This is a genomic window from Streptomyces silvae (assembly GCF_016745505.1).
Taxonomy (GTDB): domain Bacteria; phylum Actinomycetota; class Actinomycetes; order Streptomycetales; family Streptomycetaceae; genus Streptomyces; species Streptomyces silvae.
Genome location: NZ_JAERUC010000134.1, coordinates 1 through 57174 on the forward strand (window position 1 = coordinate 1; position 57174 = coordinate 57174).

The 57174-nt window shown below is 71.6% G+C and carries 51 protein-coding genes (1 of these 51 only partly in view); 12 read left to right on the forward strand and 39 right to left on the reverse strand.

From position 1 onward, the window contains the following. Positions 1–184 precede the first annotated feature (184 nt). Positions 185–1360, reverse strand: a complete 1176-nt coding sequence (locus JKV81_RS19975; RefSeq protein WP_129261709.1) for a macrolide family glycosyltransferase — start codon at positions 1358–1360, stop codon at positions 185–187. Positions 1361–1690: 330 nt separating this feature from the next. Here JKV81_RS19975 and JKV81_RS19980 point away from each other — a divergent pair, with 330 nt between their 5' ends. Both JKV81_RS19980 and JKV81_RS19985 read left to right on the forward strand, forming a co-directional pair. Beyond that, positions 1691–2191 carry a phospholipase gene (locus JKV81_RS19980; RefSeq protein WP_129261711.1) on the forward strand — a complete coding sequence of 167 codons (501 nt, stop codon included), beginning with the start codon at positions 1691–1693 and terminating at the stop codon, positions 2189–2191. 136 nt (positions 2192–2327) lie between these two features. Next, positions 2328–3668, forward strand: coding sequence for a serine hydrolase domain-containing protein (locus JKV81_RS19985; protein ID WP_129261713.1), 1341 nt, complete (start codon positions 2328–2330; stop codon positions 3666–3668). A 95-nt stretch (positions 3669–3763) separates the two neighbouring features. Here the strand turns inward: JKV81_RS19985 and JKV81_RS19990 are convergent, their stop codons facing one another. Then, positions 3764–4849 carry a S1 family peptidase gene (locus JKV81_RS19990; RefSeq protein WP_129261715.1) on the reverse strand — a complete coding sequence of 362 codons (1086 nt, stop codon included), beginning with the start codon at positions 4847–4849 and terminating at the stop codon, positions 3764–3766. A 435-nt stretch (positions 4850–5284) separates the two neighbouring features. Here JKV81_RS19990 and JKV81_RS19995 point away from each other — a divergent pair, with 435 nt between their 5' ends. Further along, positions 5285–6178 carry an alpha/beta fold hydrolase gene (locus JKV81_RS19995; protein ID WP_124279527.1) on the forward strand — a complete coding sequence of 298 codons (894 nt, stop codon included), beginning with the start codon at positions 5285–5287 and terminating at the stop codon, positions 6176–6178. A gap of 91 nt (positions 6179–6269) precedes the next feature. Here the strand turns inward: JKV81_RS19995 and fxsT are convergent, their stop codons facing one another. From fxsT to fxsA, 4 genes are all read right to left on the reverse strand, one after another. Beyond that, positions 6270–10202, reverse strand: coding sequence for an FxSxx-COOH system tetratricopeptide repeat protein (gene fxsT, locus JKV81_RS20000; protein WP_129261717.1), 3933 nt, complete (start codon positions 10200–10202; stop codon positions 6270–6272). Then, positions 10199–11500 (reverse strand): FxsC protein, encoded by a 1302-nt coding sequence (gene fsxC / locus JKV81_RS20005; RefSeq protein WP_164992669.1) that lies wholly within the window; start codon positions 11498–11500, stop codon positions 10199–10201. The genes fxsT and fsxC overlap by 4 nt, the downstream gene beginning before the upstream one ends. A gap of 150 nt (positions 11501–11650) precedes the next feature. Beyond that, a complete protein-coding gene (gene fxsBH / locus JKV81_RS20010) occupies positions 11651–13927 on the reverse strand; it encodes a radical SAM/SPASM protein FxsBH, inactivated beta-hydroxylase extension form (protein WP_202077021.1) in 2277 nt (758 codons plus the stop codon). 110 nt (positions 13928–14037) lie between these two features. Then, complete coding sequence (gene fxsA / locus JKV81_RS36570) at positions 14038–14202, reverse strand: FxSxx-COOH cyclophane-containing RiPP peptide (RefSeq protein WP_099177920.1); 165 nt, start codon at positions 14200–14202, stop codon at positions 14038–14040. A 214-nt stretch (positions 14203–14416) separates the two neighbouring features. Between fxsA and JKV81_RS20020 the strand changes: the two genes are divergently transcribed. Then, positions 14417–15346, forward strand: a complete 930-nt coding sequence (locus tag JKV81_RS20020) for a DUF4231 domain-containing protein (RefSeq protein WP_099177919.1) — start codon at positions 14417–14419, stop codon at positions 15344–15346. 78 nt (positions 15347–15424) lie between these two features. Here the strand turns inward: JKV81_RS20020 and JKV81_RS20025 are convergent, their stop codons facing one another. The 10 genes from JKV81_RS20025 to JKV81_RS20070 all read right to left on the reverse strand — a co-directional run bounded on the left by JKV81_RS20025 (position 15425) and on the right by JKV81_RS20070 (position 26078). Next, a complete protein-coding gene (locus JKV81_RS20025; RefSeq protein WP_124279522.1) occupies positions 15425–15904 on the reverse strand; it encodes a hypothetical protein in 480 nt (159 codons plus the stop codon). Between the two features lie 185 nt (positions 15905–16089). Beyond that, a complete protein-coding gene (locus tag JKV81_RS20030; RefSeq protein ID WP_202077023.1) occupies positions 16090–16992 on the reverse strand; it encodes a S1 family peptidase in 903 nt (300 codons plus the stop codon). 353 nt (positions 16993–17345) lie between these two features. Next, positions 17346–18152, reverse strand: coding sequence for a DUF1684 domain-containing protein (locus JKV81_RS20035; RefSeq protein WP_202077024.1), 807 nt, complete (start codon positions 18150–18152; stop codon positions 17346–17348). Positions 18153–18156: 4 nt separating this feature from the next. Continuing rightward, the gene (locus JKV81_RS20040) at positions 18157–19476 is read right to left on the reverse strand and encodes an NtaA/DmoA family FMN-dependent monooxygenase (protein WP_202077060.1); all 1320 of its coding nucleotides are present in this window, start codon (positions 19474–19476) and stop codon (positions 18157–18159) included. Positions 19477–19505: 29 nt separating this feature from the next. Continuing rightward, a complete protein-coding gene (locus JKV81_RS20045; protein ID WP_129261729.1) occupies positions 19506–20582 on the reverse strand; it encodes an LLM class flavin-dependent oxidoreductase in 1077 nt (358 codons plus the stop codon). 15 nt (positions 20583–20597) lie between these two features. Continuing rightward, a complete protein-coding gene (locus JKV81_RS20050) occupies positions 20598–21572 on the reverse strand; it encodes an ABC transporter substrate-binding protein (RefSeq protein ID WP_129261731.1) in 975 nt (324 codons plus the stop codon). Between the two features lie 54 nt (positions 21573–21626). Further along, positions 21627–22379: an amino acid ABC transporter ATP-binding protein gene (locus JKV81_RS20055; RefSeq protein ID WP_129266891.1), complete on the reverse strand. Its 753-nt coding sequence runs from the start codon at positions 22377–22379 to the stop codon at positions 21627–21629. Between the two features lie 44 nt (positions 22380–22423). After that, on the reverse strand, positions 22424–23326 hold the full coding sequence (locus JKV81_RS20060) for an amino acid ABC transporter permease (protein ID WP_129261733.1): 903 nt from the start codon (positions 23324–23326) through the stop codon (positions 22424–22426). Between the two features lie 44 nt (positions 23327–23370). Continuing rightward, entirely contained in the window at positions 23371–25212 is a 1842-nt protein-coding gene (locus tag JKV81_RS20065; RefSeq protein WP_202077026.1) for an FAD/NAD(P)-binding protein, read from the reverse strand. After that, a complete protein-coding gene (locus tag JKV81_RS20070) occupies positions 25209–26078 on the reverse strand; it encodes an amino acid ABC transporter permease (protein WP_202077028.1) in 870 nt (289 codons plus the stop codon). The genes JKV81_RS20065 and JKV81_RS20070 overlap by 4 nt, the downstream gene beginning before the upstream one ends. 449 nt (positions 26079–26527) lie before the next feature. Between JKV81_RS20070 and JKV81_RS20075 the strand changes: the two genes are divergently transcribed. Beyond that, positions 26528–27469 (forward strand): ABC transporter substrate-binding protein, encoded by a 942-nt coding sequence (locus JKV81_RS20075; RefSeq protein WP_202077030.1) that lies wholly within the window; start codon positions 26528–26530, stop codon positions 27467–27469. A gap of 39 nt (positions 27470–27508) precedes the next feature. On the opposite strand, the gene JKV81_RS20080 is transcribed toward JKV81_RS20075, so the two are convergent. Continuing rightward, a complete protein-coding gene (locus tag JKV81_RS20080) occupies positions 27509–28720 on the reverse strand; it encodes a DUF5685 family protein (RefSeq protein WP_202077032.1) in 1212 nt (403 codons plus the stop codon). A gap of 309 nt (positions 28721–29029) precedes the next feature. On the opposite strand from JKV81_RS20080, the gene JKV81_RS20085 reads away from it, so the two are divergent. Next, positions 29030–29470 (forward strand): cell division protein SepF, encoded by a 441-nt coding sequence (locus JKV81_RS20085; RefSeq protein ID WP_099177908.1) that lies wholly within the window; start codon positions 29030–29032, stop codon positions 29468–29470. Between the two features lie 21 nt (positions 29471–29491). Here the strand turns inward: JKV81_RS20085 and JKV81_RS20090 are convergent, their stop codons facing one another. Both JKV81_RS20090 and JKV81_RS20095 read right to left on the reverse strand, forming a co-directional pair. Continuing rightward, positions 29492–30721, reverse strand: a complete 1230-nt coding sequence (locus JKV81_RS20090) for an acyl-CoA dehydrogenase family protein (RefSeq protein WP_129261744.1) — start codon at positions 30719–30721, stop codon at positions 29492–29494. Positions 30722–30812: 91 nt separating this feature from the next. Further along, positions 30813–32546, reverse strand: a complete 1734-nt coding sequence (locus JKV81_RS20095; protein ID WP_202077034.1) for an MFS transporter — start codon at positions 32544–32546, stop codon at positions 30813–30815. 480 nt (positions 32547–33026) lie between these two features. Between JKV81_RS20095 and JKV81_RS20100 the strand changes: the two genes are divergently transcribed. Further along, a complete protein-coding gene (locus JKV81_RS20100) occupies positions 33027–34067 on the forward strand; it encodes a phosphatase PAP2 family protein (RefSeq protein ID WP_202077036.1) in 1041 nt (346 codons plus the stop codon). 81 nt (positions 34068–34148) lie between these two features. Here JKV81_RS20100 and JKV81_RS20105 read toward each other — a convergent pair whose 3' ends face one another. Both JKV81_RS20105 and JKV81_RS20110 read right to left on the reverse strand, forming a co-directional pair. Next, positions 34149–34364, reverse strand: a complete 216-nt coding sequence (locus JKV81_RS20105; protein WP_124279509.1) for an I78 family peptidase inhibitor — start codon at positions 34362–34364, stop codon at positions 34149–34151. Between the two features lie 434 nt (positions 34365–34798). Next, a complete protein-coding gene (locus JKV81_RS20110) occupies positions 34799–36079 on the reverse strand; it encodes a glycosyltransferase family 4 protein (RefSeq protein ID WP_202077038.1) in 1281 nt (426 codons plus the stop codon). Between the two features lie 302 nt (positions 36080–36381). Here JKV81_RS20110 and JKV81_RS20115 point away from each other — a divergent pair, with 302 nt between their 5' ends. Further along, complete coding sequence (locus tag JKV81_RS20115; protein ID WP_099177902.1) at positions 36382–37164, forward strand: DUF8842 C-terminal domain-containing protein; 783 nt, start codon at positions 36382–36384, stop codon at positions 37162–37164. A gap of 137 nt (positions 37165–37301) precedes the next feature. Next, positions 37302–37607 (forward strand): hypothetical protein, encoded by a 306-nt coding sequence (locus JKV81_RS20120; RefSeq protein WP_124279507.1) that lies wholly within the window; start codon positions 37302–37304, stop codon positions 37605–37607. Positions 37608–37673: 66 nt separating this feature from the next. Here the strand turns inward: JKV81_RS20120 and der are convergent, their stop codons facing one another. The 5 genes from der to aroH all read right to left on the reverse strand — a co-directional run bounded on the left by der (position 37674) and on the right by aroH (position 42148). Then, positions 37674–39143, reverse strand: coding sequence for a ribosome biogenesis GTPase Der (gene der, locus JKV81_RS20125; protein ID WP_129261751.1), 1470 nt, complete (start codon positions 39141–39143; stop codon positions 37674–37676). Positions 39144–39206: 63 nt separating this feature from the next. Next, positions 39207–39866, reverse strand: a complete 660-nt coding sequence (locus JKV81_RS20130; protein WP_129261753.1) for a lysophospholipid acyltransferase family protein — start codon at positions 39864–39866, stop codon at positions 39207–39209. Further along, positions 39863–40579, reverse strand: coding sequence for a (d)CMP kinase (gene cmk / locus JKV81_RS20135; protein WP_129261755.1), 717 nt, complete (start codon positions 40577–40579; stop codon positions 39863–39865). The genes JKV81_RS20130 and cmk overlap by 4 nt, the downstream gene beginning before the upstream one ends. 124 nt (positions 40580–40703) lie before the next feature. Beyond that, entirely contained in the window at positions 40704–41789 is a 1086-nt protein-coding gene (locus tag JKV81_RS20140) for a prephenate dehydrogenase (protein ID WP_202077040.1), read from the reverse strand. After that, positions 41786–42148, reverse strand: a complete 363-nt coding sequence (aroH, locus tag JKV81_RS20145; protein ID WP_124279503.1) for a chorismate mutase — start codon at positions 42146–42148, stop codon at positions 41786–41788. The genes JKV81_RS20140 and aroH overlap by 4 nt, the downstream gene beginning before the upstream one ends. A gap of 254 nt (positions 42149–42402) precedes the next feature. On the opposite strand from aroH, the gene JKV81_RS20150 reads away from it, so the two are divergent. Both JKV81_RS20150 and JKV81_RS20155 read left to right on the forward strand, forming a co-directional pair. Further along, on the forward strand, positions 42403–42801 hold the full coding sequence (locus tag JKV81_RS20150) for a Rieske (2Fe-2S) protein (RefSeq protein ID WP_129261759.1): 399 nt from the start codon (positions 42403–42405) through the stop codon (positions 42799–42801). Positions 42802–42834: 33 nt separating this feature from the next. Next, a complete protein-coding gene (locus JKV81_RS20155; protein WP_202077042.1) occupies positions 42835–43527 on the forward strand; it encodes a nucleotidyltransferase domain-containing protein in 693 nt (230 codons plus the stop codon). A 25-nt stretch (positions 43528–43552) separates the two neighbouring features. On the opposite strand, the gene JKV81_RS20160 is transcribed toward JKV81_RS20155, so the two are convergent. Next, the gene (locus JKV81_RS20160; RefSeq protein WP_202077043.1) at positions 43553–44503 is read right to left on the reverse strand and encodes a class I SAM-dependent methyltransferase; all 951 of its coding nucleotides are present in this window, start codon (positions 44501–44503) and stop codon (positions 43553–43555) included. Between the two features lie 47 nt (positions 44504–44550). On the opposite strand from JKV81_RS20160, the gene JKV81_RS20165 reads away from it, so the two are divergent. Further along, positions 44551–45117: a helix-turn-helix domain-containing protein gene (locus JKV81_RS20165; protein ID WP_129261765.1), complete on the forward strand. Its 567-nt coding sequence runs from the start codon at positions 44551–44553 to the stop codon at positions 45115–45117. 13 nt (positions 45118–45130) lie between these two features. On the opposite strand, the gene JKV81_RS20170 is transcribed toward JKV81_RS20165, so the two are convergent. The 12 genes from JKV81_RS20170 to JKV81_RS20225 all read right to left on the reverse strand — a co-directional run. After that, the gene (locus JKV81_RS20170) at positions 45131–45922 is read right to left on the reverse strand and encodes a nucleotidyltransferase domain-containing protein (protein ID WP_202077045.1); all 792 of its coding nucleotides are present in this window, start codon (positions 45920–45922) and stop codon (positions 45131–45133) included. 3 nt (positions 45923–45925) lie between these two features. After that, entirely contained in the window at positions 45926–46948 is a 1023-nt protein-coding gene (locus tag JKV81_RS20175) for an ADP-ribosylglycohydrolase family protein (RefSeq protein WP_129261769.1), read from the reverse strand. Further along, on the reverse strand, positions 46945–47688 hold the full coding sequence (locus JKV81_RS20180; protein ID WP_099177889.1) for an NUDIX hydrolase: 744 nt from the start codon (positions 47686–47688) through the stop codon (positions 46945–46947). Before JKV81_RS20180 ends, JKV81_RS20175 begins: the two co-directional genes overlap by 4 nt. Further along, positions 47685–48764, reverse strand: coding sequence for an AAA family ATPase (locus JKV81_RS20185; protein ID WP_202077047.1), 1080 nt, complete (start codon positions 48762–48764; stop codon positions 47685–47687). The genes JKV81_RS20180 and JKV81_RS20185 overlap by 4 nt, the downstream gene beginning before the upstream one ends. Beyond that, a complete protein-coding gene (gene pnuC / locus JKV81_RS20190; protein WP_129261773.1) occupies positions 48761–49414 on the reverse strand; it encodes a nicotinamide riboside transporter PnuC in 654 nt (217 codons plus the stop codon). The genes JKV81_RS20185 and pnuC overlap by 4 nt, the downstream gene beginning before the upstream one ends. A 126-nt stretch (positions 49415–49540) precedes the next feature. Further along, positions 49541–50701, reverse strand: a complete 1161-nt coding sequence (locus tag JKV81_RS20195) for a pseudouridine synthase (protein WP_099177886.1) — start codon at positions 50699–50701, stop codon at positions 49541–49543. Further along, the gene (gene scpB, locus JKV81_RS20200) at positions 50701–51351 is read right to left on the reverse strand and encodes an SMC-Scp complex subunit ScpB (RefSeq protein WP_124279494.1); all 651 of its coding nucleotides are present in this window, start codon (positions 51349–51351) and stop codon (positions 50701–50703) included. Before scpB ends, JKV81_RS20195 begins: the two co-directional genes overlap by 1 nt. Next, on the reverse strand, positions 51348–52469 hold the full coding sequence (locus JKV81_RS20205; RefSeq protein ID WP_202077049.1) for a segregation and condensation protein A: 1122 nt from the start codon (positions 52467–52469) through the stop codon (positions 51348–51350). Before JKV81_RS20205 ends, scpB begins: the two co-directional genes overlap by 4 nt. Positions 52470–52571: 102 nt before the next feature. After that, positions 52572–53162 (reverse strand): hypothetical protein, encoded by a 591-nt coding sequence (locus tag JKV81_RS20210; protein WP_124279825.1) that lies wholly within the window; start codon positions 53160–53162, stop codon positions 52572–52574. Then, entirely contained in the window at positions 53159–54277 is a 1119-nt protein-coding gene (locus tag JKV81_RS20215; protein WP_033305452.1) for a ParA family protein, read from the reverse strand. The genes JKV81_RS20210 and JKV81_RS20215 overlap by 4 nt, the downstream gene beginning before the upstream one ends. Before the next feature lie 358 nt (positions 54278–54635). Beyond that, the gene (ald, locus tag JKV81_RS20220) at positions 54636–55751 is read right to left on the reverse strand and encodes an alanine dehydrogenase (protein WP_129266892.1); all 1116 of its coding nucleotides are present in this window, start codon (positions 55749–55751) and stop codon (positions 54636–54638) included. Positions 55752–55895: 144 nt separating this feature from the next. Then, positions 55896–57174: the 3' portion of a tetratricopeptide repeat protein gene (locus JKV81_RS20225; protein ID WP_129261779.1), read on the reverse strand. 794 nt of this gene lie beyond the right edge of the window; 1279 of the gene's 2073 nt are visible here — the last part of the coding sequence; its start codon lies off the right edge, out of view; it ends in the stop codon at positions 55896–55898.

Below are 57174 nucleotides of genomic sequence, written 5' to 3' on the forward strand. Positions count from 1 at the left end.
CATGGGCGACGGGGGCATGGGCGACGGGGGCATGGGCGGCGGGGGCACGGGCGGCACACCGCCGGAGGCGGCCCCCTCCGGCGGCAGCACGCGCCACGGCTGACCCTGCCGGAGGGCGGGCAGCGGGAGCCGGGCCCCGAGGACCGTGCGGCGGGGCCGCTCGGTCGCCTCGGGGCCCGGACGATCAGCCCAGCATCTCCTCGATGAGCCCGACGGCCCGTGCCGTACCGCCCTCGGCCCGGGCCTCGGCACGCAGCCGCGCCGAGCGCCGGGCGACCTCGGGATCGGCGACGAGCTCGGTGAGCGCGGTGCGCAGGGCCACGGCGGTGGCGTCCGCCGTGTCGATGCGCCGGGCCACCCCCAGACCGACGAGCCGGTCCGCGTTCATGAACTGCTCGGCGCCCTGCGGAACGGCGATCATGGGGACCCCGGCGTACAGCCCTTCACTGCTGCCGCCCATCCCCGCATGGGTGACGAACGCGTCGGCCTGCTCCAGGATCGAGAGCTGGGGCACCCAGGAGTGCACCTCGACATTGCCCGGGACGCGGCCGAGCACGTCCGGGTCCGTGTACCTGCCGATCTGGAGCACGACGTGCCAGCCCTCCAGACCACCGAAGGCCTCCAGGCACCGCCGGTAGAACTCCGGCCGGTCCGTGTAGGCCGAGCCCAGGGAGACGAGCAGTACGTTCTCCGCACCGGCCGGCCGGGTCCACCCCTCCCGGTCCGCGCGTGAGCCGAAGCAGGGTCCGACAAACGTCACCGCGCCGGTGTCGACCCGGTCCGCGTGCGGCTGCATGGCCTTCGGGATCATCGCCAGGACCCTCGCGGGCCGCCCGGAGAACGTGTCCACGTCCGTGGTGGACGCCCCCGACCCCGCGAGCCACCGCGCGAATTTCTCCCGGTACGCGTCGGCGCCCGGCAGCGCCCACAGGGCCGCCCCCACCTCCTCGTCGTAACCGTCCCAGGCCACGAAGGTCGGGGAGAGCTGAAGGACCGGCCGGCCCTGCGACTCGGCGAGGGCGCGGGCGGCGTAGGCACCGATGTCGTACAGGTACAGGTCCGCCGGCTCCCGGTCGTAGGCGGCGCGCAGCTGCGGCAGGGCCTGGACGGCATCGTCGAGGAAGAACCCCATCGCGGCGACCGGGTCGTCGGGCCAGTCGTTGTCGGCGACCGGCAGGACGGACCCGCACGGGACGAACTCGGCACCGGTGGCCGTGATCAGGCCGGCCACGGCGGGGTCGTCGGCATACGTCACCCGGTGACCGCGGGCCACCAGCTCACGCACGATCTCGAGGCTCGGGAGGACATGGCTGACGGCGGGAACGCCGATCATCGCGATGTGGGTACGGCGAGGGGACATGGAGGATCACCTGTTTCAGGTCTACGGCGAGCAGGACACACCGCCCCGGCACGCCACCGCCGCGGCACATCCTGCCGGGGGCGCACACGGGCACGCGGTACGGGAACGGGGCACCACGGCCCCGTCCGTGTCAGCCGTAGATCTGAAGGAAGCGCATGCGCAGCATTTTAGAGGAGCACCGGCCCGCGACCCAGGGCCGACCGAACTTCTGATGACCGATTGACGAAGAAGCTAGGCATGACAGGTTCATGACGGCATCCTGAGAGCGCCTCGCGAGACCCGCGGGGAGCACGGCCGGCCCAACCCCCTTCCACTCACCGGAGGTTGCTCATGCGTCGCCGATTCGCCGCCCCGCTCGTCACACTCGCCCTGTCGCTCCCGCTCGCCCTCCTCCCGTCCGGCTCCGCCTCGGCCGCCCCCTCGGACAAGCCGCAGGTCCTCAGCTCCTGGACCCAGACGAGCGCCTCCAGCTACAACGCGTGGACCTCGGCCCGCAACAACCAGGGCGCCTGGGCCGCGTACGGCTTCGACTGGTCGACGGACTACTGCAGCACCTCCCCCGACAACCCGTTCGGCTTCCCGTTCCAGACGGCCTGCGCCCGCCACGACTTCGGCTACCGCAACTACAAGGCGGCCGGCACGTTCCCCGCGAACAAGTCCCGGATCGACTCCGCGTTCTACGAGGACCTGAAGCGGGTGTGCGCCGCCTACTCGGGCGCCAAGCTGACCTCGTGCAACGGCACGGCCTGGACGTACTACCACGCGGTGGACATCTTCGGTGTGGCCCCGGCCGGGACGGCGCCCGACAGAGCGTCCCGGACGGCCGCCTGACAGCAGCCCGCCCGACACCTGACAAACGTCATCTCTTCCCGTGCGCAAGGTCGTTCCCAGGAAGGATGGAGGACCGGTGTGACGCGCAGAGGATGGGGAGCTCTGCCACGCACACCTGAGGAGACGGGATCCGCCCATGCGCAACACCCGACCGACCCCTCGCTCCGGCCGCCGCAGAGCGCGCCTGGCCGCCGTCGCATCGGCGGCCGTGCTGTCGCTCGCGGTCGGCGCGCTTCCGGCCGGGGCCGCCGCCCCGCCTGCGGCCTCCGCCACCGCGCCGGCCGCCTCGGCCACGTCGCACCTCGACCGGAACGCGCTGCGCGCCTCCCTCGACGCCTTCCACCAGGCCGGGATGTACGGGGCCTATTCCTCGGTCAGGGACGGCTCCGAGCAGTGGCGCGGGGCGGCAGGCGTCGCCGACATCGGCACCGGGCGGCCGATGCGCCCGGACCACGAGCACCGGATCGGCAGCATCACCAAGACCTTCACCTCGGTGGCCGTCCTCCAGCAGGTGGCCGAGGGACGGATCGGCCTGGACGCCCCGATCGGCGACTACCTTCCGGAGCTGATACCGGGCGAGCGGGGCAGGAAGGTGACGGTGCGGATGCTGCTCAACCACACGAGCGGCATCGCGGACTACATACTGCCCGCCTTCCCCGAGCTGGCCACCGACCCGGGCCGGGCCCTGGACGAGGGCCGGTTCCGCAGGATGGTCCCAGAGGAACTGGCCCGCCTCGGCCTGGCGGCCGAGCCGCAGGCACCGCGCGGCACGCACTCGTACGCGAACACCAACTACATCCTCGCCGGACTGCTGCTGGAGAAGGTCACGGGCCAGGACGCGGAGGCGTACATCACCCGGAACGTCATCCGCAAGGCCGGGCTGCGGCACACGTACTTCCCGCGCTCCGCCCGCATACCGGGACCGCACGCCAGGATGTACGAGTCGTTCTACGGAACCATCGAACCGGCGCGCGACTACAGCGTCTACGACATGTCCTGGGCCGGGACGGCCGGCGCGATGGTGTCCACGATGAGCGACCTCGACGACTTCTACCGCCTGCTCCTGGGCGGGAAGCTGCTCGGCGCGGCGGAGCTGCGGGAGATGAAGACGACGGTCCCCGCCTACGAGCCGGCTCCGGGACAGGAGGTGGCGATGCGGTACGGCCTCGGGCTGTACACCCTCAAGATGCCCAGCGGTGGCTGGTACTGGGGCCACGACGGCGGTGTGTTCGGCGCAGGGACCTGGGCGCTGTCCACGGAGGACGGACGCCGTCAGGCCGCGATCGGCTACAACCTGATGAAGTACGAGCGGTTCGACGAGGACGGCCGGCCGCTGCCGGACCCGATCGGTGAAGCGCTGTTCGGTTACATGGACGGAGCGCTGAGCGGCGCCCCCGCCGCGCGGGCCCCCGGCACATCGCCCGTGCCTCAGCGTCTGCTCGCCCCCGAGCAGCTCCGGCGCCAGGGCGTGCTCTGAGAGTCCCGCCTCGCACCACGGACGGCGAGCCCGCCCCCTCGTACCGCATGAGGGGGCGGGCTCGCCGGTTCACCGGAACCGAAGGGGCCGGAGCGTCAGCCGATCTCGGCGCCGAAGGCCGCCAGTGCCTCGGGCACCGGCTGGAAGAACGTCTCGCCGCCCGAGGAGCAGTCGCCGCTGCCGCCCGAGGTCAGGCCGAGTGCGGTGTCGCCCGCGAAGAGCGAGCCGCCGCTGTCGCCGGGCTCGGCGCAGACCGTGGTCTGGATGAGGCCGTTGACGATGTCGCCGTTGCCGTAGTTGACCGTGGCGTCCAGGGCGGTGACCTCACCGTCGTGGACCTGGGTGGTGGAGCCGCTGCGGGTCACCGTCTGGCCGACGGTCGCGTCGCCCGCCTTGGTGATCGCCTGGGTGGAGCCGTTGTAGAGGTCCACCTCGCTGGGGTGCGGGGTGTCGGAGGTGTACTTGACCAGCCCGTAGTCGTTGTCCGGGAAGCTGGAGCCCTCGTTGGCACCGATCTCCGAGCCGCCCTGCGTGTCGGACCAGCTGGTGATCGACTCGGTGCAGTGGCCGGCGGTCAGGAAGTACGGCTCGCCGCCCTTGACCACGTTGAAGCCCAGCGAGCAGCGCCCGCCGTTGCCCCAGATCGCGTCGCCGCCGGCGATGAGGGGCTTGAACTCCCCTGCGGACTTCTTGAGTTCGGCCTTGGCGCCGAGCCCGTCGACGACCTTGCTGAGCTTGTCCCAGGCCGCGCCTTCGACCGTACGGTCGGCCGTGACGACGACCTTGTTGGTGACCGGGTCGACGGCCCAGGAGGTGCCCGGGATGGTGGCCTTGTCGGCGAGGGTCTGCCGGGCGGACGTCAGCTCGGCGAGCGTGTGCTGTACCAGTCTGGCCTTGCCGCCCGCCTGGCGGACCTGCTCGGCCGCCGACTCGTCGACGACGTTCACGACGAGGTTCTTGGCCTTGGCGTCGTAGTACGCGCCCGCCGCGTCACCGCCCAGGGTCTTGTCCAGGGTGGCGGCGAGGCTGCCGGCCGAGTGGGCGCTGAGGGTCTTCACGGTGAACTGGGGTACGTCGTCGCTGGCGTTCGCAGTCTGGAACGTCACGCCTGCCGCGACCAGAGCGAGGACGGCCGATCCGGCCAGGGCCACACGCTTCCTGGGTATGCGTCGGTGCTTCAACTTCGACCTCCTGTGGGGCCGTGCACGGACAAGTGGGGTGTCCGGAACACGGAGGATGGGGCGCCCACTATTCCGATGCGATGGATAGCACACAAGGTCGACTTCCGGACGCGCACACGACGACGACGGTTCGCCCGCGCCGTGTTCACAACCCGGGTTTCGCACCACGTCGGTTCCGTTCGCGAACACCCGGTGCGATGACCCGTCGGCAGGGGGTGAGGACTAGTCCTGTCCTGTAATGGCCCCTGGCGTCCGGATGCCGTGGAGGGCACTTCTGAAGCCGAACACCACCGAATGCCTCCGAACGTCCCGAACACCACCGGATCGTCCCGACGGGGAGTGCCGGTATCGCCTCCGATGGGTCATCATCGAACTGGCAGTAAATGCCGGGCAGTTGGTGTCCGGACCGAGCGGGGTGATGAGCGGAGGGACGTCGTGCGGACTCGGGTGCGCGTGGCCGACGGACGGCATCTGATGGTCGAGCGACAGGGAGACCCCCGCGGCAGACCGGTGTTCCTGCTGCACGGGATGCCCGGCAGCCGGCTGGGACCGGCACCCCGCGGAATGGTCCTCTACCAGCGGAACATGCAGCTGATCGCCTACGACCGCCCGGGGTACGGCGGCTCGGACCGGCTGCCGGGACGGCGGGTGAGGGACGTCGCCGAGGACGTACGGGCGATAGCGGACTCCCTCGGCCTGGAACGCTTCGCCGTGGTCGGCCGTTCCGGAGGCGCGCCGCACGCTCTGGCCTGCGCCGCGCTGATGCCCGACCGGGTCACCCGTGGCGCCGCCCTGGTCAGCCTGGCTCCCCCGGATGCCGAAGGGCTCGACTGGTTCGAGGGGATGGCCGCGTCGAACGTGCTCGCGTACTCCCGGGCCACGGCGGATCCGGACGGGCTGGCGGAATCCTTCATCAGCCGCTCGGCGGAGATCCGGCAGAACCCGGCGCGACTCCTGGACGACCTGCGCCGGGAGCTGACCGACTCCGACCGCACCGTGGTCAACGACGCCGGGATCCGCACGATGCTGCTGGCCAACTTCCGCGAGGGGCTGCGCACTTCGGCGTACGGCTGGATCGACGACGCGCTCGCGTTCTGCAGGCCGTGGGGGTTCGACCCGGCCGACATCAGGTGCCCCATGATGCTGTGGCACGGCGTGAAGGACGTCTTCTCCCCCGTGGGCCACTCCCGGTGGCTGGCCGAACAGATCCCGGGCGCCACCGCCGTACTGGAACCGGCGGCGGCGCACTTCGACGCGCTGTCCGTGCTGCCCGAGGTGCTCAACTGGCTGCTGGACGAGCGGGAGGCGGGGACAGCGGCGGTCTGCTGATCCCGGCGAGTGCCCCGGGCTCCGGAGGTCCGGGGCCCTGGGCACTCCGGCTCCCCGGGCTCCGGAGGTCCGGGGCCCGGGGCACCCCGGCTCACACCGACATCGGCTCCAGCTCCCGCCAGAACCTCCGCTCGTCCCGCGCTATCCGGGTCAGCGGATGGTCGTCGCCGAGCTGGCGCGCCAGCTCGTCCCCCGTCTCCGCCCGCAGCCTCAGCGCCTCGTCCTTGCGTCCCATCGCGCCGAGCGTGACCGCGAGGTTCGACGTCATGGCCAGGGTCTCCGGGTGATGCGCCCCGAGGACCTCCCTGAGCTGGCCGGAGACCCGCCGCTCGGTCTCCAGGACGAGTTCGAGATCACCCCGCCCCGCCGTCGCGTTCGCCAGGTTCATGACGCAGAACAGCGTGTTCGGGTGCTCACGGCCGAACACCTCCCGCATCGAGGCGACCACCCGCGTCAGCAGCTTCTCCGCCTCCAGCGACGCGCCCGCCCCCGAGAGGTAGGCGCCCAGGTTGTTCTGCGCGGCCAGGGTGTACGGATGCTGCTCCCCCGGCACGTTCATGTACTGGTCCACCACCTCCTGCGCGGCGTCCCTGGCCTCCACGGCCTCCCCCGCGGCGAACAGGTCGGCCGCCATGTTGAGGTCGCAGGCCAGTGACTCCGGGTTGGCCGAGGTGTACTTGGCCCGGTACCTGGCCCGCGTGGCCACGGTCAGCCGCCGCGCGTCCTCCAGCTGCCCCGCCCTGCGCAGCGAGACGGCCAGGCTCTTGGCGGCGCTGAGCGTGGTGGGGTAGGTACGGCCGAGGGTGGCCTTGTACATGTCGTACGTCCGGCTGAGCAGGCCGACCGAGTCCTCGTACCGCCCCACCTCGCGCAGGTCACGCGCCAGCGACATCGCGGAGGACAGGCTGTACGGGTGCTCGGGCCCCAGGACCTCGGACCGCAGGTCGTAGACGTCCTGGTCGATCTCCCTGGCGCGGGCGTACTGCCCGACGCTGCGCAGGTTCAGCGCCAGGTTGTTCGCCGCGGCCAGCGTCCGGGGGTGCCGGTCGTGGAAGATCTGGCTGAACCCCTCGTGCGCCGCGGTCGCCAGCTCGATCGCCTTGCCGTAGTCACCGAGGAGACCGAGGTCGATGGCCAGGCTGCTGGTGGTCATGTACGTGTGCGGATGCTCGGGCCCCAGCACCGCCCGCTGCCTGCCCAGGGTCACCTCGTCGAGCTCCTTGGCCTCCACGTACCGGCCGCGGGTGCGCAGGATGTTGGAGAGGTGGAAGCAGAGGTAGAGATACTGCAGATCCTGGTTCCCCAGCATCTCCCGCCAGGTGTCGCGGAGTTCGTCCCCGAGCCGGCCCGCCGTCCGGACGTCGCCCCGCTTCCACAGGTAGCGCACCCGGTCGATCAGCAGCCTGCGGGTCTCGGCGTCCTTGCAGTTGCGCGCGTCCGACGGGCCGAGGTGCGGCCAGATCGTGGCGAAGCGCGGCCAGGTCTCCGGGTTGTCGATCGGCTCGTCGTCGTCCGGCCTGGCACCCGCCAGGATGCGGTGGACGACGTGCCTCGCCTCGCGCTGCTCCTCCTCGCTGAGCTGGGCCCTGATCACCGCCTGCACCAGACGGTGCACCTGGATGGAGTTCGACACCTGGTCGACCTTGGCCAGGGCGAAGCGGCCGATCTCCCGGATGACCCGGCCCAGGACCAGCTTCTCCTGGAGCGAGGCGTCGTAAGGCTTCAGTGCCTCGATCATCTCCTTGCTGTAGAGGAGATTCGCCGAGATCGGCTCCGGCGCGAAGAACGCGCAGAGCTGGAGCAGCCGCACCGCGGCGGGCGAGCGCTCCTTGAGGCGTTCGATGGAGATGTTCCAGGTGGCCGCGACGGGCTGCGGGTACCCGGCCGGCTGGTTCAGGGCCAGGACCTCCGGGGCCTGCTGGGCCAGCTGTTCCAGATAGGTGTCGATCGGGGTCGCGGTCTCCGCGATCCAGGCCGCCGCCTGCTCGACCGCCAGCGGCAGGTCCCCGACGGCGGTGGCCACCTGGGCGGCGTCCTCGTCACTCAGCCCGGGGGCACGGCGCTGGAGGTGCTCGATCGACTCCTCCCGCAGGAACACGTCGACCGGCAGCGCGTCACCGTGCTGCGACCAGGACTGGTTCCTGGAGGTGACGAGGATGTGTCCCGAGCCGCCCTGCGGGAAGTACCGGCTGAGCCGTTCGGGATCGTCGGCGTTGTCGAACACCAGCAGCCAGCGTTCCGACGGCACCCCCCGCCGCAGCAGGTCCACCGCCTCCTGCGAAGCGGCCGCCATGTCGTCGCCGCCCTGCGCACCGAGCCGTACGGCGAGTTCGGCGAGACTGGCCACCACGTCGTCGATCTGCTCGGACGATATCCACCACACCAGGTCGTAGTCGGCCATGAAGCGGTGCACGTATTCCAGGGCGACCTGGGTCTTGCCGACGCCGCCCAGGCCGTACAGGGTCTGCGGCTGCGGCAGCACGACGGCCATGCCACCGCCGAGCTGGTCACGCATCCGCTCCAGGACCAGGGAGCGGCCCGTGAAGCCGGGGTTGCGGGGCGGCGCGTTCCAGATCCTCGGCACGGTGCCGGGGAAGCGGGGCCCCGGCGACATCCCGTCGCCGAGCTGCACCGGCCGGTCCAGGGCGCGCATCAGCGCCGTGGTGGCGTGCACCTCGTCCAGCCGGAACAGGTCGACCGGATTGCGGTCGATGTACGGCGCGGAAAGCCGCACATCACTGACCCTGAGCGGCAGCAGCTGGCGCCGCCCGCCCCCGGGGTCCTCGGAGACGGCGCGCTCCCAGAGGTCCACGGCCCGCTGGGACTTGAGGTAGGCGCTGGAGAGCAGAACGACCGTGCGGGTCGCGGTCTCGGCCGCCTGTACGGCGTCCGTCGGTCCGGGCTCGGCGGAGACGTCGCGCGGGACCACCCGGAACCCGGCGCGGGTGAGGACCGACTCGATCCAGTCGGCCCACATGCGGTTCTCCGCCACATAGCTGAGGAAGAGATCGGCGGGCAGCGCGGGACGGCGCCGGGTGAACGCGTCGCGGATGCGCAGCCGGACCTCCTCGCCCACCGGCGGCATCGCGGTGATCTCCTGCTGCGTGACGACCGCCGTGAGGCGTTCGAACGCGGACAGCAGCGAGTTGCTGAGCCCGGCCTCGTCCCCGAAGGTGGCGAGAGTCTCCTCGTACGCGTAGTAGGGGCGGTACGGGATCTCCACCGCGCCCCAGTAGGCGGTGAGCTCGTCGCCCGAGAGGTCGCGGGGCAGCCGGTCGAACTTCAGCCGGGCCAGCGCCCGTCCGGCGTCGGCCTTCTCCTTCTCGCCCTCGTCGATCCGCATCGGGACGGGGAAGATCGAGATGGGCCGGCCGGTGTAGCGCTCGGCGATCTGGCGGGCGACTGCGGCGGCGCCGTCGATGGACTGGTCGCTGAGGGTGAAGCAGTCGACGAGCACGTCCGGGAGGTGGACGGTGCAGATGTCGGCGATGTCGCTGAGGCCCGTACGGCTGTCGATGAGGACGTAGTCGTAGTTGGCCTTCATGTCGTCCCGCAGGGCGTCGAAGAAGTGGCCGCCGCCGAGCCGGTCGTAGAAGTTGTCCCAGTCGAAGGTGGAGACGGTGGCGGAGTACTCGCGGTTCTGCCGTCCGGCGGAGACGAAGTCGAGGGTGCCGCCCCGCGGGAACTCCCAGCCGAGCGCCTCCGGCGTGAGCGACACCGCGTGCGGCTGGATGCGGGCGTAGTCCCGGTGCCAGTCGTCGGCCCGCTGGGCGGGGTTGGTCGCGGCCCAGGCGTACTCGGTGATCAGGTCGATCACGCCGGTGGTGGCCCCGAGCGTCGAGGGGTCGAGGAAGGGGTGGAAGAACCGGTGGAGTCCAGGGGCTTCCAGGTCCCAGTCGACGGCCAGCACCCGCTTGCCGTTGGCGGCGAGGATCCAGGCGGTGTTGGCGAGGGCCATGGTGCGCCCCGTGCCACCCTTGTACGAGTAGAAAGTGACGATGCGCCCGTCACGACCGGCTGTCATACGTCCTCCGCATCCGTCGCAGGGTCGTGCATGTCGGGTATGAAGCGGGTGCTGCCCATGGGCCCCATGAGCCGCGTCCGTTCGCTGTGGCGCCCGCCGGCCGGTGGGTAGACCGTGGCATGCCGCAGATACTGCTGAGCGGCCACCTCGACCACTTGGGGCAGGATCTGGCCGAACGCTTCCATACTGGGTACCCCCTTGGCCGCGACACGGCAGAAGGCCCGCCCCTGCTGCATCTTGACCGGCATCGTCTGCTCGAGTTTCTCGGTCAGTTCGGCCTCGGCCGCCCTGCTCTGATGGTCCTCCCTGCACCAGGGGACGACCATGGTCACCCAGGGCCTGTTCTCCCGGTCGAAGGCGGCGAGCCGCCGTCTCAGGTCCTCGTCCTGCAGGGCCCACCGGTCGACCAGGAGGATCTCGGGGGTGCTGGGCGACTGCTTGCCCTCCCGCTGTCCCGGCTCCTCGTCGAACGACGTGACAACTGCCTGGTAGTTGAGCGAGCGCACCAGTTCTTCGGCGACGTAGGCGAGTGGTCTGGCGGACGCAGGATGGTAGGGGTTCCACTCCTGCGGGTTGTCGCCGTAGTACTCCGGGTTCCGGCCCTCCGGCAGGTCGTGGCGGGTGGGGGCGGCGATGCTGATCCTCATGGGCCGCGGGGCGCCCGCTCCGCTGCCCGGCGCGCCGAAGGCGCTGGGGACGAGGCGGAAGTCGAGGGGCCTGCCCGAACCGATCTGCACGGTGTCGGCGACATGGACGATGCGTTTCGCCAGGTGGTAGACGGCCTGTTCGTAATCCTGGGCGAACAGCGTGAGTTTGATCAGCCCGTAGAGCCCGTCGCTGACGTAGCGGTCCCCGAAATCCCGGTGGTTGAACTGTAACCGCTCGGCAGGGCCCGGGAGTTGGGTCGGCGGCACCGGAACCCAGAGGGCGGGGACGATCGCTTCGGCCGGCTGGTTCAACCGTGCCCGGTGGTGGATGGCACGCTGTTCGAAGGCGTACCACTCCTTGCCGCACATCTCACTGGCGAAGTAGCGCGGCGAGAACAGCGGGACGAAGACCCGGCAGTTGGCGAGCACACTGCCCAGCCGCTCGGACCAGCCCTCACCGGAGCGTATCTCCCGGTCCATGAATCCGGCCTGTGATCCCGCGGGGAGATTGGTCATGGCCATCACATGACCGCAGAGATCTTGGAATAGCCGTTCGACCCACATGTCTGGGTCCGATCCACCGCCGTACCCCGGTGTATGCGCGTAGCTCAGAAAAAAGTACGGCCGATGGTCCGCTCGCTGTTGCGTCATGCGTGCACACGACCCCCGTCCTGTGTGAGCACCCGCATCCCAGGACTGTGGAGAGGGTGCGAGCGAATTCATCATTCCGGAGCGGACTGTGCTCCACCCCCACGGCGTTCGGTCAATCAACGCCGCTTTTCAGTCATCCCTACCCAGGATTCATCGAGCAGGTTCGTGATCCACGGCATTCCTGAGGATGTTCATCCCACTTGTCCCATGTACACCTCTCACCTCTTCCCGGAGCGACCTCAGCAGCCGCATTCCTCCGACCGTCGGTTCGGCCGCCCCGTCCATCATGTCGAGCGCCTCGGGCACCCCGTCCATGAATCCGGGAACGAGGAAGGAAAGTCCCACGCGTTCGTACGTTCCTGCAAGCAGGCCGGAAAAGGGGACCTTTGTATTCCGTTCCCAGGGCAGCCGGTACTCCCAGGCCCCGTCCAGGGCGTAAAGATCCGTGACGTCCAGGAGAGCCCGCAGCCTGGCCCTCCGGAGACCGCGCAGCAACGCCAGGGCGAGCTCACGGGTGTCCCCCGCGAGCACGAGGCCGACGGTCCCGTGGCCGTGCGGCCGTGCCGTGTTCCGGCCGGCGACGAGTGGCGTGAGAGTGGTCAGCGTCTCCGCGGCGTCCGCCGCCTGTCCGGGCGCGGCCCGTTCCAGCAGCTCCCACGCCCGGCCGACGGCCTCGCTCCAGGCCTCCGCCCCGGCCGGGCCCAGACGGGGCGCGGCCGGCGACTCGAAGCAGTCGCGGTACGGGTCGAGGTCCTCGATGGCGAGCCGCGGTGCGCCCTCCGCCGTGACGTACCGCACCGGGAGCCAGCCGGGACCGTCGGCCCCCGTCGGGACGATCCGCTCGGCGCCGCTCTCCCCCCGGACCGCGAATCCCCCGCCGGCGGTCCGGACCAGGAGGCGGCCCGCCCCGCCGGGGCCCGCGACCCGCAGCTCGCCGAGCGTGGGGAGGAAGAGCCTGCCGTCCCGGTAGTCCGCCGGCACCTCCAGATCGAGACCGGACCGCACCGCGGCGGCCGCCACGTACGCGGGCAGCCGCAGCGCCTGACCGACCGCTTCGGGCCGCTCGGCGTGCAGCCCTTCCAGGACGTCCAGCAGCCATGTACGCGTGTAGGCGTGCGCCAGGACCCGGTCGAGCCCCGCGGCGCCCTCGGGGGAGGACTCCAGGACGCCCGCGAGCCCCCAGGCCTCGTCCCAGCGGGCGCCGCCGCGCCCGTCCAGAGCCTCGTGAAGACCGGCGAGCAGCGTACGGGTCAGGTCGTGCTGCTCGGCAGCCAGTTCACGCCGGTCGGCCAGCGCGGGAGACACGGTGGACGCGCTCGTACGCTCCTGGATCCCCCGGACCAGCGCCTCCAGGTCGGCGCAGTAGACGGAGGGGTTGTCGAAGTCGTTCGCCGAGCGGTACCGGTGCGTGTAGAGCCCGCCCCCGCACGACCGTACGACGGGGCAGCGGCGGCACGTCTCGCTGACGCCCGCCAGGCCGAGCTGCCGCGCCTGGACCCCGGGGTGGGCGGCGACGTCGTCGAAGGAGTGCGAGAACACGTCGAACCCGGTGGCGGCGGCGCCCTCGTAGGCGCTCTTGAGGGAGTCGACCTGCTCCAGCTGACCGTCCGTCTCGACGACCACGAGATCCGTGGGGGCGAGGCCGAGGGACTCGGTGAGACTGGGGCCGCCGCTCAGCGTGGAGAGCACCGAGGAGAACAGGCGCACCGGCACCGGGCCACCCTCCTCCTGCCAGCGGTCGAAAACCGCGAGGAGCCACTCGGCGTAGGCCGTGGGCGATCCGTCGGGGCGGGGCGGCGGGTCGTCCCAAGTGGCGTGCGGCAGAAGGAAGTCGATGAGCGGGGGGTCGAGCGCGACCAGGGCGTCCAGCACGGCGTGCGGGTCGTTCTCGATGTCGATGGTGCACAGCAGCCCGAGGTTGAGATGGCGGTAGCGCTCCTGCCGGAGCAGCTCGACCGCCTTCAGCACGAGGGGGTGACTGCTGCGCCCGTCGGCGAAACGCCGGTGCCGGTCGTTGGCCGCACGGTCGCCGTCGAGGGAGATACCCACCTTGACGTCGAACTCGTCGAAGAGGTCCAGGTAACGGGAGCTGAGCTGCAGGCCGTTGGTGTGGATCCGGAGGTCGAGGTCGGCGACGCCCGACAGGGCCGACCCGAACTCCTCGCAGACGCGCCGCAGTCGGGCGGGCCCCGCGAGCAGAGGCTCCCCTCCGTGCAGGATCACTGACACGGAGGGCAGTGCGTGTGTCTTCGCGTGCTCAGCGAGGCGCTGTGCCGTCTTGGAGATGACGTCATCAGAAACCGTCTTCGGCCGGGTTCTCCAGCTCTGATCAGCATGTTCGTAGACATAGCAATGATCGCAGGCGAGGTCACACCTGCTGTGAACCTTCAGAACGATTTCGCGGAACGGGACCGCGGGGCCTGTCATTCCACCACTCTAGTCCAGCCGCGCCAGGATTCCGGCCGCCGGCCATACGAGCCGACCGCCCGAACGGGTGGAATTCAAACTGCTTTACGGCGCCGACTGCCTCGCGGTTCTTACAGCGAGGAGTTGAATGTCGAGATCTGCGTCGGGCGGCCGCCTGCCGTCGCGAGCACCCTGCCCATCTTCCTGGCTGCTGCACTGCCGGATGCGTCGATCTTCGCAAGCGGCACACGACGCTTCGCGACAGCGAAGCTCGGGGTGGATTCGTAGGTCTTCACGGCCGTCCTTGATGGGCTCGTTCCGGACACGGAAACAGCACCGGCACCTGCACCATTGCAGTGTCCGGCGGCACGACTTTACTCTCATGGACCCGGTGTGCAACTCGACTCGTACAGCCGTAACCCGAGTGATTTGCAGGACTACTCCAAATGGGCCGGAAACCATTCACGTGCGGACCGGGATGACCACTACATCGAATACAGGAGAGTGATCATGACGGCGATTCCAGGACCGCTGCAGAGCATGGTCTTCAGGAGCGCTGATCTGCCCGCACTCTTCCATCACACCGACGCGGTCGCCGTCGCGCGCCAGCGTGAGGCGGTCAACACCACCCGTGGCCAGCTCGCCCTGCTCGTCCTGGGCACCGTGCCCGCCGCCCTGCCCTGGCGTGCCGAGGTCGGGGACGGTGTCCAACTCCTCGATGGTATCGCGGTGTTGGCGTATCTCGGTGTCCTGATCACGACGTACCTCGCCTCCCGCCGCAAAGCAAAGTCGCATTGGCAACTCAACCGCTCCGCAGCGGAGTTCATCAAGTCCAACTGCTGGCGTTACGCGGTCCACGGCTCCCCCTTCGACTCGGCCGTCCAGCACCCCGAGGCGGTGTTCGCCAGCCGGCTCGAGGAGGGGCTCCAGGAGTTACGGAAGGTCGGGTGGGACGATCCGAGGGAGGAGATGGCGGACTCGGGCGGGGGTCTGATCACCGCGTCGATGCGGGAGTTGCGGGAGAAGGCGTTCACCGTACGCAAGGAGACGTACATCCGGGACCGGCTGATCGAGCAGCGGCGCTGGTACCGCAGGCGCAGGCTGGTGTCGCGGCGCGGGGCGCTCGTCTGGTCGAGCACCATCGCCGCGCTGACACTGCCCGCGCTGGTCCTCGCCGTGCTGAGGACCTTCGGGGAGGCCGGGTCCTTCGCGCTCACGGGGACGTTCTCCGCCGCCGCTGCCGCCTGCCTCGCCTGGAACGAGATGCGGCGCCACCATCCGCTGGTGACCGCGCACTCCCTGGTCGAGGACGACCTGGAGAACATGCAGGCCGCGATGGAGACCACCCTGACCGAGCGGCAGTGGGCCGCCGCCGTCTTCGAGACCGAGCGGATCGTCTCGCCCGAGCACACGGACTGGCTGGTCAGGCACCGGATGTGAGGACGAGCGGCGGGACCCGGCTGGTGCGCGGCGGGACCCGGCCGCGGTGGGACCCGGTGGCACCGGTGCGCGGCGGGGTCAGCCGCGTTCCACCCCCTCGCGCCAGATGACGGTGACCGGCCGCCCGAGGCTGCGGGCGTACGTCACGATGTCGCCGGTGCCTCCGAGGCCCCGCGCGGGGAGGCCGTCCCAGACCGCGATCAGCCGGTCGCAGTGGTCGGCGATGTACGCGCCCGCCGCGTAGTAGGCCTCGTCGGTGGAGTGCGGGAAGTCCAGCCGGATCTCGCGGGCGGCCCGCGCCTTGAGCGTCCGGTAGCGCGCGAGGTCCGCCTCGTCGGCGAAGCCGTCCTCGTAGTCCCCGCTGGGGATGACCACGGTCAGCTCCGCGCCGTGGGCCAGGGCGAGGTCGGCGAAGAGCTGGTCGGCCCCGACCGCCAGGCTGGAGAGCGCCTCCAGGGAGCCCTCGTGTCCGCACAGGGCCGCTCTCAGCTCCTCCAGCACATGCTCCTGGACCTCCTGGGGGATGCTGCGGTGACCGGTCACTCCGATGCGTTTCACGGACTGGAACCCCCTGGTGTCTGCGGGGGCTCCCGGAGGGCATCCCTCCGGACCGCACAGCGTCCGCCCCCCGTGGTACCTCTGCGACCGACCGTCCTGACATCCTCTCAAGAGCCGCGGTCCGAACGGGAGCCCCCGCCGGGGTTCGGCGGGGGCTCACGGGAGTGCGGCGGTGCCCGGCCGGGTCAGAACACGCTGACGCCGTACGCGCTCAGTGCTTCGGTGACCGGCTGGAAGAAGGTCGTCCCGCCGGAGGTGCAGTCGCCGCTGCCCCCGGAGGTGAGGCCGATCGCCCGGGTGCCCGAGTAGAGGGGGCCGCCGGAGTCGCCGGGCTCGGCGCACACGTTGGTGCGGATCATGCCCTGGACGACGTCGCCGCCGCCGTAGTTGACCGTGGCGTTGAGGCCGGTGACGGAGCCGCTGTGGATGCCGGTGGTGGAGCCGCGACGGGTGACGGACATGCCGACGGTGGCGTTGGCGGCGCTGGTGATGTCCTGGCTGCCGACGGTTCCGGACTTGGTGACGGAGGTGTTGGTGTAGCGGACGATGCCGTAGTCGTTGGTGGGGAAGCTCGATCCCGCGGTGGTGCCGAGGACCGTGGTGTGGGCCGAGTTGGACCACCAGGTGCCGGCGCCGTCGGTGCAGTGACCGGCCGTCAGGAAGTAGTAGGTGCTGCCGCTGCGGACGTTGAAGCCGAGGGAACAGCGCCAGCTGGAGGCGTAGACGGCGTCGCCGCCCGAGATCAGCTTGCTGAACTTCCCGGGGGTGCGTTCGATGCGCAGGGCGCCCGCGTTGACGCCCGCGGACTTCTTGATGTGGTCGATCTCCGCCTGCGAGACCGTGCTGTCCACGGTGACGAGGAGGCGTCCGGTCGCCGGGTCGGTGTTCCAGGCGGTGCCGGCGACATCGGCGTCGAGCACGGCTTCCCCCGCCGCGCTGAGCTGGTCGGCGCTGTACGTTCCGGTCTGGCCGGCGTTGGCCGCGGGGACGGCGAGGGCTGCGACGGCGACGAGGCCCGCGGAGACGGCCGTGATCCGGCTGCGTCTCGCGGTGCTGCCGCGGCGGGGGTTGATGCGCTTGATCCTCACTTCTCGTTCCTCCCGAGGGGAATCGGGGGCCCGCCTGTGGGGTGGCCGGGCCCGTGAGGCGCGGTCATGGAGAACGACGGCTGCGTTCCGGAAAGCATGCGAAGTCCGGATGTGTCGCACTCCTGACGGGCGCTGCTCGGGAGTATTGAGGCGCGCCGGCCGGGCACGCAAGGGTGCCTTTTCGGACGCGGAGGCGCCGGGCCGGATGCGGGGCGCCGGGCCGGACGCAGGGGCGCCGGGCCGGATGCGGGGGCGCCGGATGCCCCCACCGGCCCCGGGCAGCCCTGCGGCTCCTGGGGCCGGCGCCGTCACGGCCGGGACGGTCGGGACGGGACAGGCGGGACTTGGACGAGTCAGCCGTCGATACGGTTCCGCTCCCCCGCCGGGACGGCCACCGTGAGGGTGTTGCCCGGCGGCGGGAAGGGGCAGATGAAGTGGTCGGCGAAGGCGCACGGCGGCAGCAGGGTGCGGTTGAAGTCGACCCGTACCCGGCCCTCCGCGTCGGGCGCCTCGGGCCGCAGGAAGCGGAAGCGGTAGCTGCCGTTCCCGCTGGTGGCGTCGGCGAACACGGCCCAGAGCGAGCCGTCGGGCTCGACCGCCACCTGGAGGGTGTGCTCGGCGCCGTCGAGGGTGAAGGCGATCTCGCCGGAGAGCCCCAGCCCCCGCTCACGTCCGTCGGCGTTCTGGACGCGGACGGTCCGGTCGGACGCGTACGGCCGGAAGGTGCCCTCCAGCGACCACTTCGGGTCGTACGGCGTGGCGTCGATGGTCCGGAAGGCCTGCCGGGCCGGGGACTGCGGGTCGAAGTCCCTGACCGCCCAGAGGCCTTCGCGGCTCAGCACGACCAGCCGGCGCTGGCCCTGCGCCACCCGGGACGTGTCGATCGGGCCCCGGTCGGCGGCGAGGCGGACCTCTCCGGCCAGCGGCTTCGCGTCGACGGTCAGCCCGTCGTCGGGGGTGGCGGTGAGCACCACCTCGCCGTCCTCCTCGCGCCACAGCCCGGGTACGGCCGGAATTCGACCCTCCGGGTGGTCCGCGAGCCAGTGGGTGCCGGTGAGGGAGAGCGGGCCGTGCGGCGCGGCCACGGCGACGATGCGCCGCTCGTGCCAGCGCTGCCAGGCGTGGAACTCCTCGCTGTCCTGCTGTGCGTCCGTGCTCATGCGGTCAACTTTTCCATACGGGCCGGGCCAGGCCGAGGTGCGACCTCAGCGTGGAGCCGGTGTATTCGGTGCGGAAGACTCCGCGTTCCTGGAGGATCGGGACGACCTGGTCGACGAATCCGTCGAGGCCGCCGGGGGTGAGGTGCGGTACGAGGATGAAGCCGTCGGCCGCTTCGGCGGTGACGAACTTCTCCAGTTCGGCGGCGACCGTCGCGGGCGAACCGATGAAGGACTGCCGTGCGGTGGCCTCGATGGCCGTCTGCCGGATGGAGAGCCCCTTGGCCTCGGACAGCGCCCGCCACTTCGCGGCGGCGGCCAGCGGGTCCGCGACCCTGACCCGGCCCTGGACCAGGCTCGACCCGGGGTCCGGGTCGATGTCCGGGAGGGGGCCGTCGGGGTCGTACGAGGAGAGGTCGCGGCCCCAGATCTGTTCGAGGGCGAGGATCGCGTTCTGCGGGGACACCTGCTGGTGGCGGATCTCGGCGGCGTTCTGCTGGGCCTCGGCGTCGGTGTCGCCCAGGACGACGGTGACCCCGGGCATGATCTTCAGGTCGCCGGGCTCCCTGCCGTACTTCGCGAGGCGGGCCTTGACGTCGGCGTAGAACGTCCGGCCGGCCTCCAGGGTGCCGTGCCGGGTGAAGATGACGTCGGCCGCGGACGCGGCGAACTCCCGGCCCTCGTCGGAGTCCCCGGCCTGGATGACGACGGGGTGCCCCTGGGGCGAGCGGGGGACGGTGAACTCCCCGGAGATGTCGAAGTGCTGCCCGGAGTGCGCGAACGGGCGCGAGGTGCCGTCCGGTGTCCAGGAGTCCCACAGCTCCCGTGCGGTGGCGACGAACTCGGCGGCGCGGGTGTAGGGGGTCCCCCCTGTTCGAGCGGAGCCGAGAACCTGGGGGAGGTCGGCCCGGTCGAGGTAGCCGCCCCGGCGGAAGTTCTCGCCGGTGAAGGCGTCGGACGAGGTCACCACGTTCCAGGCGGCGCGCCCGTCGCTGAGGTGGTCGAGTGTCGCGAGGCGCCGGGCCAGTTCGTACGGTTCGTTGAAGGTGGCGTTGACCGTGGCGGCGAGCCCCAGGCGGTCGGTGACGGCGGCGAGGGCGTTGAGCACCGTGAGGGACTCGGGGCGGCCGACGACGTCCAGGTCGTGGATCCGGCCGTTGTGCTCGCGCAGCCGCAGCCCTTCCGCGAGGAAGAAGAAGTCGAACTTCCCGCGCTCCGCGGTCCTGGCGAGGTGCTCGAAGGAGGTGAAGTCGATCTGGCTCCGGGAGCGTGGATCGGTCCACACGGTGGTGCTGTTGACGCCCGGGAAGTGGGCGGCGAGGTGCATCTGTTTCGGCATGTGTTTCGGCGTCTGTTTCATGAGGTCCCCTCCGAGTTCCTCGCGAGGGCGTAGCGGTTGGCCGGCCGGCCGAGGCCGAGGTGCTCGCGGAGTGTGCCGCCCGGGTAGAAGGTGCGGAACAGGCTGCGGTGCTGGAGCAGGGCGACGGTCCCGTTGACGATCCTCTCCAGGTCGCGCTCCGGCGTGATGGGGGTGAGGTGGAAGCCGTCCACGGCTCCGCCCCGGTGCCACCGGGTGATGAGTTCGGCGAGGTCGACCGGGCCGCCCCGGAAGTAGGTGCCCCGCCCGGCCAGCTGCGGGCCGCTCTCCAGGCCGGGTTCGGGTGTCTTCTCGGCGTCCCCGAGGTCGACGGTGAGGGCGACCAGGATCCGCAGGTCCTCGGGGTCCCGGCCGTGGGCGGCGGCGCCGCGGCGCAGTTCACCGGCGAGCGAGGCCGCCTGTTCGGGCGAGGTGGCCCGTACGTGGACGATGTCGGCGTGCCGTGCGGCGGCCTCCCGGGCGGGGCCGCTCGTGCCGTCGATGACGGTGACCGGCCGGCCCTGCGGCGGCCGGGGCACGATGGCAGGGCCCCGGACGGAGAAGGTGCTGCCCTCGAAGTCGACGTAGTGCAGCTTGTCGCGGTCGATGAAGCGGCCGGTGGCGACGTCCCGGATCTCCGCGTCGTCCTCCCAGCTGTCCCACAGCCGGGCCCCGACGTCGGCGGTCTCCCCCGCCTCCTGCCACAGGGCTGCGGCGGGGGCCGCCGGGCGGCGGCCGAACAGCCGGGCCTCGGCCTCGGTGGTCGACACGTCGGCCTGCCAGCCGGCCCGGCCCTTGCTGACCCAGTCGAGAGTGGCGACGGCGGACGAGACGTGGAAGGGCTCGGTGTGGGTGGTGGTGACGGTCGGCACGAGGCCGATCCGGGTGGTGGCCGGGGCGACGCGGGCCAGTACGGCGAGCGCGTCGGGCCCGGGGCGGTTGAAGGAGTCGCTCAGGGTGACGTAGTCGAGGGTGCCCCCTTCGGCGAGGCGGGCGAGCGCGGCGTAGGAGCCGGCGTCGTAACGCGGCGGTCCTCCGATCTCGGCGGCGAGGTGGAGGGGCCTGGTGGCGGACATGCGGGGCCTCTCGGGTCAGTTCTCGGTCTTGGGCAGGCCGGGCGGGTTGATCTCCGACTTCTCGACGGCCTCGTTGGACAGGCCCCAGCGCTTCAGCACCTTGGCGTACGAGCCGTCCTCGACCAGGTGGTCGATCGCGGCGCCGTACGCCTCGACCAGGCCGCTGTCCTTCTTCGTGGTGGCGGCGATCTTCCCCTGGATGGCGTCGCCTCCGCCGGACAGCGTGCCGACGACCTCGGACTGGCCGGCCGACGCGACGTGGTAGTTGGCGGAGGGGCTCGGGCCGAAGTAGGCGTCGATGCGGCCCGACTGGAGGGCGATGTAGTAGTCGGTGATGTTCTGGAAGTACTTGATCTCCACCGGCTTCCGGCCGGCCTTGACGTTCTGCTCGCTCCAGTCGACGAGGATCTTCTCCTGGTTGGTGCCGGAGGAGACGGCGATGGTCTTGCCCGCCACGTCGGCCGGGCCCTTCACCTTCCAGCCGGAGCCCTTCTTCGCCTCGAAGGCGATGTTGTCGAGCCGGTAGGTGGCGAAGTCGTACTTCTCCTTGCGCTCCTCGGTCACGGTGACGTTGGAGAGGACCGCGTCGAACTTGGAGCTGTCGAGGCCGACGAAGAGGTTCTCCCAGGAGACCTGCTCGAACACCGGCTTCAGTCCGAGTGTGTCGGCGAGCAGCGTCGCCAGGTCGATGTCGGCGCCGATCCTGGTCTTGTCGTCGGTCGCGTAGAAGCCGAGTGGCGGCGAACTGTCGGCACTGCCGCCGATCCGCAGTGTGCCCCGCTCGCGGATCGCGGCCGGCACCTCGGCCGCGATGGCGTCCACCTTCTTGCCTCTGATCCGCTTCTGGTCGGGGCCGATGTTGATACCGGTGTCCTTCTGGCCCTTGGCGCTGATCACGTCCTCGGCGGCGTCGCTGCCGCCGCACGCGGTGAGCAGCCCTGCGGCGGTGAGCGTGGCGAGGGCGGCGGTGAGGGTGCGGCGGATGGTCATGTGACTGCTCCTTGACTGCGGGGACGGGTTCCGGGGCGGTTGCGGGGACATGGGTCAGAGGACCTTGGAGAGGAAGGCGCGGGTGCGCTCCTGGACGGGGTGGTCGAGTACGTCGGCGGGCGGGCCCTGCTCGACGATCCGTCCCTCGTCCATGAAGACGACGGTGTCGGCGACCTCGCGGGCGAAGCCGATCTCGTGGGTGACGACGATCATCGTGGTGCCCCCGTGGGCCAGGTCCTTGATGACGTCGAGGACCTCGCCGACGAGTTCGGGGTCGAGCGCCGAGGTCGGCTCGTCGAAGAGCAGCAGTTTCGGTTCCAGGGCGAGGGCGCGGGCGATCGCGACGCGCTGCTGCTGACCGCCGGAGAGCTGCTTGGGGTAGGCGCCGGCCTTGTCGGCGAGCCCGACCCGTGCCAGGAGCTTCTCGGCCGCGGCGACGGCGTCCTTGCGGGGACGGCCGAGCGCGGCGACCGGGGCCTCGATGACGTTCTCGAGGACGGTGAGGTGCGGGAAGAGGTTGAAGTTCTGGAAGACGAAGCCGATCGCGGTGCGCTGGCGCAGGACCTCGCGCTCGCGCAGCTCGTACAGCTTGTTGCCGGACCTGCGGTAGCCGACGAGGGTGCCGTCGACGTTGATCCAGCCCTGGTCGACCTTCTCCAGGTGGTTGATGGTGCGCAGCAGGGTGGACTTGCCCGATCCGGAGGGGCCGAGGACGACGGTCACCTCTCCGGCGCGTACGGACAGGTCGATGCCGCGGAGCACCTCGAGCGGGCCGAAGCTCTTGTGGACGGAGCGGATCTCGACCATGGCGTCGGGTCCGGTGACTTCTTCTGCGGGTTCTGCGGTCGCGCTCATCGCACGGCCCCCTTGGCGTAGTGGCGTTCGACGTAGTGCTGGAGGACGGAGAGCACGGTGGTCAGGAGGATGTACCAGGCGGTGGCGACCATGAGCAGGGGCACCACGCGGCCGTTGCGCCCGTAGACGACCTGGACCTGGTAGAAGAGTTCGCCGATCGCCATCACGGAGACGATCGAGGTGCCCTTGAAGAGGGAGATGATCTCGTTGGCGGCGTTCGGCAGGATGGAGCGCATGGCCTGCGGGAGCACGATGCGCCGCAGCTGCCGCAGCCGCGGTATGCCGAGCGCGGCGGCGGCTTCCAACTGGCCGCTGTCCACGGCGAGTACGCCGCCCCGGACGATCTCAGCCGCGTACGCCGCCTGGTGCAGGGCGAGCCCGAGGACGGCGGCGCTCATCGCGCCGACGAGGTTCATCGTGTCGAAGGAGACGAAGCCGGGCCCGAAGGGGATGCCGAATTCGAGTTCCTTGTAGAGGTAGGCCAGGTTGAACCAGAAGAGCAGCTGGACGATGAGCGGGATGGAGCGGAACGCCCAGATGTACGCGTACGAGACCGCCCTGAGGAACGGGCTGGCGGACAGCCGCATGAAGGCCAGGACGATGCCGAGCGCGAAGCCGACCACCGTGCCGTAGAAGGTCAGCTGGAGCGTGACCCAGACGGCGTGGAGGATCGTCTCGGTGGTGATGAAGCGGGCGAAGACGTCCCACTCCCAGCCGGGGTTGGTGACGAGGCCGTTGACGAACTGGGCGAGCAGCACGGCCGTGGCCGCGACGGCCACCCAGCGCCAGGGGTGGCGCAGGGGGACGACTTCCAGCGTCTCGTGCTCCTGGGCGGCGGGCTTCGGGCCGGGGTCGGTCCCGGCGGGTGGGTGGACGGGTGGATCGCTGGTCAGCGACATGGCGGGAGTTCCTTCTGCGACAGGGGTACGGAGAGGGGCCGTGCTCACGCGGTGAGGCGGTCCCGACAGGAGAGGTCGCGCAGGAACGCGAGGGCCGTGCGGGCGGTGGCGTCGTTCTGCCGGAAGGCCGCGCCGCCGGTGCGGGGGCGGGTGAAGGCGCCGGCGGAGCGCGCGGTGGTGTACGGGCCAAGGGCGAAGCGGCGCGGGTGCGGGCGGCCGTCGGTGTCCAGGATCCGGCTGTCGGCGGGGTCCACGGAGAGCAGTCCCGTGTCGGTGCCGGCCGCCCCGTCCTCGTACAGCGCGCTCAGCAGCGGGCTGCGGGTCCTGCGCAGCGAGGGGTCGGGCAGCCGGGCCTCGACCAGGGCGCGGGCCTCGGTGTACGCCCCGGGCACGCTGGTGCTGCGGGCCCGGAAGACCCCGTGTTCCTCGTCGGACTCGACGGTCATGCCGGCGCCCAGGAAGCGGACGACGCCGGCCTGCGAGAGGGCGAGGAGCTGGCGCAGCCGTGGCCCCGGGGGCCCGGAGGCGATGTAGTTGAAGAAGCCGTGCCACCAGGCGCCGATGTCGCCGGCCCCGGTCAGCTGCCCGTAGACGGAGAGCAGTCCGAGGAAGACGGAGAGGTCGGGGCTGTGGGCGGGGTCGTGGCGGCGTTCGAGGTCGGCGGTGATGTAGGCGCGCAGCCCGTCCTGCAGTGAGTCGTACGAGGTGTGGCGCACCCCGTCGAGCGGGTGGTCGAGGGCGTCGAGGTCGAGCCGGTCGGCCGGGTCGGGGACTGCGGAGGCGACGAGGGCCGCGAGCTCGGGGCTGCCGTGCTCGGCGACGGCGTACTTCTCCTCGAAGTCGGTGAGGTCCACGGTGGTGCGCTCGGGGTGGGCGGTGAAGAGCCGGTGGTAGTGGGCGTGGCCCAGCTCCTTGGCGATCAGCGGCCACAGATCACGCCGGAAGTCCACGGGGCCGCCCCCGTGCAGCAGCTCCTCCACCTGGGCGGCACCGAAGTGGCTTGGCAGGGGCGGCCGTTCGCCCTCCCAGGTGTAGCCGATCTTGGAGTGGTACGGCACGCCGCGCCGCGACCCGACGTACAGGACGGGCTCCCTGCCGGAGGGGAGGTAGACCCCGTCCTCGTACCGTCCGCCGCGCCCCTCGGTGAGCAGCACCATGAGGTCGATGAAGGCGAGGCCGAAGCCGCGTACGAGGACGGGCTCGCCGGCCGGTACGGCGGACAGGTCGGTGTCGGCGGTGAAGTCGGGCGGCAGGTGGACCAGTCCGTGCCGGGCGGCGAAGGCGGCCAGCTCGCGCTGTTCGGCGTCCGGTTCGGCGTCGAGGTGGCCGACGGTGAGGACGACGAGGTCGGCCTCGATCGGCTCGGCGCGCCCCTGGATCCGTACGCGCTGCCGGCCGCCGCGCGGCCCGGAGACGCGCAGGGCGTGGCCCGTGTGCTCGTGGACGGTGATACCGGGCGGGAGCGCGGCGACCGCCTGCTCGTACACCCAGCGCAGATAGGCGCTCTGCAGCCTCCGGCTGGGGAAGCCCTGGCCGCCGAGGCCCCGGATCTCCTCCAGCACGGCGGGGTCGGCGGAGATGACGGTGCGCCCCTCGCGGACGTCCGCGGCCCAGGTGTGCAGGGCGGGACCGGGGCTGACCGGGCCCTCCAGCTGGACGGTGTCGTCGGTGAACATGGTGACGTCCTCGGCCATGGAGTTCATCCAGAGCAGCGGGGACTGGTCCTGCCGCCATATCCGGCCGCCTCCCGGCGGGTACGGGTCGACGATGTGGATGTCCAGGGGCCGGTCGCCGTACAGCTCGGCGGCGTTGGCGGCTATGCGTTCGATGACACCGGTGCCGCGGGGGCCGCCGCCTATGACGACGAGGGTCGGGGCGCCGCTCATCGGGCACCTGCCGTGCCGCGTGCGTAGTGGCGCTCCACGTAGTACTGGCCGACGGACAGCAGGGAGGTGATCGCGACGTACCAGAGGGTGGCGACCAGCAGCAGCGGGATGACCTCGTAGGTGCGGTGGTAGACGAGCTGCGCGGAGTAGAGCAGGTCCTGCACGGCGATGATGCTGACGATCGAGGTGCCCTTCAGCGTGCCGATCAGCATGTTGCCCGCGGGCGGCACGATGGAGCGCATGGCCTGCGGCAGCACGATCCGCCGGAACCGGCGCCAGGGGCCGAGACCGAGCGACTGGGCCGCCTCCAGCTGGCCGCGCTCGACGGACAGGATGCCGCCGCGGACCACTTCGGCGGCGTACGCGGCCTCGTGGAGCGTGAGTCCGATGACGGCGACGGCGATCGGGCTGAGGAGGTTGACCGTGTCGACGCCGAGGATCTGCGGGTAGAGGGCGCCGATGTTGAACCAGAAGAGCAGCTGGACCAGGATCGGTGTGGACCTGAACAGCCAGATGTAGCCCCAGCTCACCGCCCGCAGGACGGGGTTGCCGGAGAGCCTGAGCACGGCGAGCACGGTGCCGAGGGCGAAGCCGAGCACCACGACGAGGCCGGTGAGCCACAGGGTGAGCCCGAGGCCGCGCAGCACGGAGTCGGTGGTGAGGTAGGCGCCCACGACGTCCCACTGGAACGCCTTGTTGCGGACGACCGAGACGAGGGCCCCCGCGAGCAGGAGGAGTACGGCAACGGCCGCCGCCCACCTGCCTGTTCGGCGTACGGGCACGATGCGAGGGGCTTCTTCCTTCCCGGCGTGCTCACCCGGCGGGACGGAAAGGGACGGGGTGGGGACTTCTGTCTGCGCGGACATGCGAAGGCTCCGTGGATGCAGAGATCGAACACGGGGCGTGCCTTCAGCGCGAACACAACGTGGACCGGGCCCCTCAGCGCCGGTCCGCCTCTGAGAAAAGCGCCACCGGGTGCCGTTGTCAAGCTTGTCCAGAGTGTGAGCTGTACGTCTCAGTTCAGTTGACGCGCCACCGGATGCCTGTTCCACTTGGGCCATGTATTCGCAGCAGTGGCTGGTCACCCGCTCCCACATCGACTTCGGTCGCGTGTGGTCCTGTTCCTGTTGAGCTGACGCCCTGCGTTTCCTTTTCTCCCGCTCGCGCCGTAGCCGGCGCTGGAGCGGAGTCCCTTGCGTTCCTTCGCGTACACGACATGGCTCGGCCCTCCCCTCGTAACAGCTGATCTCCCGCCCCGACGCTCCGTGCTGCCCTGGCTCCGGAGCGGGGTCGACGAATCCGGAGAAACTCCGTCATGCCCCGAACCCGGCAGACCGCTGCCTTCGCACTGATCACCGTGGCCGCCCTCTCGCTCAGTGCCTGCGGATCGGGCGACCCCGCCACCGCGCCGGCCGGCGCGGGCTCCCCGGCGAAGGGGAAGATCCCGACGACCGACGTGGTCTCGTCGGTGAAGAAGAACGAGGACGCGGCGAAGCTGCTGCCCGAGAAGGTGCGCGCGGCCGGCACGCTGACGATCGCGTCCGCCACCGGCTCGCCTCCCGGCGGCGCCGCCTACCTGGAGGACGGGAAGACGCTCGCGGGGGCGGACGTCGACTTCGCGGACGCGGTGGCCAAGGCGCTCGGGCTGAAGCTGAAGCGGGAGATCGCCGCCTTCGAGGCGATCCTGCCCGCCCTGGGCAGCGGCAAGTACGACGTGGGCACGGGCAACTTCGGGGTGACGGACGAGCGCCGGAAGACCATCGACTTCGTCACCTACATCAACGACGGTCAGGGCTTCGCCGTCCGTGACGACAGCGATCTGAAGAAGGTCACCGACCTCACGCAGCTCTGCGGCCTGACCATCGGCACCGGCGCCGGGACGACCTTCGAGGCGACGCTGGAGGAGAACAAGCACCTGTGCTCCGACGCGGGCAAGAAGCCGTACGAGGTCAAGACGTACGGCGATCCGTCCGCCGTCTGGATCTCGCTCCAGCAGGGCCGCAGCGACATCGTGATGAACACGATCAACGGACTGCGCTACGGCGTGGCCCAGCTGGAGGGGCTGCGCTTCCTCAACGAGTACAAGCGCCTCGACGTCGGCTTCGTCTTCAAGAAGGGCACCCCGCTGGCGCCGGCCTTCCAGGCAGCGGTGAACGGCCTCAAGGCCGACGGGACCTACGACCGCATCCTGAAGAAGTGGGGCACCACCGGGTCGGCGATCGAGACCTCGCAGATCTCGCCGCCCGAGGTCAAGTGAGGCCGCCGGGTGCGACCCCGGCGGCCGCCTGACGCCGGATCAGCAGTCGCACCCGCAGTCGCAGCTCTCGCAGCAGCTGCAGCAGTTGCCGCAGCAGCTGCAGCCCTCCCCGCAGCCCTCGCACCAGTCACAGCAGTCGCCCTTGTGGCAGAGCCCCTCGCGCTCCTGGCCGCTCCAGGGGTCGTTGAAGTTGCTCGCGCAGCACATCTGGCAGGTGCAGGCGAGGCCGGCCCAGACCAGGCAGCCGGCGATGAGACCGCGGCGGTTGCGGGGCGGCTCGGGCGGGAGCGGCGGTCCGGGGGGACCGTACGGACCGCCCGGCGTCGGCGCGTACGGGTTGCCGGGCGGCGGTCCGAAGGAGCCCGAGGGCTGCCCGCCCGCCTGGTGCGAGCACGCGGTGGAGCCGAAGGCCCGGTCCACGGAGCGCCGCAGCTCGTGCACCAGGAGCACATGGGCCAGCGCGCCGTCGGTGAGCTCCGCGTCGCGCAGCGCCAGGCGTACGCCGTGCAGCGCGTCGTCGCACAGCCGGCGGGCCTCGGCGAGCGGGGTGCCGGTCGCGGTGAGCGGGTTCCAGGCACCCGACGCGGCGTCAGCCTCGCGGTCCTCCACGGCATCCAGCAGATGCGCGAGCCGCCCGAAGAGCCGGCCGGCCTCGGCCAGCGGCTCGGCGTTGCCCGGCCTGCCCGCGAGTACGGCGGTGTGCGCGAAGGCCGCGGCCGTCGCCGTCTCGGTGGGCTCGGTGACGGTCAGCAGGGAGGTGCCAGGTCCGGCGAGGGACTCGATGCCGGTCTGCCGGTCGACGGCGTCGACCAGGACGGCGGTGTCGAAGCCGAGCTCCGCTCCGGTGCGGGCCCCGGCCCGGTCCCAGCCGGCGGCGACCCGGCGTGCGGCGGCGGCCACCGGGCGCCGCTTCAACAGCCCGTCGCGGTCGGCGACATGGTCGCGCACCTTCGCGGACGCCAGGACGAGCGACACGGCAGCGGCGAGCCTGGCCCCTTCGCCCCGGGCGACCGGTGCCGTCCGCATGGAGCGCAGCGGGCACGGGCCGGCGGTGCGCCGCAGCCCGGCGGTGCGCTCGGACTGAGCCTCCGTCAGGACCGAGACGATCAGGCCATCGTAGTTCGTGACGACTCGGGCGAACTGCCCGTGGTCCGCGCGGAGCGCGAGGCAGAGCCCGCAGAGATGAGCCATCCACTCGGTCTTGAGCCCTTCGGACAGCCGATGGGTACAGGGCCTCACGATTCCGAACACGACGATCCCCCGGGAGCCGTTCACCTGATGAGCCGCGCCCGTACTCCGGCGCGGCGTGCATCGTACCGAGCGCTCCGTTCACCCGTACGCCCCCCATCTCACCCGTACGGGCGGGTGCATCATATTTTCCTTCCGCAAGCCCCCCTATGCGGTACGAACCCTGACGAATCGCCACATCTTCTGCACCAGTAGCGTCACGAATCGCGCGCACGGCGCCTATCCCCTTGGCGCTGTATCCGCATCATGGACGACCATAGGGATAGGAAAGAGATACGGAACACCAACGAACCGCGGTGAGAGGAGGCGTCCATGGGATCGGTGCGCAAGGCGAGCGCCTGGCTGGGCCTCGTGGAGGACAACGACGAGCGGTACTACGACGACGAGTACTCCGAGGATGCGGAGACCGGCACGAATCAGCCATGGGTGACCGACCCCCGCGTGCAGGTGGCCTCCGAGAAGGCCGAGGACACGGGCCGCCGGATCGCCACCGTCACCCCGGACAGCTTCCGGGACGCGCGTGGGATCGGCGAGCTGTTCCGGGACGGTGTGCCGGTGATCGTCAACCTCACGTCGATGGACCCCACCGACGCGAAGCGCGTCGTGGACTTCGCGGCGGGACTGACCTTCGGGCTGCGCGGCTCCATCGAGCGCGTGGCGACCAGGGTCTTCCTGCTGACCCCCGCCCACACCCAGGTGGTCAACGGCGAAGCCGTCGGCCGGCCGGCCGACGGCTTCTTCAACCAGAGCTGAGCGGGGCGCTCGCCGGAAGCCCTACCGGAAGGCGTCCAGGCCGGTGAGCGCCTTGCCCAGCACCAGCTGGTGCATCTCCACGGTGCCCTCGTAGGTGAGCACCGACTCCAGGTTCGTCGCGTGCCGCATCACGGGGTATTCCAGCGAGATCCCGTTGGCGCCGAGGATCGTGCGTGACGTGCGGCAGATCTCGATCGCCTCCCGCACGTTGTTGAGCTTTCCGAAGCTGACCTGCTCGGGGCGGATCCGGCCGGCGTCCATCCGGCGGCCCAGGTGGTGGGCGAGCAGGATGCCCTTGTGGAGTTCCAGGGCCATGTCCGCGAGCTTGGCCTGGGTGAGCTGGAATCCGCCGATGGGCCTGCCGAACTGCTCACGGGACTTCGCGTAGTCGAGGGCCGCCTCGAAGCTGGCGCGCGCGGCGCCCATGGCCCCCCAGACGATTCCGTAGCGGGCGTGGCTGAGGCAGCTGAGCGGGCCGCGCAGCCCGGTGGCGCCCGGCAGGACCGCGTCGGCGGGCAGCCGCACGCCGTCCAGGACCAGCTCGCTGGTGACCGAGGCGCGCAGCGACCACTTGTGCCGGATCTCGGGGGCGGAGAAGCCGGGGCTGTCCGTCGGCACGACGAACCCTCGGATCCCCGAGCCGCCGCCGGCCTGGTCGGTCTGCGCCCATACGACGGCGACCCCGGCGACCGAGCCGTTGGTGATCCACATCTTGCGGCCGGTGAGGACCCAGTCGTCGCCGTCCCGCTCGGCGTACGTCCGCATCCCGGCGGGGTCCGATCCGTGGTCGGGCTCGGTGAGGCCGAAGCATCCGATGGTCTCGCCGGCCGCCATGCCGGGCAGCCACTGCTGCTTCTGCTCCTCGGAGCCGAAGCGGTGGATGGCGTACATGGCGAGGGAGCCCTGGACGGAGACCAGGGAGCGGATGCCGGAGTCGGCGGCCTCCAGCTCCAGACAGGCCAGGCCGTACTGGACGGCGCTCGCCCCGGCGCAGCCGTAGCCCTGCAAGGACATGCCCAGCGCGCCGAGCGAGCCCAGCTCGCGGGCGAGGTCGCGGATGCCGGGGAGCTCGCCGTTCTCGTACCACTCGGCGATGTGCGGGAGGACCCGGTCGGCGGCCCAGGTGCGCACGGTGTCCCGGATCGCGAGGTCCTCGGGGTCGAGGAGGTCGTCGATGCCCAGGGGGTCGCCCGGATCGAACGGCTGGCTCTTCGGGGATCCTGACGGCTTCGCGGACTCGGTGGTGGACATGGGTGCCTCCGGCGGCTCGCACGGTACAGAGAACGCGCCACGGTACTAAAAACTAGCAGTGGTAGTTACGGCGCCGTGCCGACGTTACGGCTCAGCGTGCCGATCGTCCAGAGCCGGTGGCCTCGGCGGGTTGGCGCCGCGCGGGAAGGGCGGCCCGGCGTGCCGGAGCGTCCGGCACCGGGAGCCGGCGGGGCTCGCCGGACGGCGCGGGCCCCGCCGCCGCGGGCCTCGCGGCCTGCTCCGGGACGGCGGCGGTCCGCTCGCCGCAGGCCCCCTTCGCCGGAGGGCAGTCCATGACGCGCGGAAGGCGCAGCGCGGCGAGCGCCCCGAGCAGCAGGAGGCCCGCGCTGACCAGCAGGGTGATGTGCAGACCGTCGACGAAGGCGTGGCGGGCCGTGTTCCGCAGCAGGTCGCCCATGGGACCGCCCAGCCGGCCGGCCACCTGGTAGGCCTCGCCCAGCGAGTGCGAGGCGGCCGACCCGGCGGCGGCGGGCACGCCCTCCTCGTGGAGCCGGGAGAGCCCCGGCGCGTAGGCCGCGTTCATGACGCTGCCGAGCAGGGCGATCCCCATGCCGGCGCCGAGCTGGTACGAGGTCTCGCCGATCGCGGCCGCGCCGCCGGCCCGCTCGGCCGGGGCCTCGCTCAGCATCGACTCGTACGCCCCGAAGAGCGTGGACTGGAGCCCGAAGCCCAGCAGGACGAAGCCGGCGGTCAGCAGCACGGGCCGGTCGTGCTGGCCCATCAGCGTCAGCAGGAGCACCGAGGCCGCCGTGAGCACGAAGCCCCAGCCGACCATCCGCCTCGGACCGACACGGCTCAGGGTGTACGAGCCCGTGGCGCCGGCGGCCATGGCGGCGATGGTCAGCGGCAGCAGCCGCAGGCCGGTCTCCAGCGGACTGAGGTCCAGGACCAGCTGGAGGTACTGGACGGCGATCAGCTCCAGGCCGACCAGGGCCAGCATGGCGAGCACGATGCAGCCGACCGCGGTGGTGAAGGCGGGCCGGGAGAACATCGCGATGTCGATCAGCGGATGGGTGCGCCGCTTCTGCCTGCGTACGAAGAGGACGAGCAGGGCGGCTCCGGCGAACAGCGGCACGAGGGTGGCGGGGTTCAGCACGCCCTCACCGCCGCCGATCCGCTTGATTCCGAGGACGACCCCGAGCACGCCCCCCGCGGCCATCAGCGCGCCGAGCACGTCCCAGGGGCCGTCGTCCTCACCGCGCGACTCGGGCAGCAGCCAGCGCCCGGCCGGGAGGATGAGCGCCATGAGCGGGATGTTGATCAGGAAGACGGAGCCCCACCAGTAGTGCTCGACCAGGAAGCCGCCGATGACGGGCCCGGTCGCGGCGCCGACCGCGGCGACCGCGGTCCATATGCCGATGGCCAGGGCACGCTCGCGGCGGTCGGGGAAGACCTGGCGGAGTATCGAGAGCGTGGCCGGCATGATCATCGCGCCGCCGACGCCGAGCAGGGCGCGTGCCGCGATCAGCACCCCGGGTGACCCCGCCGTCGCGGCGAGCGCGGAGGCCAGGCCGAAGAGCGCGTAACCGAAGAGGAGGACACGCCGTCTGCCGATCCGGTCACCGAGCGTCCCGAAGAGGATCAGCAGCGAGGCGCAGACCAGCGGGTAGGCGTCCACGATCCACAGCAGGCCGACGGCGCTGGGCCGCAGGTCCTCGGTGACGGCGGGGACGGCCACGTGCAGCACGGTCGCGTCGAGCGCGACGAGCAGCAGGCTGAGGCAGAGGACGACCAGGACGACCCAGCGGTTGGCACCGTCGGCCGCTGCGCGCAGCCTGCTCACGGCCGTGGACGTCCCGGTCATGTACGTACCTCCCACAATGAGTCCCTCGCGCTCGGCAGACCCGCTGGGGATCCGGCTCACGGCGTCCCCCGGGCCCGGCATCGACGGGCGAGTGAGCCGTCAGCGTACGCGAGTTCCCGATGGTCACACGTGGTGCAGCTCATACGTTCACCGGCCACCGAGTGTGGCGTACACCACTCCGGCCCCTGTACGCGGGGTGACGTCCGGGCGTCGCCCCGGCGCCCCGGCGGCGCGGCCGCCCCGCGTCCGGCGGCTCACCCGAATGGCGCAGCGCCCACCGGGACATGGTCACGCCGAGCCATTTCATCGACACCCAAACATTTCTACGAATAGGGCCCGGAACTAATAGGGGACGGGCCGAAACCATTCCCCGGCGCACGAGGAATAGATACCGGTCTGAGACAAAGTCCACATCACATCGTCATCACAAAGACGCGGGATCGGCCGGATCACACACTCACTCGCTGTAACGTCCATTGCGTGCGTACCGACATCTTTGCCCGTCTGGACCGGGAGCCGGAACCGCCGAAGATAGAGACCCCGCGGATGAGTCGTCACCGCATCGCTCTCTTCGGCGGGACTTTGGCGTTCTATCTCGCCATCGTCGTCGCCGTGCTGGTCTCGTCCTGGCTGGTGGCCCTCGACTGGAAGGTCATGCTGTTCCGGCCCTACCAGCAGTGGCCGGAGCTCCACGCCTTCCTCGACTACTACGTCGTGCTCGGCCAGCGTGGCCCCACGGCCGTGATGGTCGCCTCCTGGCTCGGCTGGCGCTCCTGGCGCCAGCACACACTGCGTCCGCTGCTCACGCTGGGCGCCTCCCTGCTGCTGCTCAACCTGTCGGTGGGCGCGGTCAAGCTCGGGCTGGGGCGGCTCGGTCCGCACTACGCCACCCAGATCGGCTCGGCCGAGCTCTTCGCCGGCGGCGATATATTCCCCTCGGGTCACACCGCCAACGCCGTCGTGACCTGGGGAATCCTCGCCTATCTGGCCACCACGCCGCGGGCCAGGCGCTATCTGTCGGCCGTGTCGGCCTTCGTCTCCCTGGGCGTGGGACTCACCACCGTGTACATCGGCACCCACTGGCTCAGCGACGTGCTGCTGGGCTGGGCGGCCGGTCTGCTCATCCTGCTCGCCCTGCCCTGGTTCGAGCCGCTGATCACGCGCACCGAGGTCTGGATCCTCTCCGTGCGTGAGCAGTGGCGGAACCGCCGCGGGCTCCGGGAGCCCGTTCCACCGGCTCCCGTGACCACCCCCGAGCCGGTCCTGCTGCCGCAGGCGCTGGGCGGCGGAGCGGCCGCGGAGGGCGTCCAGGAGGCCGCGAGCACGGGCCAGGCGCCCGGGGCCGCCGGTCATCCCGGCGCGGCCACCAGGGCCCGGGCGCACCCTGCGCATCCTGTGCGTCCGGAGCGGACGCCGCCGGCCCCGGCCGGCTCGCGCCGCCCGCCGCACGCGGACCGCTCCCCGAGGAACAGCAGCGCCGGCCCCTCGCGGCCGGTGGCGGGCGGTCCGGTCGCCCCCTGACCCGCACGGGAGCCGGGCACGGCACGGCTCATGGAGAAGGCCCCGACTCACGTCGGGGCCTTCTTCCGTCGGGGGCCGGGCTCAGCCGACCCAGCAGCGGGTCACGGTCGAGGCGTCCACCTCGAAGTTGATGCGTCCGCCGCGGAACTCCATGGTGATGACGGTGCCCGGCGGAAGAGCCCGGACCGTGCTCCAGCCACGCGCTCTGGCCTGCCGTTCGGCGGCGTCGGCGTCGAGGCCGACGTAGGACTCGGGGGTGTCGTCCGGCTGGGCGGGTGGGGTCGGTACAGGTGCCATACCCCTCACCGTAGGCCGCCCCGCGCCCTGGCGGAAGCGATCGCGGGCACGGGTCCCGGCACATCCCCGTACACCTCGGCTGTCACGCTTGTGTCACAGGATCCCCACGCGCGTGTACGGAGGGCCACTTCACCCGGACGGCATACCGCCCGAATTGAAAGACCGCATGTGAATGCGCCGGGAAGAGTCCGCCGGGGTAAAGGGACGGACGGCGGATACGGGGTGTGACCGCATTTTCCGGGGGCTGCGGAAAAGAGGAATATACGGGCGCGCCACCTCGAATTCACTCGCCCTTATGCCTGCCTTACTTTTCCGCGCCGCGCCCCCGGGGCCCTCCGGCGAAGGGACCCGAGGGGGCACCCTACCCATCCGGAATACGACGGTCCGGGGTGCGGCATCCGGACGCTCGCGCGGCGTCCGGGTGCCGCTCCGGGTCAGGCCCGCCCTCGGCGGATCACCCCGGCCGCCTTGTAACGCAGCGCGTACGCCCCGTCCAGCACGGTCCCCCTGGACCGGTGGTAGGCGCTGCGCAGAAGGCTCTGCGATCCCGCTCCCCCGCCCTGCGCGGCCAGCTCGGCGAAGAGCCGATCGTGCCGTTCCGCGATCGGCGCGGGGTCGAAGCGCGCGGCGGAGGCCCGTGCGGCCTTGCCCATCCGGTGACGCAGGCCGTCGTCATCGATCAGGCCGAGCAGGGCCTTGGCGAAGGCGCCGGTGTCCCCGAGCGGCACCAGCCGTCCGTCCGTGCCGTCGGCGATGATCTCGGCGGGGCCGTGGGGGCAGTCGGTCGCCACGACGGGCACCCCGCAGCGCATCGCCTCCACGATCGTCATGCCGAACGACTCCCGCTCGGAGGTGACGGCGGCAATGGAGCTCTTGGGCCACTCCTCCTCCATCGGGTCGGCGGAACCCATGAGGAACACCCGCTCCCTGAGTCCCAGCTCGTCGACGAGCGTGCGCAGGGGCTGCTGCTCGTTGCCCGAGGCGTCCCCGGCGCCGTAGATTCGCAGCCGCCACTCCGGTCGCGCCGCCGCGATCTCGGCGAAGGCCCGGATCAGCACGTCGTAGCGCTTCACGCGGTGCAGCCGGCCCGCCGCCACGATCCACTTGGCGTCGCAGTCGGCGGGCGGGCCCGCGGGCTCGGGCACGCTGTTCGGGATGGCCTCGATCCGCACGCCGGGCAGCCGCAGACCGGTGCGGTAGTCCCGGGCGTCGGCCTCGGTGACGGTCGTGACGGCGTCGAGCTGCGCGTACCGGTGGCTTATCTCCCGGCGGAGCCGGTAGCCGTGGCTCTCCAGCGTGAGGTGCTCCTGGCCGACGCGCACCGGACCGCGCCGCGCCTGACGGCTGATGTGGACGTTGAGCCCGGGGCGCGTGCCGACGACGACATCGGCCTCCAGCCGGCCCAGATGGGCCGCGATGCGGCTGTCGGTGAGCCTGCTGTACTGCCGGTGCCTGGTGTCGCCACGCGGGAAGACGGAGGCGGGCCTCGCATGTTCGGCGGAGGATCCCTCGTACTCCGGGCTCGACTTGCGCAGGTCGACGAGGTGACTCATCCGCACACCGGCGGGCGCCCCGAGCTTCGGGTCGTCGCGGTGGCGGAAGACGGACACGATCTCGACGTCGTGCTGCTCGGCCAGCGTTCCGGCGAGCGTGAAGGTGGTACGGATCGTTCCCCCGATGCCGTACGCGTTGTGGAGCAGAAATGAAATGTGCATTACGTAGTCGTTTCCCCTGTTCGACTGGTCTGCAACGGACCTTACGTGGCGTCATGTCCTGCCACAGCATTCGCACAGGAGTCGTACAGACCCGTGACATTTCGAACGGAAGTACGCGCATCACGGGCCCTTACGCGGAATGTTCGGCTCCGGATCGTGTGCGCGATCCACCCGCTCCCCCGGTCCGCCGGCTCCGGCTCCTAATCCCCCGATTTCGCGCGTGACTCCGGCCCCGGGTCTTCCGTTGTCTCTTCATGAGCCGGGAACCACCCGGCCCACGCACCGAGTTCGAGGAGCCACCCGTGCCGCGCATGCTCGACGTCAGCGAGGACGTACGCGCCGAGATCGGCGATGCCGAAGCCGACCGGCTGCTCGTCGGCGACAGTGCCCCAGGCAGTTACGACTGCACCTCGTGCCGCACCCCCGGCGATTCCGACCAGGAGCGCACCAGCACGGTGCTGTTCGTGGGCGAGGAGACCGCCGTGCTCGCCTTCGCCCACGCGACCTGCATCCCCTCGCAGGTCGTCCAGGTCGCGGAGGACCAGCTCCAGGGCGCCGTGCGGTCCATCACCGGCAGCGAGCCACAGAATCCGGAGGGCCTCATGCCCGAACAGGCCGTCCTCGGCATCACCAGCGGTCTCGTCCTGATCGAGGACGACCTCCGCCCGGCCCTGGTCGTCGAACCGACCGGGCCGATCGCCCGGCCCGGCACGGACGGCAGCGGCGGCGACCAGTTCCTCCAGCTGCTGCTGGAGCAGGGTTTCCAGCCCACGCCCCATCTGAACCGGCTCCCCGGGGTCCTCCCCGGCTGGTCGGTCCTCCTCGCCATGGGCCAGCTGCACGCGGTGCTGCAGCCCGGCGCCGGCGGCGGCAGCCCGGTCGCCTGGTGGCAGGCGCACCAGCCGCTCCAGGTCACCGAGGGCTGGCGCACGGCCGCCAACAAGGCGCAGAGCGTGCTGGTCTTCGCCGCCCCGGCCGGTTCCATCGGCCAGCAGCCGCGCGAGGACCTGCTCCGTGACGCGCTGGACAAGGCCGCGGTCAACGGTCTCCTGGTCGCCGCGACGATGCCGCTCGCCGGGACCTGACGGTGCCGTCGCTGCCCTCCGCCCCCGGCCGAACATCGTTTTCTCCGTCGGGCCCGCATCCGACGGGCGGTGAGGTCGTTGGCACCTACGTGCACTCATACGACCCTCCACGCCAGCAGCAGACCCCGATTCCGGCCATGCGCCCGTCGCAGGAGCCCTCGGGCGGTAAGTCCCCCACCCCGATCTACGACGCGTTGTACTCCGAGTACAGGCGATCGTTCCGGGCGCTTCCCGGGGACCGCACCGGTGAGGAGAATCTCGGCTTCAGAACGTTCGGAATCGGGATGTTCGGCAGCCGTGCACCGCTGAGCGGCCGTACGACGGCGAACGCCCAGGGGAGTCACAGCGCGGGCAGCGGCAACCCCGGCTCCTGGCAGCGGGTCGGACGGCATGCGGGGCGGGCCCGGCCCGCGGCGCTGCCGCCCGGCTCCACGGACGCCTGAGGGACACGGCGAAGCCCCGGACCCCCCGCTCGCGCGGGTGGTCCGGGGCTTCGCCGTGTCACCGGGTCACTTCTTGCGGCCGCGCTTCTCGCGCACCCGCACCGAGATGTGGATCGGCGTGCCCTCGAAGCCGAACTCCTCGCGCAGACGGCGCTCGACGAAGCGGCGGTAGCCGTGCTCCAGGAAGCCGGACGCGAAGAGGACGAACCGCGGCGGCTTGGTGCCCGCCTGGGTGCCGAAGAGGATGCGGGGCTGCTTGCCGCCGCGCACCGGGTGCGGGTGGGAGGCGACGATCTCGCCGAGGAAGGCGTTCAGCCGGCCGGTGGGGACACGGGTTTCCCAGCCCTCGATCGCGGTCTCGATCGCGGGGACCAGCTTCTCCATGTGCCGGCCGGTGACGGCCGAGACGTTGACGCGCGGGGCCCAGGCGACCTGCGCGAGCTCCGTGTCGATCTCGCGCTCCAGGTAGTAGCGGCGCTCCTCGTCGAGGGTGTCCCACTTGTTGAAGGCGAGGACGACCGCACGGCCCGCTTCCACGGCCATCGTGACGATGCGCTGGTCCTGGACGCTGATGGACTCGCTGGAGTCGATCAGGATGACGGCGACCTCGGCCTTCTCCACGGCGGCCGCGGTACGCAGCGAGGCGTAGTAGTCCGCGCCCTCCTGGAGGTGGACCTTGCGGCGGATACCGGCCGTGTCGATGAACTTCCAGGTGACGCCGCCGAGCTCGATCAGCTCGTCGACCGGGTCGCGGGTGGTGCCGGCCAGCTCGTTGACGACGACACGGTCCTCGTTGGCGACCTTGTTCAGCAGCGAGGACTTGCCGACGTTCGGGCGGCCGATGAGCGCGATGCGGCGCGGGCCGCCGAGCGCGGTGCCGAAGGTCTGCGCCGGGGCCTCGGGCAGGGCCTCCAGGACGGCGTCCAGCATGTCGCCGGTGCCGCGGCCGTGCAGCGAGGAGACGGGGTGCGGCTCACCGAGGCCGAGCGACCAGAGCGCGGTGGCGTCGGCCTCGCCGCTCTGTCCGTCGACCTTGTTCGCGCACAGGACGACGGGCTTCTTGGCCTTGCGCAGCAGCCTGACGACGGCCTCGTCGGTGTCGGTCGCGCCGACCGTCGCGTCGACGACGAAGACGACCGCGTCGGCCGTCGAGATCGCGTACTCGGCCTGGGCGGCGACGGAGGCGTCGAGGCCCAGCACGTCCTGCTCCCAGCCGCCGGTGTCGACGACCTTGAAGCGGCGGCCCGCCCACTCGGCCTCGTAGCTGACGCGGTCACGGGTGACGCCGGGCTTGTCCTGGACGACGGCCTCACGGCGGCCGATGATCCGGTTCACCAGGGTCGACTTGCCGACGTTCGGGCGGCCGACGACGGCGAGCACGGGAAGCGGTCCGTGACCGGCCGCACCGATCGCGCCCTCGACCTCCTCGGGGTCGAACCCCTCCTGCGCGGCGAGCTCCATGAACTCCGCGTACTCGGCATCGCCAAGTGCTCCGTGCTCGTGGTCCGAGCCGTCGGAGTGAATCTGGTCGTTCATGAAGTCCGTTCCTCTTTGCATCATCATCGATGGGCCACGATCGCGCGGCCCACTACTCAAGTGTCACAGGCGTCCGGTGAGGCGCCTGGCGTTCTTCAGGTGAGCGGTCAGCTCACCCTGGATGCGCAGCGTCGCCTCGTCCAGTGCTTTCCTGGTCCGCCGCCCGCTGCCGTCGCCGGCCTGGAAGGCGTCGCCGAAGACGACGTCGACCCTGCTGCGCAGCGGAGGCAGTGCCGATATCAACCGTCCGCGGCGCTCCGTGCTTCCCAGGACCGCGACGGGCACGATCGGCGCCGCGCCGCGTACCGCGAAGTACGCGAGCCCCGCACGCAGGGAGGCGAAGTCGCCCTCGCCCCTGGTGCCCTCGGGGAAGATCCCGAGGACCCCGCCGTCGTCCAGCACGCCGAGTGCCTGCGTGATGGCGTTGCGGTCGACGGTCGTACGGTCCACCTTCAGCTGCCCGATTCCGCGCAGGAACGGGTCGAGGGGGCCGACGAACGCCTCTTTCTTGATCAGGAAGTGGACGGGCCGGGGCGCGGTGCCCATCAGCATCGGTCCGTCGAGATTGTGCGCGTGGTTCACCGCGAGTATGACGGGTCCCGTGGTGGGGACGCGCCACGCGCCGAGCACACGGGGCTTGAACAGCCCGTACATGAGCCCGATGCCGATCCCACGCCCGACGGCCGCTCCGCGCAGGGTCGGAGCGGTGGTGGCTTCGGTCACTTCGCGGCCTGCTTCTCCCCGACGAGGGTGACGACGCACTCGATGACCTGCGTCAGGGTCAGGTCGGTGGTGTCCACCTCGACGGCGTCACCGGCCTTGGCCAGCGGCGAGGTCTTGCGGCCGGAGTCGGCGGCGTCCCGCTTGATCAGCGCCTCCCGGGTCGCGGCCAGGTCGGAGCCCTTGACCTCACCGCTGCGGCGGGCGGCGCGCGCCTCCGGGGAGGCGGTCAGGAAGATCTTGATGTCGGCGTCGGGGAGCACGGTGGTGCCGATGTCACGGCCCTCGACGACGATGCCCCGCTCGGCCTCCTTGGCGATCGAGCGCTGCAGCTCGGTGATCAGGGCCCGCACCTCGGGGACGGCGCTGACGGCGCTGACCTTGGAGGTGACCTCCTGGGTGCGGATGGGGCCCGAGGCGTCCTCGCCGTCGACGGTGATCGTCGGGGCGGACGGGTCCGTGCCCGAGACGATGACCGGCTTGGCGGCGGCCGTGGCGATCTCGGCCGGGTTCTGCACGTCGATGCCGTTGTTCAGCATCCACCACGTGATCGCCCGGTACTGGGCGCCGGTGTCCAGGTAGCTCAGGCCGAGCTGCGCGGCGACGGCCTTGGAGGTGCTCGACTTGCCCGTGCCGGAGGGGCCGTCGATGGCGACGATCACTGCGGCCGGGGCGGTCCGGGCGGCGGCGCTTACGGTTTCCACGGTGGTGGACACCTTCCTGGTACACGGGGACGGGCGGAGCGGGGCAGGGCAGACCGGGGCGCCGCCCTCCCCACAAGGTTACCGAGTGCGCGAAGCGCCTTTGCACCCCTGTCTCCGGGCCCGTTCCCCCGGCCCGCTACGGGCGGATCGACCAGCCGCGCTCGCCGAGGGCGGCGGCGAGCGCGGGTGCGGCGCTGGGCTCGACCATCAGCTGGACCAGTCCGGCCTGCTGGCCGGTGGCGTGCTCGATGCGGACGTCCTCGATGTTGACGCCGGCCCGCCCGGCGTCGGCGAAGATGCTCGCCAGCTCGCCCGGCCGGTCGCTGATGAGCACGGCGACGATCTCGTACGACGCGGGGGCCGCCCCGTGCTTGCCGGGGACCCGGACCCGGCCGGCGTTGCCGCGGCGCAGGACGTCCTCGATGCCTTCGGTGCCGGTGCGGCGCTTGTCCTCGTCGGCGGACTGGAGGCCGCGCAGCGCCCGGACCGTCTCCTCCAGGTCGGTGGCGACGCCCGCCAGCACGTCGGCGACCGGGCCGGGGTTGGCGGAGAGGATCTCCACCCACATCCGGGGGTCGGAGGCCGCGATGCGGGTGACGTCCCTGATCCCCTGGCCGCACAGGCGTACGGCGGTCTCGTCGGCCTCCTCCAGCCGGGCGGCGACCATCGAGGAGATCAGCTGCGGGGTGTGGGAGACCAGGGCGACGGCGCGGTCGTGGGCGTCGGCGTCCATGACGACGGGGACGGCCCGGCAGAGCGCGACCAGCTCCAGGGCGAGGTTGAGGACCTCTGTGTCGGTCTCCCGGGTCGGGGTGAGGACCCAGGGGCGGCCCTCGAAGAGGTCGGCGGTGCCCGCGAGGGGCCCGGAGCGCTCCTTGCCGGCCATGGGGTGCGTGCCGATGTACGGCGTGAGGTCGACGCCCAGCGCCTCCAGCTCACGGCGCGGGCCGCCCTTGACGCTGGCGACGTCGAGATAGGCGCGCGCGGCCCCGTCACGCATCGCCGTGGCCAGCACGGAGGCGGTGTGGGCGGGCGGTACGGCGATGATCGCCAGGTCGACGGGGCCTTCGGGCGCCTCGTCCGTGCCGGCGCCGAGGGCGGCGGCGGTGTGCGCCGACGACGGGTCCCGGTCGGCCAGGTGGACCTGGACGCCGCGCCCCGCGAGGGCGAGGGCGGCGGAGGTGCCGACCAGGCCGGTACCGATGACGAGGGCTGTTCTCACTGGGCGATGTCCTTGCGGAGGGCGCCGGTGGCGCCGAGGTAGACGTGGCTGATCTCGGACTTGGAGAGATACGTCTCCACGTGCGCCAGGATGCGGACCACCCGGGGCATGGCCCCGGCGATGTCGAGCTCCTGGGCGCAGATCAGCGGTACGTCGACGATACCGAGGCCCCGGGCCGCCGCGGCCGGGAAGTCGCTGTGCAGGTCGGGGGTGGCGGTGAACCAGACGCTGATCAGGTCGTCGGCGACGAGCTGATTGCGCTCCAGGACCGCGGTGAGGAGTTCACTCACCCGCTCGTCCATGTGACCGGCTTCGTCCCGGTCCAGCTGGACGGCTCCACGGACTGCTCGTACCGCCACGTCGTCGTACCCCTCGTCGCCTCGTGCTGCGTGCCCTTTCAGCGTAGAGGTGCGGCGGCGCCGCCGGTCACGGTGCTCTGTCCGTGAGACACGGCGCGACACGACGCGGGCACAGCTCAGGCACGACGCGGGCACGGCGGAACGCTGAGAACACGGTGGGGGTGCGTGCCGCCGTGTCTGCGCGGCCGGGGCGCCCGGCGGGGTCACGATGCCTCTCGTCCGTCCGGACGCATCGACCCCCTGTGAGGAGAGCCATGAACGCACGGCGAAGGACGGTCCTGTCGGCGGGAGCCGCGGCCCTGGTAACCGGCTGCGGGTCGTCCGGCGGGGGCGGGGGCGGCGAGAGCTCCCCGCCCGCCTCCGGGGGCGCGGAACTGACCAGGACGTCCGAGATCCCGGTGGGCGGCGGCACGATCTTCGAGGACCGGAAGGTCGTGGTGACCCAGCCGGCCGCCGGCGAGTTCAAGGCCTTCTCCGCGGTGTGCACCCATGCGGGCTGCATCGTGTCCTCGGTCGCCGACGGCACCATCGACTGCGCGTGCCACGGCAGCCGGTTCAGCGTCGAGGACGGGGCGGTCGAACAGGGCCCGGCGACGCGCCCGCTGCCGGCGGAGCGGATCACCGTGGAGGGCGGCAGCATCCGGCTCGCTTAACGGGGGACACGGTGGCCGCGTACCCTCGCGCGCATGATCACCCCTGATGGCGAGCGGCTCGTACGGGAGCATACCGTCTACTCCTGTGTGATGGGCTCCCGCGCCTTCGGGCTGGCCACCGACGACAGCGACACGGACCGGCGCGGGGTGTTCCTCGCCCCCACCCCGCTGTTCTGGGGCTTCACGAAGCCGCCGACACATGTCGAGGGGCCGGCGGACGAGCAGTTCTCGTGGGAGCTGGAGCGCTTCTGCGAGCTGGCGCTGCGGGCGAACCCGAATGTGCTGGAGTGCCTGCACTCCCCGCTCGTGGAGCACGTCGACGCCACGGGCCGGGAGCTGATCGGTCTGCGCGGCGCGTTCCTGTCCCGGCAGGCGCACGGGACGTTCGTACGCTACGCACTCGGCCAGCGGCGGAAGCTGGAGGCCGATGTGCGGACCCACGGCGCTCCGCGCTGGAAGCACGCCATGCACCTGCTGCGGCTGCTGGCGTCCGGCCGGGACCTGCTGCGGACGGGCGAGCTGAGGATCGGGGTCGGGGACGCGCGCGAGGAGCTGCTGGCGGTGAAGCGGGGCGAGGTCCCGTGGGCCGAGGTGGAGCGCCGGATGACGCGCCTGGCCGAGGAGAACGACGAGGCGGCCGCCCGCTCCCCGCTGCCCCCGGAGCCCGACCGGGAACGCGTGGAGGCGTTCCTGGTACGGGCCCGGCGGGCGTCGGCGCGCGGCTGACGGCGGGCGGCGCGCCGCGGGCGGCCTACGGCTGGGCGGCGGCGTCCGCGGGGCGTCGCGCCACCCACAGCTGCCGGGTCGAGCGGACGACCAGGTCGTCCCGGTGCCGGACGTCCGCGGGGCCGCCGTCGAGCAGGGTGGAGAGCGCCGCGAGGTCGGCGGGGTCCGCCCGGCCGTCGAGGGCGCCGTGGATGCGGCCGAGCACGAGGTGGGCGTACTCACCCGTACCGGCGGGCAGCGGCGCGCGCAGCTCCAGCAGCTCCGTGCGCTCCTCCTCGACGGTGAGGCCGGCGGCGGCCAGCAGGGCACCCCAGTCGGCGCCCAGATGCGGCACCTGCTCGGCGTGCAGGCCGTCCAGCGCCGCACGGCACCGGGCCTCCAGGCCGGGGCGGCCGGCCACGGCGTCGTCCGGGAGGAAGCGCGGCAGTCCGTCCAGCTCGGCGACGGCCAGCAGTCCGCCGGGGCGCAGCGCGGCGCGGACCCCGGTGAGGGCGGCGGCCGGGTCGTCCACGTGGTGCAGGGAGGCCGAGGCCCAGACGAGGTCGGCGTCCGTGAGGCCGGCGAGCCCGGTGCCCGCGTCCGTCTCCAGGGTGTCCACCCGGTCGCCCAGGCCCTTTGCGCGGGCCGCCTCGACGAGCCGGGCGAGCATCGCGGGCGAGCTGTCGACGGCGGTCACCCGGGCCCGGGGGAAGTGTTCCAGCAGGGCGAACGTGCCGGTTCCGGTGCCCGATCCCAGGTCGACGACGTGGGTGACGCCGTCCCCGGCGAGGTCGGCGACCCGGCCGGTCACCGCGGTGAGGTACGGGGCGAAAATCGCGGCGTCGAGGTCGAGCACCTCGGCGAGCACGTCGTCCTGGCCGGTGTCGGCGTGGTCGTGCCCGTGGTCGTGCCCGTGCTCATGGTGATGACCGGGACCGTGGTGGTGCGAGGCGGCGGCGTGGGAGTGCGAGTGGGAGGGGGAAGCGGCGGATGTCATGACACCGAGCCTACGAATCTTTGCGCCCACCGCATACTCTCTTGCCCATGACGCAAGAAGGAAGTGATCTGGACGGCCTCGTACGCATGCGGATCCGGGCCCTGCGCGCGGCGCACAGCTGGTCGCTCGACGATCTCGCCGCCCGCTGCCACCTCAGCCCCTCCACCCTCAGCAGGATCGAGACGGGCCACCGCAGGATCGCGCTCGACCAGCTCACCGTGATCGCCCGGGCGCTGGGCACCTCGCTCGACCAGCTCGTCGAGACGGACGCCGACGACGTCGTGATGAACCCCACGCGTGATCTGGCGCGAGGCCTGACCCAGTGGGCGATGCGCGGCGACCCGGGCGTCACCGTGGCCCGGATACGGCTGACCGCCCCACCCGCCGAAGGCCCCTCGGCACTCAAGGCGCACCCCGGCCGGGAGTGGTTCACGGTGCTGTCCGGCACGGCGCTGCTGGTGCTGGGGGAACGGCGGCTGCGGGTGGAGGAGGGGCAGGCGGCGGAGTTCACGACGATGCTCCCGCACGCACTGGGGGCCGTCGGCGGCCCGGCCGAGGTCCTCGGCATCTTCGACCGGGACGGCCGCCGCTCCCACCTGCGCGAACGCGGGTGAGGAAGCGGGGCCGTCAGGCCGGGACGGTCTCCCCCAGCCGCGCGCGGACGACGAGTTCGTGCAGGGCGTCGAAGCCCGACGGCGCGTCGGGGAGCCGGGAGCCGGCCTGTGCCTCGTCGAGCACGGCATGGAGCGCCTCGACGTCACGCGCGACGGCCGGACCGTCGGGCAGCCGCGCCGCCCCGTGCTCGGCCTCCGCCTTCACCTCGATCAGCGAGGGCAGGTAGCCGGGCGCGGTCACCTCACCCAGCAGCGTCGGCAGATGCGCCACCAGCGTGCCGGTGCGCATCAGGTGGATGCCGGTGAGCAGTGCGCGGAACGTGTAGAGGAGCGGCTTCAGCTCGCCGGTCCTCCCGAAGAGCCGCCACTGCGTCCCGGCGAACCCCCGGTAGTGGTGGGCGTGGTTGCGGGTCACCACCGCCGGGGCCAGCGCGGCGAGTTCGGCGTGGAGCTCCGTGGTGTGCACCACCAGCGGGGACAGCAGCTGCTCCAGCACATAGCCGTTGGGCTTGAGCATGAGGCGGACGAACTTGCGGAGGTCGTGGGTGACGAGGTCCATCTCGACCCCGTCGTGGTCCCACATCCGTGACCGCGTCTCCTCCGGCGTACGGAGACCGACGAGGTCCTCCGCGGGCAGGACGTGGACCCCCCGCAGGTCCACGTCCGAGTCCCGCGAGGGGAAGCCGTACAGATGGGCGCCCGAGACCGTGGCGAACAGCAGCGGGCAGGGCTCCTGTCCGAGGACCGGGGTCAGGTCGGTGACCGGCAGCCCGGCCTCTCGCAGGAGCGTCGTGTCACTGTGCATGGATCAAGCGTCCCAGAGCGCGGCCAGCGACAGCAGGTCGCTGCGGTACTCGATGCGCTCCGACCACTCCTTGGGCCAGGCACCCGCCCCCAGGTGCGCGCCGGCCAGTGCGCCCGTGAGGCAGGCGATGGAGTCGGAGTCGCCCCGGGTGCAGGCGGCCCGGCGCAGGGCGGTCAGGGGTTCCTCGGGGAAGAGCAGGAAGCAGTGCAGGGCGGTGGCGAGTGCCTCCTCGGCGATCCAGCCGTCGCCCGTGCGCTCGCACGGGTCGGTCTCCGGCGACGGCCGCTGGAGGGCGTCCTGGACGGTCGCCAGCGCGGCCAGGCACTCGTCCCAGCCACGGCTGATGAACGCCTCGGGCGAGGCGTCATGGGTGTACCGCCACAGGTCACCGAGCCACCGGGTGAGGTAGCGGCCGCGGTTCTCGTACGCGTACGAGCGCAACTGGCCCACCAGGCCGAGCGGTTCGGCCCCCTGGGCGAGGAGGTGCACCGCGCGGGCCGTCAGGTCGGAGGCCGCGAGGGCGGTGGGGTGGCCGTGCGTGAGGGCGGCCTGGAGCTGGGCGGCCCCGGCCCGCTGTTCGTCGCTGAGGCCGGGCACGAGGCCGACAGGTGCGACGCGCATGTTGGCGCCACAGCCCTTGGAGCCCGTACGGCTGGCCTCCTGCCAGACCCGGTCGCCCTCCAGCAGCGCGCACGCCTCCAGGCAGGTGCGGCCGGGGGCGCGGTTGTTGTCGGGCGAGCGGTTCCAGCGGACGAACTCCTGCCGGACCGGGCCGGTCATCCGCTCCGGAGTCAGGAGTCCCTGGTCCATGGCGGTCCGGATGCCACGCCCCAGGGCGAGCGTCATCTGGGTGTCGTCGGTGACGAACGCGGGCTCCGGGAGCCGCATCCCGCGCCAGGGCCCGCACTTCGCGAGGATCGCGGGGACGTCGTTGAACTCGGTGGGGAAGCCCAGCGCGTCGCCGAGCGCGAGCCCGGTCAGCGTGCCGGTGGCCGCCTGTTTGGTGAGAATCCGTGTCGGAATCATGATGTCCGTCCTTCAGGGCGTCCTTCCGGGCGCAGGAGTGGTGGATGCAGGGCGGTGGCGGTACCCGCCCGGTAGAGGGCGGCCGGTTTCCCCCGTCCGCCGGTGCGGCGCGGCGGTCCGTCCACGGCCTGGACGAAGCCGGGCGTGGTGAGGACCTTGCGCCGGAAGTTGGGCCGGTCCAGCTCGACGCCCCAGACGGTCTCGTAGACCTCCTGGAGCTCCCCGAGGGTGAACTCGGCGGGACAGAAGGCGGTCGCCAGGCAGGAGTACTCCAGCCGGGCGCCGATCCGGTCGTGCGCGTCGGCCAGGATGCGGTCGTGGTCGAAGGCGAGCGGCCCGGTGGAGGCCGCGTCCCACCACTGCGCGTGCGCCGCGTCCCCGCCGCCCCGGGGTTCGGGGAGGTCGGGCACGAGTGCGGCGTAGGCGACGGAGACGACCCGCATCCGGGGGTCGCGGTCCGGATCGCTGTAGGTGCGCAGCTGTTCCAGGTGGAAGGAGCACACGGACTTCTTCGTGAGGCCGGTCTCCTCGGCGAGCTCGCGGCGGGCTGCCTCCTCGGCGGATTCCCTGGGCAGGACGAATCCGCCGGGCAGCGCCCACCGCCCCTTGTAGGGGGCCTCGCCGCGCTCCACGAGCAGCACGTGGAGCCGCGCCTCGCGGACCGTGAAGACGGCGAGGTCCACGGTGACGGCGAAGGGGACGAAGGCGTGGGGGTCGTACCCCTCGGGCGCGGTGCTCATCGGCGCTCCGGCAGGGGCGCGGTGAAGTTCCATCCGGCGGCGAGGAGTTCGTCCACGGCGGCGACCGCCCGTTCGAGGCGCTCGGCCCGGCCCCCGGTGATCTCGACGAACCGCCTTCCGGTACGGGTGAGTTCGGCGCGGAAGCGGTCCGTCATCCAGGGCCGCAGCTCCTCCCCGTCGCGCAGCCCGTCGTCCTCGAACGGGACACCCTCGTGGCCGGTGAGCAGCCAGAGGTGGTGGGTGACCCGGTCGGCGGTCTTCTCGACGAGCGGGTTGCGGCCGCCGATGTAGCGCTCGTGCCAGACGGTGGTGGCGAAGGAGTCGGTGTCGCAGAAGAGCACCGGAGAGCCGGCCCGCGCGGCGGCCTCCTCCCTGGCGTTCTGCGTCTCGGCGATCAGGGGGAAGTCGTCGGTGGTGAAGGAAACGTCCTCCCACTGGGCGTGGGGCCACCGCTCGCGCAGGGCGGCGAGCTTCGCCTCGCTGAACTCCCGTCCGTACTCGGCGACGTACCGCGTGCGCGCCCAGATACCGCCGCGCCGCCGGTAGTGCTCGGCGAGCGCCAGGGCCAGGGTCGTGGTGCCCGTGGACTCGGCGCCGAGGACGACGACCCGGCGGGCGATCCCGGCCCGCACGGGGGGCTCCAGGTAGTCCCAGCAGCCGATGGGGTCGGCGCGGACCGCGGTGCCCGAGACGGGGAAGAGGGTGCGGCCGGGGTCGACGAGGACCGACTCCGCGCCGAAGCGGCGGGCCAGTTCCTCGCCGTACGCCTCGGAGGTGAAGACGGCGTCGACCCGTTCGGGCACGGCCGCGGTGAAGACGTCCATGTGGGCGTCCCAGACCGCCGCGTCGGTGACGTCCATGGGGATGTCGTCGACGGCGCCCACCACCCGGACGTCGGGGTGCGCGTCCCGCATCCAGGCGACCCGGTCGGCCAGCGGTACGGACTCGACCGAGGCGGCGCAGACCAGGACGGTGAGCCGCTCGCAGCGGTCCCGCGCGGTGCGCACGAGGTGGTGGTGGCCGGCGTGCGGCGGATAGAACTTGCCGAGGACCAGCCCGTGCCCGTGGCGCCTCATACCGGCACCACCGCGTCCTCGCGCCGGCCGGCGGTCAGGTCGCGGTTCCAGTTGCGCAGTCCGACGAGGCAGAGGGTCAGGAAACCGGCGTACAGCAGGGAGGTGAGGTAGAGCTCCTTGTACGCGTACAGCGGGATGTAGACCAGGTCGGCGGCGATCCACAGCCACCAGGACTCGACGCGCTTGCGGCACTGCCCGTACGTCGCCATCAGGGACAGCGAGGTGGTGAGGGCGTCCCAGAACGGCACGGTCGAGTCCGTGGCCCGGGACAGCAGCAGGGTGAGCGCGAGGGTCCCCACCGCCCCCGCCGCGAGCAGCCAGGTCCATTCGGTGCGGGTGGTGCTCCGCACCGGCAGGACGGATGTCCCTGGTCCACCCCCGTGGGTCCAGGTCCACCAGCCGTACGCGGCGAGGGAGATGAAGACGATCTGGAGGCCGGCGTCGGCGTACAGACCGGACTGGGCGAACAGCAGGATGAAGAACAGGTTGTTGGCGATGCCGATCGGCCAGTTGGCGAGGTGCTGGCGGGCGACGAGCCAGACGCACAGCGCACCACTGCCGAAGCCCAGCACCTCGGTCCAGCTGACCGGGGTGTCCAGGACCGTCACCAGGGGCTGCTGCAGGGGATCGAGTACGTCGGCGAGCGTCACGCCGCCTCCTTCTTTATGGTCACTCTGACTATAAAGAAGAATCGGCGGACGCGAAAGCCCGCGGCCGGTCCTGTTCGAAAAAGTGAACGAGGGACCGGCCGCGGGCCGTTCGGGGGCGGGAGGTGGCTACAGGCCGACCTCGCGCATGAGCATGCCGACCTCGGTGTTGGTCAGGCGGCGCAGCCAGCCCGACTTCTGGTCGCCCAGCGGGATCGGCCCGAAGGACGTCCGTACGAGGCGCTCGACCGGGTAGCCGGCCTCGGCCAGCATCCGGCGGACGATGTGCTTGCGGCCCTCGTGGAGGGTGACCTCGACCAGGTAGTTCTTGCCGGTGTTCTCGACGACCCGGAAGTGGTCGGCGCGGGCGTAGCCGTCCTCCAGCTGGATGCCGTCCTTGAGGCGCTTGCCGAGGTCGCGCGGGAGCGGCCCCTGGATGGCGGCCAGGTAGGTCTTCTTCACGCCGTACCTGGGGTGCGTCAGACGGTGGGCCAGCTCGCCGTGGTTGGTGAGCAGGATGATGCCCTCGGTCTCGGTGTCGAGCCGGCCGACGTGGAACAGCCGCGTCTCGCGGTTGTTCACGTAGTCCCCGAGGTTCTGGCGGCCGTCCGGGTCGCCCATGGTGGAGACGACGCCGGCGGGCTTGTTCAGCGCGAAGAAGAGGTACGACTGGGTCGCGACGGTCAGGCCGTCGACCTTGATCTCGTCCTTCTGCGGGTCGACGCGCTTGCCCTGCTCCAGGACGATCTCGCCGTTGACCTCGACACGCGCCTGCTCGATCAGCTCCTCGCACGCACGGCGCGAGCCCATGCCGGCCCTGGCGAGGATCTTCTGCAGACGCTCGCCCTCCTGCTCGGCGCCGGGGTGCGTCTTCGGCGTGCGGATCTCGGGCTTCTCCGCGTACCGGTCGCGGTTGCGCTGCTCGATCTTGGCGTCGAGCTCACGGGGACGGGCGGGCGCACCCTGGCGCCGGCCGCCCTTGCTCACGTTCTGTGCGGGCTTCGGGCCGCCCTTGGCACCGCCGCGTGCTGCCGCGCCACGGCCCTTGCGGGGGCCGCCGTCGCCGCCGGGCTTGTCGGAGCCCACGTCGTAGCGGCGCTCCTCGGGGCGGGGGCGGCGGGGGCGCTGCTCCTGCTTGTCGTCGCGTCCGGAGCCGGAGACCCGGGGGTTCGGGTTGCTGTTCCTGCCGCTGCCGCTGGTGTTCCTTCCGGCACCGCTCCTGCCGCCGCCGCTCCTGGAGCCGCCGCCGCTCCTGTTGCCGCTGCCGTTGTTGCTGCCACTGCTTCGCATCAAAATTCCGTCTTGTCGTCTGCGTGAGTTTCCGGGGTGTCCGGTGCGTCCGGATCGAACGACGGCACACCCTCTAGCGTCTCAGCCTCGATCGCGTCCGCCTCCGGGAGGAAGGGCGCGAGCTCCGGGAGCTCGTCCAGGCCTCGCAGGCCCATGCGCTCCAGAAAGTAGTTCGTCGTCCTGTACAGGATCGCACCTGTTTCGGGTTCCGCGCCCGCCTCCTCCACGAGACCCCTCTGGAGGAGGGTCCGCATGACACCGTCGCAGTTCACTCCGCGTACCGCCGAGACCCTCGAACGGCTGACCGGCTGACGGTACGCGACCACCGCGAGCGTCTCCAGCGCGGCCTGGGTGAGCCGGGCGTGCTGGCCGTCCAGGACGAAGCCCTCGACGGCCTCCGCGTACTCCGGGCGGGTGTAGAAGCGCCAGCCGCCGGCGACGAGCCTCAGCTCGAATCCACGGCGCTGGACGGTGTACTCGTCGGCCAGCTCCCGCAGGGCGTCCGCGACGGCCCGGCGGGGCCGCTGGAGGACCTTGGCCAGGTGTTCCTCGGTGGCGGGCTCGTCGACGACCATGAGGACCGCCTCCAGTGCGGGCTTGAGGTCGAGCCCGGCAACCGTGGCGTCGCGCACCTCGTCGTCTGTGCTCATGCCTGTACGTCCTCCTCCGGCTCGCGCGCCTCTTGGTCGAACTCGTCCGTGACCACCGGTTCGGTCCCCTCGCCGCCGGCCCAGCGCACCAGGAGGTCGCCGAGCGCCTCCTCCTGGTCGAGCGCGACCGCCTTCTCCCGGTAGAGCTCCAGGAGGGCCAGGAAGCGGGCGACGACCGTGAGGGTGTCCTCCGCGTCCTCGGTGAGCTCCCGGAAGCTGATCTCGCCCTCGGCCCGCAGCCGCGCCACCACGATCTCCGCCTGTTCGCGGACGCTGACCAGCGGGGCGTGGATGTGGTCGACGTACACCTGCGGCTTGGCCTTCGGCTGCATCGCCTTCACCGCGAGCCGCGCGAACCCCTCGGGCCCGATGCTGATCACGACCTCGGGCAGCAGCTCGGCGTGCTGGGGCTCCAGCCCCACGGTGCGGGGGTGGCGGCGGGACTCGGACTCCAGCCGGTCGCTGAAGATCTCCGCGATCCTCTTGTACGCGCGGTACTGGAGCAGCCGCGCGAAGAGCAGGTCGCGTGCCTCCAGCAGGGCCAGGTCCGCCTCGTCCTCCACCTCGGCGGTGGGGAGCAGCCGGGCGGCCTTCAGGTCGAGGAGGGTCGCCGCGACGACGAGGAACTCGGTGGTCTGGTCGAGGTCCCAGTCCGCTCCCATGGCCCGGATGTGCGCCATGAACTCGTCGGTGACCTTCGACAGCGCGACCTCGGTCACATCGAGCTTGTGCTTGGAGATCAGCTGGAGGAGGAGGTCGAAGGGGCCCTCGAAGTTGACCAGCCGCACGGTAAACCGCCGGTCGTCACCGTCCGGGGCCGCCGGGGCCTCAATGGACGCCCCAGACGCCTTCGCGGGGGCCGCGGGAGCCGCGGGGGTCTCCGTGGGGACGACAGGAGCCTTCGCAGGAGCCGCAGGGGGCTCCCCGGCCGTCACGGGAGCCGGAGCGGCCTCCGCGGGCGTCGCACGGGCCGTGGGGGCCTCCGTGGCCGCCACAGGAGCCTCAGGTGCCGCAGCCGGGCCCTCGTAAGGAGCCTCGGGGACCTCCGCGGGCCGTATCCCCGGCCCCCGGCCGAGGGCGCGGCGGGTCGGGCGGGGCGGGTCGTCGGCAGTCGGCATGTGCTGGGATCCAGGGAGTGCGGCGGGAGGCGGGCGGTGGGCCCCGGGGCGGGGCCGTCCGTACGGCGGCCCTCCCCCGGCAGGCTACCGGCGCCGCACCGGTCAGCGGCCCCGCAGCCTCCGTACGAGGATGCTCGCGTCGCCGCGCGACTCCAGGTCGGCCAGCACCACGGCGACGGCTTCCCGGACGATGCGCCCGCGGTCGACGGCCAGCCCGTGTTCACCGCGCAGCACGAGACGCGCGTGTTCGAGGTCCATCAGTTCCTCGGCCGACACGTAGACGGTGATCTTCTCGTCGTGGCGTTCCCGGCCGCTGGGCCTGCGGTTCGCTCCCCGCCCGCCGCCCCGTCCGCGCTGCGGCTGGACGGTGGCGGTCCCCTCCTGGGGCGGCGCCGTACGGGCCCGGGGCTGGGCGCCCGCGCTCCCCCGGTCGTCCCCGTCGGCGCGGCTGCGCGAGCCGCCGCCGTCGGCGTCCGCCGCGGAGTGCTCCTCCCGGGACGCCCCGGCGGACGTGTCGCCGCTTCCCTGGGCACCGCCCTGGCCGGTGTCCGACGGTGCCGGATCACTGCCTCCGGCGGGCGCGGGGACCCGCGCCTCGCCGTTCGCCTTGCGTCGCCGCTCGGCGGGGGACGATGCCTGGAGGCCCATGCCCCCGGTGGTACGGAACAGCTCGTCGGCCCCCGGCAGACTCACTCGGCGTGACACCGGGCGAGCACCTCCCTGGCGAGCTGGCGGTAGGCGGCGGCACCGACGGAGTTCGACGCGTACGTGGTGATGGGCTCACCGGCGACCGTGGTCTCCGGGAAGCGCACCGTGCGGCCGATGACGGTGTGGTACACGTGGTCGTCGAAGGCCTCGACGACGCGCGCGAGCACCTCACGACTGTGCACCGTGCGGGAGTCGTACATGGTGGCGAGGATGCCGTCCAGTTCGAGCTCGGGGTTGAGCCTCTCCTGGACCTTCTCGATGGTCTCGGTGAGCAGGGCCACACCACGCAGCGCGAAGAACTCGCACTCGAGCGGGACTATCACCTTGTGAGCCGCCGTCAGGGCGTTGACGGTGAGCAGGCCGAGCGAGGGCTGGCAGTCGATCACGATGTAGTCGTAGTCGGCCATCAGCGGCTTGAGGGCGCGCTGCAGCGTCGACTCCCGGGCCACCTCGCTCACCAGCTGCACCTCGGCGGCCGAGAGGTCGATGTTGCTCGGGAGCAGGTCCATGTTGGGCACGGCCGTCTTCAGCAGGACCTCGTCGGCCGCCATGCCCCGCTCCATGAGCAGGTTGTAGACGGTGAGGTCGAGCTCCATCGGGTTGACCCCGAGGCCGACGGACAGGGCTCCCTGCGGGTCGAAGTCGACGAGCAGGACACGCCGGCCGTACTCGGCGAGCGCGGCACCCAGGTTGATGGTCGACGTGGTCTTGCCGACGCCGCCCTTCTGGTTGCACATCGCGATGATCTTCGCGGGGCCGTGATCGGTCAGGGGCCCGGGGATCGGGAAGTACGGCAGCGGCCGGCCGGTCGGGCCGATCCGCTCGCGGCGCTGGCGTGCGGCGTCGGGCGCGAGGGTGGCCGCGTACTCCGGATCGGGCTCGTATTCGGCATCGGGGTCGTAGAAGTGCCCCTCGGGCACCTCGGCGAAGTCGGCGAAGTGGGAGGTCTCTCGGCCACTTTCGTTGCCGGCCATGGCGTTCACGTGTAGGCCGTCCATCATCTGGGGGGCTGTCGTCATGTGCTGGTGGGTGGCGAAGGTGCGGACAGCGACGGAGCCGACAGCTTCGAGCCCGATCGGGCTCAGACCCCGTGCAGGCATCCCTGGTTGACCACCCCCGGGAGTAATTGTCGACTCATTCACAAGTCGTCTTACCTCCTTGGATGTGACCAGGAAACTTATCGATAGGTCAGCGTGGCACCATGCCGACGATTGGCGACTCTATGGCGTGTCACCGGTTCGCAGCAACACAATCCGCCGGACCCGGCCCGATGTGTCGGCAATCGAACACCCCTCTGTCAAGAGCACGGAGCGCCCGGGGCGCACCTTTCGCCGGGGTGCAAAAAGGGTAGAGGGTTACGTCTCCGGCGAGTTGGGCCGGGGCCTCTCACGCGTCCGGCCGGACCTTGCTGGGCAAGGTCCGGCCGGACGCGTGAGGTTGACGGAGCGGGTTGACCGCTCAGCCCAGAAGCGTGCTCAGTTCGACGTGGTCGAGACCGTGCGCCTCGGCCACCTCGCGGTAAACCACCTGGCCGTCATGGGTATTGAGACCCTTGGCAAGCGCGGCGTCACGGCGCAGGGCGTCGGCCCAGCCCCGGTTCGCGAGCTCCAGGATGTAGGGCAGCGTGGCGTTCGTCAGGGCGTAGGTGGAGGTGTTCGGCACGGCGCCCGGCATGTTCGCGACGCAGTAGAAGACCGAGTTGTGGACCATGAAGGTCGGATCGGCGTGCGTCGTCGGATGCGAGTCCTCGAAGCAGCCTCCCTGGTCGATCGCAATGTCGACAAGAACACTTCCGGGCTTCATCTTGGCGACGAGCTCGTTGGTGACCAGCTTCGGCGCCTTCGCACCGGGGATCAGCACGGCGCCCACGACGAGGTCGGCCTCGACGACGGCCTTCTCCAGTTCGAGGGCGTTGGAGACGACCGTCCGCACCTTGGTGCCGAAGACCTTGTCGGCCTCGCGCAGCTTGTTGATGTCCTTGTCGAGCAGCGTCACGTGGAAGCCGAGCCCGACGGCGATCTGCGTGGCGTTCCAGCCGGAGACCCCGCCGCCGATGACGACGGCCCGCGCCGACCCCGTACCGGGGACGCCGCCGGGGAGCACACCGCGCCCGCCGACCGAGCGCATCAGGTGGTACGCGCCGACCTGCGGGGCGAGACGGCCGGCGACCTCGGACATCGGGGCCAGCAGCGGCAGCGCGCGGGTCGCGGTCTCGACGGTCTCGTACGCGATGGCGGTGGTGCCGGACTCGAGCAGGGCGTCGGTGCACGCGCGGGAGGCGGCGAGGTGCAGGTACGTGAAGAGCGTCTGGCCCTTGCGGAGGCGGTGGTACTCCTCGGCGACCGGCTCCTTCACCTTGAGCAGCAGGTCCGCGGCGGCCCAGACCTCGTCGGCGGTGGGCAGGATCCGCGCGCCCGCGGCGAGGTACTCCGCGTCCGGGATGGAGGAACCCTCACCGGCGTGCTGCTCGACGAGGACCTGGTGGCCGTGACGGACGAGCTCATGCACTCCGGCAGGGGTGATCGCCACCCGGAACTCGTTGTTCTTGACTTCGCGGGGGATGCCGACCTTCACGTCGATCACGGTCCTTGGCTCGGAGAGACGCTCGGACATTACGGGGCGTACCCGCATGAACCAAGCATAGAGGGAGACACCGCAGGGTTGCGCGGCAGAGCCATCATTAATGAAGGACTTCTCGCTGTCCAGCCTTACAAAGCATTAAGTTTTGATCGAACCACTGCGGATTTCGTAGGCCGAGCCCTCCTCGCCCAGCAGTCTGTCGGCCGTCGCCCGGTGCAGACGCGCCGCCGCCGGGTCCCCGAGCCGGTCCAGGGTGTCCGCGAGCCTGAGCTCCAGCGCGGCCTGAAGACGCACGTCGCCCGCCCTGCGCGCCAGGTCGACCGCTTCCCGGCAGGTGTGCAGCGACTCCTGCGGCCTGCCCGCGTACTCCTGCACCCGCGCGGCCTCGCTGAGCGCCCGCGCCTGGGCCGGGAGGTCCCCGAGCCTGCGGTGGCCGGCCGCCGCAGCCCGCCAGTCGCGCAGCGCCTCGCCGTAGCGTCCGGCGTACGTGTGGACCGCGCCGAGCCGGCCGTACAGCCGGGCCGCGCCGGCCCGCTCCCCCTGGGTGAGCCGCTGGGCGAGCGCCCGGCCGTACCAGTCGGAGGCCCGGTTGAAGTCGCCGAGCTCCGCGTAGGCGCCGCCTGCGGATTCCATCGCCCGGCCGGTGGCGTAGAGGTCGTTCGCGGCGCGTCCGGCGTCCAGCGCCGCCCGGTAGCGGGCCAGCGCCTCCCGCGTACGGCCGGTCCTGGCGTCCAGGTCGGCGAGGTTGAGCAGGGCCGCGGCCTTCTCCCGGTGCAGGTTCCGGCGCTCGGCCACGTCGAGGACCAGGCCGTGCAGCCCGTAGAGCACGGGAGCGGCGTTCTCGGTGCCGCGGTGCACGGCGAGGGCGCGGACGAGCGCGGCCACCAGCCTCCGGGCGAGGGTGTCCAGGTCGCCGTCGCCGACGGCCGCGCGGGCGGAGGCCAGCAGCGCGGGCTCGCGCATCCGCAGCCACTCGGCGGCGGCCTCCGGCCCCGGGAAGCGCAGCGAACGCGGCAGGCCCGCGAGTCGGCGGCGGGCCGGGGAGTCCTCGGGTTCGGTGACCGCGCGGCAGGCCTGGAGCCGGCGCACCGTCCGCTCCAGCATCCTGGCCCGGGCGAGCTGGATCTCGGCGGGCCGCTCCCGCTCCTCCAGCACCGCGCGGACCAGCGGCGCCAGGCAGCCGGGCACCTCGTACTGGGGCTGCTCCGCGCCGTTGCTCCTGAGCAGCCCGAACCGGACGAAGTCGTCCAGCGTCGTCTGGGCGGCCGACACGGAGCACCCGGCGAGGGCGGAGGCGGTGTGGGCGTCGGCCAGTCCGGCGGGGGCGAGCGCGAGCAGGCGCAGTATCCGGCCGGCGGCCGGCGGCAGCGAGTCGTGCACCAGCCGGAAGGCCCGGGCCAACGGCCGCGCGGCGGCG

Bases quoted from the DNA above. Each gene is read 5' to 3' on its own strand.
- JKV81_RS19975 (WP_129261709.1), bottom strand. From the start codon at position 1,360: ATGTCCCCTCGCCGTACCCACATCGCGATGATCGGCGTTCCCGCCGTC.
- JKV81_RS19980 (WP_129261711.1), top strand. From the start codon at position 1,691: ATGCGTCGCCGATTCGCCGCCCCGCTCGTCACACTCGCCCTGTCGCTC.
- JKV81_RS19985 (WP_129261713.1), top strand. From the start codon at position 2,328: ATGCGCAACACCCGACCGACCCCTCGCTCCGGCCGCCGCAGAGCGCGC.
- fxsT (WP_129261717.1), bottom strand. From the start codon at position 10,202: ATGACAGCCGGTCGTGACGGGCGCATCGTCACTTTCTACTCGTACAAG.
- fsxC (WP_164992669.1), bottom strand. From the start codon at position 11,500: ATGACGCAACAGCGAGCGGACCATCGGCCGTACTTTTTTCTGAGCTAC.
- fxsBH (WP_202077021.1), bottom strand. From the start codon at position 13,927: ATGACAGGCCCCGCGGTCCCGTTCCGCGAAATCGTTCTGAAGGTTCAC.
- JKV81_RS20020 (WP_099177919.1), top strand. From the start codon at position 14,417: ATGACGGCGATTCCAGGACCGCTGCAGAGCATGGTCTTCAGGAGCGCT.
- JKV81_RS20035 (WP_202077024.1), bottom strand. From the start codon at position 18,152: ATGAGCACGGACGCACAGCAGGACAGCGAGGAGTTCCACGCCTGGCAG.
- JKV81_RS20040 (WP_202077060.1), bottom strand. From the start codon at position 19,476: ATGCACCTCGCCGCCCACTTCCCGGGCGTCAACAGCACCACCGTGTGG.
- JKV81_RS20045 (WP_129261729.1), bottom strand. From the start codon at position 20,582: ATGTCCGCCACCAGGCCCCTCCACCTCGCCGCCGAGATCGGAGGACCG.
- JKV81_RS20050 (WP_129261731.1), bottom strand. From the start codon at position 21,572: ATGACCATCCGCCGCACCCTCACCGCCGCCCTCGCCACGCTCACCGCC.
- JKV81_RS20055 (WP_129266891.1), bottom strand. From the start codon at position 22,379: ATGGTCGAGATCCGCTCCGTCCACAAGAGCTTCGGCCCGCTCGAGGTG.
- JKV81_RS20060 (WP_129261733.1), bottom strand. From the start codon at position 23,326: ATGTCGCTGACCAGCGATCCACCCGTCCACCCACCCGCCGGGACCGAC.
- JKV81_RS20065 (WP_202077026.1), bottom strand. From the start codon at position 25,212: ATGAGCGGCGCCCCGACCCTCGTCGTCATAGGCGGCGGCCCCCGCGGC.
- JKV81_RS20070 (WP_202077028.1), bottom strand. From the start codon at position 26,078: ATGTCCGCGCAGACAGAAGTCCCCACCCCGTCCCTTTCCGTCCCGCCG.
- JKV81_RS20075 (WP_202077030.1), top strand. From the start codon at position 26,528: ATGCCCCGAACCCGGCAGACCGCTGCCTTCGCACTGATCACCGTGGCC.
- JKV81_RS20085 (WP_099177908.1), top strand. From the start codon at position 29,030: ATGGGATCGGTGCGCAAGGCGAGCGCCTGGCTGGGCCTCGTGGAGGAC.
- JKV81_RS20090 (WP_129261744.1), bottom strand. From the start codon at position 30,721: ATGTCCACCACCGAGTCCGCGAAGCCGTCAGGATCCCCGAAGAGCCAG.
- JKV81_RS20095 (WP_202077034.1), bottom strand. From the start codon at position 32,546: ATGACCGGGACGTCCACGGCCGTGAGCAGGCTGCGCGCAGCGGCCGAC.
- JKV81_RS20105 (WP_124279509.1), bottom strand. From the start codon at position 34,364: ATGGCACCTGTACCGACCCCACCCGCCCAGCCGGACGACACCCCCGAG.
- JKV81_RS20110 (WP_202077038.1), bottom strand. From the start codon at position 36,079: ATGCACATTTCATTTCTGCTCCACAACGCGTACGGCATCGGGGGAACG.
- JKV81_RS20120 (WP_124279507.1), top strand. From the start codon at position 37,302: ATGCGCCCGTCGCAGGAGCCCTCGGGCGGTAAGTCCCCCACCCCGATC.
- der (WP_129261751.1), bottom strand. From the start codon at position 39,143: ATGAACGACCAGATTCACTCCGACGGCTCGGACCACGAGCACGGAGCA.
- JKV81_RS20150 (WP_129261759.1), top strand. From the start codon at position 42,403: ATGAACGCACGGCGAAGGACGGTCCTGTCGGCGGGAGCCGCGGCCCTG.
- JKV81_RS20155 (WP_202077042.1), top strand. From the start codon at position 42,835: ATGATCACCCCTGATGGCGAGCGGCTCGTACGGGAGCATACCGTCTAC.
- JKV81_RS20160 (WP_202077043.1), bottom strand. From the start codon at position 44,503: ATGACATCCGCCGCTTCCCCCTCCCACTCGCACTCCCACGCCGCCGCC.
- JKV81_RS20165 (WP_129261765.1), top strand. From the start codon at position 44,551: ATGACGCAAGAAGGAAGTGATCTGGACGGCCTCGTACGCATGCGGATC.
- JKV81_RS20170 (WP_202077045.1), bottom strand. From the start codon at position 45,922: ATGCACAGTGACACGACGCTCCTGCGAGAGGCCGGGCTGCCGGTCACC.
- JKV81_RS20175 (WP_129261769.1), bottom strand. From the start codon at position 46,948: ATGATTCCGACACGGATTCTCACCAAACAGGCGGCCACCGGCACGCTG.
- JKV81_RS20180 (WP_099177889.1), bottom strand. From the start codon at position 47,688: ATGAGCACCGCGCCCGAGGGGTACGACCCCCACGCCTTCGTCCCCTTC.
- JKV81_RS20185 (WP_202077047.1), bottom strand. From the start codon at position 48,764: ATGAGGCGCCACGGGCACGGGCTGGTCCTCGGCAAGTTCTATCCGCCG.
- JKV81_RS20195 (WP_099177886.1), bottom strand. From the start codon at position 50,701: ATGCGAAGCAGTGGCAGCAACAACGGCAGCGGCAACAGGAGCGGCGGC.
- scpB (WP_124279494.1), bottom strand. From the start codon at position 51,351: ATGAGCACAGACGACGAGGTGCGCGACGCCACGGTTGCCGGGCTCGAC.
- JKV81_RS20205 (WP_202077049.1), bottom strand. From the start codon at position 52,469: ATGCCGACTGCCGACGACCCGCCCCGCCCGACCCGCCGCGCCCTCGGC.
- JKV81_RS20215 (WP_033305452.1), bottom strand. From the start codon at position 54,277: ATGCCTGCACGGGGTCTGAGCCCGATCGGGCTCGAAGCTGTCGGCTCC.